Origin of the sequence: Pseudomonas sp. NDM, assembly GCF_003105095.1 — a bacterium.
Taxonomy (GTDB): Bacteria; Pseudomonadota; Gammaproteobacteria; order Pseudomonadales; family Pseudomonadaceae; genus Aquipseudomonas; species Aquipseudomonas moraviensis_A.
Genome location: NZ_QETJ01000022.1, coordinates 1 through 52,691 on the forward strand (window position 1 = coordinate 1; position 52,691 = coordinate 52,691).

The 52,691-nt window shown below is 61.3% G+C and carries 38 protein-coding genes; 22 read left to right on the plus strand and 16 right to left on the minus strand.

Features of this window, described 5'->3' with window-relative positions; translation table 11 throughout:
- Positions 1-71: 71 nt before the first annotated feature.
- Positions 72-782: a TraX family protein gene (locus DCO47_RS07855; protein WP_116657857.1), complete on the minus strand. Its 711-nt coding sequence runs from the start codon at positions 780-782 to the stop codon at positions 72-74.
- Positions 783-908: 126 nt separating this feature from the next.
- Between DCO47_RS07855 and DCO47_RS07860 the strand changes: the two genes are divergently transcribed.
- Positions 909-1,949, plus strand: a complete 1,041-nt coding sequence (locus tag DCO47_RS07860) for a low specificity L-threonine aldolase (protein WP_042606642.1) — start codon at positions 909-911, stop codon at positions 1,947-1,949.
- 237 nt (positions 1,950-2,186) lie between these two features.
- Here DCO47_RS07860 and gbcB read toward each other — a convergent pair whose 3' ends face one another.
- Positions 2,187-3,287 carry a glycine-betaine demethylase subunit GbcB gene (gbcB, locus tag DCO47_RS07865; RefSeq protein ID WP_116657858.1) on the minus strand — a complete coding sequence of 367 codons (1,101 nt, stop codon included), beginning with the start codon at positions 3,285-3,287 and terminating at the stop codon, positions 2,187-2,189.
- A 297-nt stretch (positions 3,288-3,584) separates the two neighbouring features.
- Between gbcB and gbcA the strand changes: the two genes are divergently transcribed.
- A complete protein-coding gene (gene gbcA, locus DCO47_RS07875) occupies positions 3,585-4,880 on the plus strand; it encodes a glycine-betaine demethylase subunit GbcA (RefSeq protein WP_116657859.1) in 1,296 nt (431 codons plus the stop codon).
- A 101-nt stretch (positions 4,881-4,981) separates the two neighbouring features.
- On the opposite strand, the gene DCO47_RS07880 is transcribed toward gbcA, so the two are convergent.
- The 10 genes from DCO47_RS07880 to DCO47_RS07930 form a co-directional block, all read right to left on the minus strand.
- Entirely contained in the window at positions 4,982-6,226 is a 1,245-nt protein-coding gene (locus DCO47_RS07880; RefSeq protein ID WP_065616517.1) for a metallophosphoesterase, read from the minus strand.
- Between the two features lie 25 nt (positions 6,227-6,251).
- Positions 6,252-8,120 carry a hypothetical protein gene (locus DCO47_RS07885; protein WP_116657860.1) on the minus strand — a complete coding sequence of 623 codons (1,869 nt, stop codon included), beginning with the start codon at positions 8,118-8,120 and terminating at the stop codon, positions 6,252-6,254.
- 197 nt (positions 8,121-8,317) lie between these two features.
- Positions 8,318-11,770 carry a GMC oxidoreductase gene (locus DCO47_RS07895; protein WP_116657861.1) on the minus strand — a complete coding sequence of 1,151 codons (3,453 nt, stop codon included), beginning with the start codon at positions 11,768-11,770 and terminating at the stop codon, positions 8,318-8,320.
- A gap of 951 nt (positions 11,771-12,721) precedes the next feature.
- Positions 12,722-13,288: a GNAT family N-acetyltransferase gene (locus tag DCO47_RS07900; protein WP_042606637.1), complete on the minus strand. Its 567-nt coding sequence runs from the start codon at positions 13,286-13,288 to the stop codon at positions 12,722-12,724.
- 131 nt (positions 13,289-13,419) lie between these two features.
- Entirely contained in the window at positions 13,420-14,190 is a 771-nt protein-coding gene (locus DCO47_RS07905; RefSeq protein WP_042606636.1) for an electron transfer flavoprotein subunit beta, read from the minus strand.
- An 11-nt stretch (positions 14,191-14,201) separates the two neighbouring features.
- Positions 14,202-15,422, minus strand: coding sequence for an electron transfer flavoprotein subunit alpha/FixB family protein (locus tag DCO47_RS07910; protein WP_116657862.1), 1,221 nt, complete (start codon positions 15,420-15,422; stop codon positions 14,202-14,204).
- Positions 15,422-17,371 (minus strand): dimethylglycine demethylation protein DgcB, encoded by a 1,950-nt coding sequence (dgcB, locus tag DCO47_RS07915; RefSeq protein WP_116657863.1) that lies wholly within the window; start codon positions 17,369-17,371, stop codon positions 15,422-15,424. The genes DCO47_RS07910 and dgcB overlap by 1 nt, the downstream gene beginning before the upstream one ends.
- 209 nt (positions 17,372-17,580) lie before the next feature.
- A complete protein-coding gene (gene dgcA / locus DCO47_RS07920; RefSeq protein WP_064365321.1) occupies positions 17,581-19,641 on the minus strand; it encodes a dimethylglycine demethylation protein DgcA in 2,061 nt (686 codons plus the stop codon).
- 15 nt (positions 19,642-19,656) lie between these two features.
- A complete protein-coding gene (locus tag DCO47_RS07925; RefSeq protein WP_064365322.1) occupies positions 19,657-20,187 on the minus strand; it encodes a 4-vinyl reductase in 531 nt (176 codons plus the stop codon).
- Between the two features lie 103 nt (positions 20,188-20,290).
- Entirely contained in the window at positions 20,291-21,268 is a 978-nt protein-coding gene (locus DCO47_RS07930) for a dipeptidase (RefSeq protein WP_007962626.1), read from the minus strand.
- Positions 21,269-21,499: 231 nt separating this feature from the next.
- On the opposite strand from DCO47_RS07930, the gene DCO47_RS07935 reads away from it, so the two are divergent.
- Together DCO47_RS07935 and DCO47_RS07940 are read left to right on the plus strand one after the other, a co-directional pair.
- Positions 21,500-21,901, plus strand: coding sequence for a lysozyme inhibitor LprI family protein (locus tag DCO47_RS07935; RefSeq protein ID WP_116657873.1), 402 nt, complete (start codon positions 21,500-21,502; stop codon positions 21,899-21,901).
- Positions 21,902-21,948: 47 nt separating this feature from the next.
- Positions 21,949-22,365 (plus strand): DUF3010 family protein, encoded by a 417-nt coding sequence (locus DCO47_RS07940; RefSeq protein WP_116657864.1) that lies wholly within the window; start codon positions 21,949-21,951, stop codon positions 22,363-22,365.
- Positions 22,366-22,485: 120 nt separating this feature from the next.
- Here DCO47_RS07940 and DCO47_RS07950 read toward each other — a convergent pair whose 3' ends face one another.
- Positions 22,486-23,430: a GlxA family transcriptional regulator gene (locus DCO47_RS07950; RefSeq protein WP_116657865.1), complete on the minus strand. Its 945-nt coding sequence runs from the start codon at positions 23,428-23,430 to the stop codon at positions 22,486-22,488.
- Positions 23,431-23,620: 190 nt separating this feature from the next.
- Between DCO47_RS07950 and DCO47_RS07955 the strand changes: the two genes are divergently transcribed.
- The 6 genes from DCO47_RS07955 (at position 23,621) to DCO47_RS07985 (ending at position 29,190) form a co-directional block, all read left to right on the plus strand.
- Positions 23,621-24,565: a choline ABC transporter substrate-binding protein gene (locus DCO47_RS07955; protein ID WP_116657866.1), complete on the plus strand. Its 945-nt coding sequence runs from the start codon at positions 23,621-23,623 to the stop codon at positions 24,563-24,565.
- Between the two features lie 118 nt (positions 24,566-24,683).
- Positions 24,684-25,571: a 3-keto-5-aminohexanoate cleavage protein gene (locus DCO47_RS07960; RefSeq protein ID WP_064365326.1), complete on the plus strand. Its 888-nt coding sequence runs from the start codon at positions 24,684-24,686 to the stop codon at positions 25,569-25,571.
- Between the two features lie 130 nt (positions 25,572-25,701).
- On the plus strand, positions 25,702-26,667 hold the full coding sequence (locus tag DCO47_RS07970) for an L-carnitine dehydrogenase (protein ID WP_116657867.1): 966 nt from the start codon (positions 25,702-25,704) through the stop codon (positions 26,665-26,667).
- 224 nt (positions 26,668-26,891) lie between these two features.
- Complete coding sequence (locus DCO47_RS07975; protein ID WP_116657868.1) at positions 26,892-27,368, plus strand: thioesterase family protein; 477 nt, start codon at positions 26,892-26,894, stop codon at positions 27,366-27,368.
- Positions 27,369-27,393: 25 nt separating this feature from the next.
- Positions 27,394-28,557: a gamma-butyrobetaine dioxygenase gene (locus tag DCO47_RS07980; RefSeq protein ID WP_116657869.1), complete on the plus strand. Its 1,164-nt coding sequence runs from the start codon at positions 27,394-27,396 to the stop codon at positions 28,555-28,557.
- A 369-nt stretch (positions 28,558-28,926) separates the two neighbouring features.
- Complete coding sequence (locus tag DCO47_RS07985; protein ID WP_016772808.1) at positions 28,927-29,190, plus strand: hypothetical protein; 264 nt, start codon at positions 28,927-28,929, stop codon at positions 29,188-29,190.
- 87 nt (positions 29,191-29,277) lie between these two features.
- Here the strand turns inward: DCO47_RS07985 and DCO47_RS07990 are convergent, their stop codons facing one another.
- Both DCO47_RS07990 and DCO47_RS07995 read right to left on the minus strand, forming a co-directional pair.
- Positions 29,278-30,381, minus strand: coding sequence for a GlxA family transcriptional regulator (locus DCO47_RS07990; RefSeq protein ID WP_007949927.1), 1,104 nt, complete (start codon positions 30,379-30,381; stop codon positions 29,278-29,280).
- A gap of 603 nt (positions 30,382-30,984) precedes the next feature.
- A complete protein-coding gene (locus DCO47_RS07995) occupies positions 30,985-32,361 on the minus strand; it encodes an L-serine ammonia-lyase (protein WP_065616504.1) in 1,377 nt (458 codons plus the stop codon).
- A gap of 435 nt (positions 32,362-32,796) precedes the next feature.
- On the opposite strand from DCO47_RS07995, the gene DCO47_RS08000 reads away from it, so the two are divergent.
- From DCO47_RS08000 to choV, 3 genes are all read left to right on the plus strand, one after another.
- Positions 32,797-33,744 (plus strand): choline ABC transporter substrate-binding protein, encoded by a 948-nt coding sequence (locus DCO47_RS08000; RefSeq protein WP_064365331.1) that lies wholly within the window; start codon positions 32,797-32,799, stop codon positions 33,742-33,744.
- 77 nt (positions 33,745-33,821) lie between these two features.
- The gene (gene choW, locus DCO47_RS08005) at positions 33,822-34,667 is read left to right on the plus strand and encodes a choline ABC transporter permease subunit (RefSeq protein WP_016772805.1); all 846 of its coding nucleotides are present in this window, start codon (positions 33,822-33,824) and stop codon (positions 34,665-34,667) included.
- Positions 34,664-35,842, plus strand: coding sequence for a choline ABC transporter ATP-binding protein (gene choV / locus DCO47_RS08010; RefSeq protein WP_016772804.1), 1,179 nt, complete (start codon positions 34,664-34,666; stop codon positions 35,840-35,842). The genes choW and choV overlap by 4 nt, the downstream gene beginning before the upstream one ends.
- Positions 35,843-36,091: 249 nt before the next feature.
- Here the strand turns inward: choV and DCO47_RS08015 are convergent, their stop codons facing one another.
- Positions 36,092-38,032 carry a BCCT family transporter gene (locus tag DCO47_RS08015; protein ID WP_252874561.1) on the minus strand — a complete coding sequence of 647 codons (1,941 nt, stop codon included), beginning with the start codon at positions 38,030-38,032 and terminating at the stop codon, positions 36,092-36,094.
- A gap of 486 nt (positions 38,033-38,518) precedes the next feature.
- Here DCO47_RS08015 and betI point away from each other — a divergent pair, with 486 nt between their 5' ends.
- The 9 genes from betI to yccS all read left to right on the plus strand — a co-directional run bounded on the left by betI (position 38,519) and on the right by yccS (position 52,626).
- Positions 38,519-39,112, plus strand: a complete 594-nt coding sequence (betI, locus tag DCO47_RS08020; protein ID WP_042561476.1) for a transcriptional regulator BetI — start codon at positions 38,519-38,521, stop codon at positions 39,110-39,112.
- Between the two features lie 87 nt (positions 39,113-39,199).
- Positions 39,200-40,672: a betaine-aldehyde dehydrogenase gene (gene betB, locus DCO47_RS08025; RefSeq protein WP_042606621.1), complete on the plus strand. Its 1,473-nt coding sequence runs from the start codon at positions 39,200-39,202 to the stop codon at positions 40,670-40,672.
- Between the two features lie 209 nt (positions 40,673-40,881).
- Positions 40,882-42,585, plus strand: coding sequence for a choline dehydrogenase (gene betA, locus DCO47_RS08030; protein ID WP_116657871.1), 1,704 nt, complete (start codon positions 40,882-40,884; stop codon positions 42,583-42,585).
- A 252-nt stretch (positions 42,586-42,837) separates the two neighbouring features.
- A complete protein-coding gene (locus DCO47_RS08035) occupies positions 42,838-44,280 on the plus strand; it encodes a TldD/PmbA family protein (RefSeq protein ID WP_116657872.1) in 1,443 nt (480 codons plus the stop codon).
- A complete protein-coding gene (locus DCO47_RS08040; RefSeq protein ID WP_042606618.1) occupies positions 44,280-45,617 on the plus strand; it encodes a TldD/PmbA family protein in 1,338 nt (445 codons plus the stop codon). Before DCO47_RS08035 ends, DCO47_RS08040 begins: the two co-directional genes overlap by 1 nt.
- Before the next feature lie 213 nt (positions 45,618-45,830).
- Positions 45,831-47,258 (plus strand): multidrug transporter subunit MdtD, encoded by a 1,428-nt coding sequence (gene mdtD, locus DCO47_RS08050; RefSeq protein ID WP_042606617.1) that lies wholly within the window; start codon positions 45,831-45,833, stop codon positions 47,256-47,258.
- A gap of 231 nt (positions 47,259-47,489) precedes the next feature.
- On the plus strand, positions 47,490-48,875 hold the full coding sequence (gene dbpA, locus DCO47_RS08055) for an ATP-dependent RNA helicase DbpA (RefSeq protein WP_024014613.1): 1,386 nt from the start codon (positions 47,490-47,492) through the stop codon (positions 48,873-48,875).
- A gap of 153 nt (positions 48,876-49,028) precedes the next feature.
- The gene (locus tag DCO47_RS08060; protein ID WP_064365336.1) at positions 49,029-50,207 is read left to right on the plus strand and encodes an NAD(P)/FAD-dependent oxidoreductase; all 1,179 of its coding nucleotides are present in this window, start codon (positions 49,029-49,031) and stop codon (positions 50,205-50,207) included.
- Positions 50,208-50,433: 226 nt separating this feature from the next.
- A complete protein-coding gene (yccS, locus tag DCO47_RS08065) occupies positions 50,434-52,626 on the plus strand; it encodes a YccS family putative transporter (RefSeq protein ID WP_042606615.1) in 2,193 nt (730 codons plus the stop codon).
- Positions 52,627-52,691 lie beyond the last annotated feature (65 nt).

Genomic DNA, 52,691 nt, shown 5'->3' on the forward strand with positions numbered 1-52,691 from the left:
CGAAGGCTGCGATCTTTTGACTTTGACTTTGAAGATCAAAAGATCGCAGCCTTCGGCAGCTCCTACAGGGGTTATGCGATCAACTGGCGGGTGGCGAGCAGCAGGAGAAAATGCATGGGATAAAGCGCATACGCCCAGCGCCGCATCGGTGGTGGCCGGACATGTCGCCCATGTCGCAACAGGAACATTCCAAGCATCGGCGCAAACAGACACGTCGCCAGACCGAGCATCGCCACGCTGTTGCCGAACCGCGCCGATTCGAGCAGCACTTGCCATTGGTTCGCAGCCAGACAAACCAGCCCGGGCAACAGACTGAGATACCACGGCCGGCGAAAGACCAGCAGCATCGCCAACGGCAGCAGCACGCCGAAGAAACCGAACATCAGTCGATCTGAAAAAACCATCGCGACCACCAGCGCGGCCAGTGCGAGCAATCGCGACACTGACGCAGAGTCCTGCCAAGCGCGCGCCACCAGCAGGCCGAGCGCCAGCGTCGGCATCACGTTCAAGGTGTCAGGTTCGGGTATGTACAAGCGATAAGGGATTTCGCTGACGGCGCTGAACAGCAACAGCCAGCCCAGATAGCGCCACTCCATCTTGCGCGAACCGTCGCGTGCCAGGTTCGCCGCCATCGCCAGGCAAAACCAAGGAAACGCCAGGCGCCCAGGCACATACAGCCAGTCGACGGAGAAGCCGACATATCGCAGGTGATCGAGCAACATGCTCAGCAGCGCCAGCCACTTGAGCAGATCCAGGGCACCGTCGCGTTGGCTCAGGTGCATAATCGGCCCATAAACTGGTAATTTTCTGCACCCGACATCACATGTGCTCCCCGGAAGATCTTCGGTAAAGTGCGCATCCTCATTGACCACGAGCCTTCACAAGAGTCTCGATTACGGAAGCCGGCCATGACCGACAAGAGCCAACAATTCGCCAGCGACAACTATTCCGGTATCTGCCCTGAAGCCTGGGCCGCCATGGAGCAGGCCAACCACGGCCACCAGCGCGCTTACGGCGACGATGAATGGACCGCGCGCGCGGCCGATCATTTCCGCAAACTGTTCGAAACCGACTGCGAAGTGTTCTTCGCCTTCAACGGCACCGCCGCCAACTCGCTGGCCCTGTCGTCGCTGTGCCAGAGTTACCACAGCGTGATCTGCTCGGAAACCGCCCACGTTGAAACCGACGAATGCGGCGCTCCGGAATTCTTCTCCAACGGCTCGAAGCTGCTGATCGCCGGCACTGAAAACGGCAAGATCACCCCGCAATCGATCCGCGAAGTGGCGCTCAAGCGCCAGGACATTCACTACCCGAAACCGCGCGTGGTAACCCTGACCCAGGCCACCGAAGTCGGCAGCGTCTACACCCCGGAAGAAGTCCGCGCGATCAGCGTCACCTGCAAGGAGCTCGGCCTGCACCTGCACATGGACGGCGCACGCTTCTCCAACGCCTGCGCATTCCTCGGCTGCTCGCCTGCCGACCTGACCTGGAAGGCCGGCGTCGATGTGCTGTGTTTCGGCGGCACGAAGAACGGCATGGCGGTGGGTGAAGCGATCCTGTTCTTCAACCACAAACTGGCCGAAGATTTCGACTACCGCTGCAAACAGGCCGGGCAACTGGCATCGAAAATGCGCTTCCTGTCGGCACCGTGGGTCGGCATTCTGGAAAACGACGCCTGGCTCAAATACGCCCGCCACGCCAACCACTGCGCGCAACTGCTGGCAGAACTGGTCAGCGATATCCCCGGCGTCGAGCTGATGTTCCCGGTGCAGGCCAACGGCGTGTTCCTGCAACTGTCCGAGCCGGCAATCGCCGCCCTGACCGCGAAGAACTGGCGCTTCTACACCTTCATCGGCAAAGGCGGCGCACGCTTCATGTGCTCGTGGGACACCGAAGAGGAGCGCGTGCGCGAACTGGCGCGCGATATTCGCGAGGTGATGTCGGCCTGATCCCAAACCGGCGGATTGATCGCAAAAGCGATGCCCCTCACCCTAGCCCTCTCCCGAGGGAGAGGGGACTGATTGGGGGATGCTCAAGGATTATGCCGACCTGAACGTGAAGTGTTGAATCCATAATCGACTCGGTGTCTCAGGTCGATGCAAAGCGACAGACACCTCGGTCAGCTCCCTCTCCTTGGGGAGAGGGCTGGGGTGAGGGGCGAGCCGGACGCAGCCCCTTCGCCTCACTCAGAACTCGATCCGTACGTCGCCTTTGGGCACGCTGCAGCACGACAGGATGAACCCCTCGGCCTCATCCTCCTCGGTAATCCCGCCGTTGTGCTCCATCTCCACTTCGCCCCCAAGTTTCAGCACCTTGCAGGTCCCGCAAATGCCCATGCCGCAGGCTTTCGGGATCATCAGGCCGAGCTTGGCTGCTGCTGCGTGGACGGTTTCCCCCGGTGCCACGCGAATGCTTTTACCGGAAGCGGTGAATTCGACCTGATGCAGATCCGCTGCGTCGATTTCCGGTGCATCGGCGGCTTGTTCGGCTTGCTCCACCGCGTCGGCACGCGCTTCCGGTGGCGTGGCGCCGAAGGATTCTTCGTGGTAGCGCGACATGTCGTAGCCAGCCGCTTCCAGCAGGCGTTTGACTGCGGTCATGTACGGCGTCGGGCCGCAGCAGAACACTTCGCGCTCGAGGAAGTCCGGAACCATCAGTTCGAGCATCTTGTGATTCAGGTAACCGCGATAACCGGCCCAGGGCTCACCGAGGCCATGCTTTTCACAGATCAGGTGCAGGCTGAAGTTGTCGATCCGCGACGCCATGTGCTCGAGTTCGCGGTGGTAAATGATGTCTTTCGGCGAGCGTGCGCTGTGCACGAAGGTCATGTCGACGTTGGCGTTGGTGTCGTAGAACCAGCGCGCCATCGACATGCACGGGGTGATACCGACGCCGCCGCTCAGATACAGGACTTTCGGGCTCGGGAAGTCGATGGCGTTGAACAGCCCGACCGGGCCGTGCACTGCCAGCTCCTGACCTTCATGCAGGGTGTCGTGCAACCAGTTCGAGACCTTGCCGCCCGGCACGCGCTTGATCGTCACCGAAAAGCTGTACGGCACCGACGGCGAGCTGGAAATCGTGTACGAGCGCATGATCGGCTGGCCTTCGATTTCGAGCTCGAGGGTGACGAACTGCCCCGGTTTGAAGAAGAACAGGATCGGCTGGTCGGCCATAAAGCAGAACGTGCGCACATCCCAGGTTTCCTGGATGACTTTGACGCAACGGACAATGTGTCGGCCATTGGCCCAGGTCTGGGTGGTGACCGGATTCAGGAAGCTGTTGGACATGCTGTTCTCCACGGCCGACTGTCGGCCTCATGTCGGCGATTCTGCGTATAGCGCAGAGCGCGCGTTTACCTATCCGCGACATTGACATACTTATCGCGACCAGCCCTTGAACACCGGGGCTTGCGCGTCGGGAACAGATTGCACCATGTCGCGCATGGATAAGGTTCCGCCCAGCGCCGGCCCCACACTCGCCCCAACACAAGACGACTTCTTTACACCTTGCGTAGCAACCGTTTTTGCAGCACACCTGATCAGCCACTTTCGCCGGCCACGCAGAGGGCCATGAGGATTACATCGATGGACGTCACCGCAAAAATCAGCCTGGGCGATCCGCTGGAACCCGGACGCAAGGCCACCGCGCAAATGCTCCAGGAGCGCGAGCGCACCTTTTCCCTGCCGCAACCGTTCTACAGCGACGAGCGGCTGTTCGATATCGACATGCAGGAGATCTTCCAGAAGGAATGGTTGATCGCCGGCATGACCTGCGAGATCCCGGCCAAAGGCAATTACCTGACCCTGCAGATCGGCAAGAACCCGATCATTGTCATTCGTGGTGCCGAGGGTGTGGTGCATGCGTTCCACAACGTCTGCCGCCACCGTGGCTCGCGCCTGTGCACCAGTGAAAAAGGCAAGGTCGCCAAACTGGTCTGCCACTACCACCAGTGGACCTACGAGCTGGACGGTCGCCTGCTGTTCGCCGGCACCGAAATGGGCGCCGAATTCGACATGAAGCAGTACGGCCTGAAGCCGGTGAACGTGAAAACCGCTGGCGGCTACATCTTCATCAGCCTGGCGGAAAACCCGCCGGCCATCGATGATTTCCTGTCGACGCTCAACCATTACATGGAACCGTACGACATGGAGAACACCAAGGTGGCGATCACCACCACCTTGATGGAGAAGGCCAACTGGAAACTGGTGCTGGAAAACAACCGCGAGTGCTACCACTGCAACGCGTCGCACCCGGAACTGTTGAAAACCCTGCTGGAATGGGACGACGTCACCGACCCGCGCGCCGATCAGGCGTTCAAGGATCACGTCGCCGCGTCCGCCGCTGCCTGGGAAGCGGAAAAGATCCCTTACGCCCACGCCAGTTTCGGCCTGCGCAACCGCATCGTGCGCATGCCGTTGCTCAAGGGCACCGTGTCGATGACCCTCGACGGCAAACAGGGCTGCGCGAAGTTGATGGGCCGGATCAAGAACCCGGATCTGGGCTCGATGCGCATCCTGCACCTGCCGCACTCGTGGAACCACTGCATGGGCGATCACATCATCGTCTTCACCGTGTGGCCGATCAGCGCCCAGGAAACCATGGTCACCACCAAATGGCTGGTGCACAAGGATGCGGTGGAAGGTGTCGATTACGACGTCGAGCGCATGCGCCAGGTGTGGGACGCGACCAACGATCAGGACCGGCGTCTGGCTGAGGAAAACCAGCGCGGGATCAACTCCACCGCTTACCAGCCGGGGCCTTACTCGAAGACTTATGAGTTTGGCGTGGTCAACTTCGTCGACTGGTACAGCGAGCGGATGCTGAACAACCTCGGCGCCGAACCTGCACCATACCTCAAAGGCGTCCCGGTCCAGGGCTGATCAAGATCAAAAGATCGCAGCCTTCGGCAGCTCCTACAGGTGGAATGCATTCCAACTGTAGGAGTGAGCCTGCTCGCGATGGCGCCCTCACATTCACCCATTTATTTGGATGACCACCTCACACTGCCATCCTCGCCAATAAACTCCTCGAAAATCTCCTCCCCCACCAACCTGATTTTCGCGTATCCGTTCAACACCCGCAGCGGATACGCCGGGTCGTTGGCGTCCTGAGTCTCCGACCACAACACCCGCGAATGCCCGTTCAGTTCGCTGGCATTGCCATAGGGGATCGCCCCGTGCCCGGCACAGCGCGCATGCAGACCGCCCTGCTGCGCATAGACGATGCCGTTGTGCAGATGCCCCCAATACCAATAATCCGGCTCGCGCCCCAGCGCATCGCACACCGGTTGATACAGCGCCGTCTTGTGGTGCCCAGAAATATCGAAGCCCTGATGATGACTGAGCACCATGAGTTTTTTGCGTTTCGGCAGGCCTTTCATCCACTGGATCTGCGGCTCGTTCAAGGTGCCGTCCATGTACAGATTCATCGCATCAGACGCATAGGCAGAATCCAGCCCGACCACCAGCCAGTCATCATTGACCAGGGCAAAATAACTGGTGCCCTGTTGCCCGGGAAATTGCCTGGCCAGTTCCTTGAAGTAGCCATGGGCGCCGCTGTACATCTCGTGGTTGGAGTTGAGGGTGAACGAGCCGTGTAAGCCCATCGGCCAACCCGCCATGTCGACGTCTTCCTGGGAATGACTGCCGGCGTAATACACATCGCCCAAATGAATGGTGAAATCGGCCTGGGCCAGTTGCATCTGGTTGGCCACCGACACCGCCGGCGCATGGCTGTCGAACGGTCCGGTGCCCCAGTCGCCGGCAATCGCCAGGGTCACGTCGCGATCCATCTGCACCACCGCCGGGTCAGTGCCGAACGTTGCGTGATGGCGCAGGTTTTCGATCCACTTCAGCAGCGCCTCGCTCCACAGCAGATCGAGCAGTTCCCACTTGCGACACCCGAGCAGGCTGCCGTCCTTGAGCACCCGGGTCGCCAGTTGATCGGTGGACTGCGGCAACGGCGTGGCATTGCCGATGCGCAGGATCGACAGACCATGGGCCAACTCCCACGGCACCGCCGGCTCGTCAGTCGGCAATTCGCCGTTTTTCAGCACGTAATGCGCCTGATCGTGGCCGCGCTGCAACAGCTTGATGATTGCCTGAAACTCCTGTGGCTCCAGCTCGCTGATGAGCTTCATCCAGGCCATTTCCATGCGCGTGAACAAGCCGTGAATGCGCAATTTGACCTTGTCATATTCGTGTTCCAGATGACTGACCAGTGACATGGCGTAATCCTCTCTCCGTAAGGGTTCACAGGGTTTTCATGAATTCGATCAACGCGCGTTTGTCGTCGTCCGACAAGGTCGTGCCGTACAGGTGACCGCTGTTGTGGTTGCCCTCCAGGCGCGTGTCGTATTTGAAGTCCGTCGAGGCTTTGGCCTGGGCGCCGCTGGTGACGAAACCGACGTTGACCGGGTCGTAGATGTCCGAACCGGTGATGAACACTTGCGGACGTTTTTCCGGCGGTTGCAGCAAGTCCCACAACGTCGGTACCGAACCGTTGTGCAGGTAGGGCGCACGCAACCAGATGCCGTCGGTGGGCGTGTTGCTGTAGCTCTGGGTCTTGCGATACGCGCCGAAGTCGAACGGCGGCTTCTTGAAGGTGTGGAATGCCGTCACCAGACCGGTGGTGAACGAGTCAAGCCGGTGCGGATCGGTGCCGAGCTGGTCGATATCGGTGGTGACCTGCCCGGTGTCGGCGCGACCAAAGTCATGACAAGCCGCGCAGTTGGCCTCCCAGATCGGCTTGCCCTGGGCAACCCTGGCCTGATCCAGCGCCCACGGCCACGCTGGTGCCTTGTGCCCGAGCAGCCAGTTGGTCACGCGGTTGAAGCTGGGCGGCAGCACCGATTCCGGCGTCGCACCCACGGCCATCGCGGCGGCATAATTGCGTTCGTGGATCTTGTTGTTATTGCCGTCCCAGTGCAGGTACATCGATTCCCTGGGTTTCTGGTTCCACACTTGTGGCAGGTCGACGGTGCCGATGGTCGAGTCATCCGGGAAGCCGAACACCACCATTTTCGTCGGATTGAAGGTGTCGGTGCGGCCTGGGCCCTGTTGCGGACGCAGCTTCTGCCAGGCGTAGGCCTGCTTCTGCTTGAGCAAGGCGCTTTTGGCCATCGGCATGATCAGGTAGCGGTTGTAGAGTTGCTCGAAGAAACCCAGCTGGAATTTTCCGTTGATCGCCGCCATCACCGCGTCGGTGGTGAATTTCGGATCACTGGCGCAATCGTAGGCAAACCACTGGAAGGCTTGCAGTTGCAGAGTGTTGGCCGGCGCGCTCGGCACGTTGACGGCGACGTCGCTGGCATTGGCGCGGTAGGAACCGGTGTGGCACAGCGCACAGTTCGGCTCGACGGTCGGGTAGCCGATCTGCCGCTTGGCCATGCCGATCGGCAGGTCCTTGCCGTTTTCGAACAGGAAGCCGAACACCTCCCAGCCACCGGGTCTGGGCATTTTTTCCGGGCACATCTGCGGCAGCACGGCGAACAGGTAATAGGGGATGCGCGCTTCGATGCCGAGTCCAATGGCGGCGTACTTGTAGTGATCTTCGTCGGAGGCGTATTCCTGCTCCGGCACCACGCGCAGCATCTGATACCACGTCTCGTAACCGATGAAACCGAGTACCGCGACGACAATCAGCGTGCCAACCTTGAAGGCGTGACTCTGCCATTGCCGCTGCCACGCCGCGCGCCACTCGCGCCAGCCATCGCAAAGCAATGCCCAAGGGCGATTCTCCGGCGTTGTACCGAGGTAGAGCAGAACGCCGAGGATCAGAAAGAAACTCAGATCGCCCATCAACATCGGCACGAACAGCGAGCCCTGGGTGCTGGTGTTGATCAGGTAAATCCAGAAGATCACGGCGATCAACCGCGTCAGCACGCACAGCCAGGAATGCACCACGTAGCGCGGCGCGTTGAAGCCCGACGGCATGTAGAACACGCTGATGCCGACCAGCAGCATTCCGGCGTTCTCCAGCCACGGGTCAGAGAGTTGCGGCGGCAGTCCGACCACCGATGTCAGCAAGCCCGGCGCGAACAGCGCGGGGATGGCGAACACCATGTTCATCGCAATGCCGATCCAGATGAAGCGTTGAAACCAGCGGATGTAGCTGTCCATGTCATCCATTTCCTTGTGCAGACCCTAGAAAGAAATACACAGCCTGATCGGCCACTGTGGCGAGGGAGCTTGCTCCCGCTGGGCTGCGAAGCGGCCCCAAAACCTGAGAGTGCGGTTTCCTGAAACACCGCATCTGCCGGGTTTACGACTGCTGCGCAGCCGAGCGGGAGCAAGCTCCCTCGCCACGGGCGACTTCATCAGCCGAGGGCCGTTTTCTCCAGGTGTTCAAGGATGATCGGGTAGACATCGACCACCGCGTTCTTGCCGAACATGCAGTCGATATGGCCGTAGCCCGGCACCACCTGCCGGCTATAGCGCTCCGGCCCGTTGACTTCGCACACTCGCTGGTAGGTCTTGAGCGTACTTTCCGGCAGATAACACTGGTTGTCGGCGCCGCTGATAAAGCAGATCGGCATGGTCAGCCGATCAAAGTGCGGCATGTACACATCGTTGCCCTTGAAATCCACCAGATGTCCTTTGCGCACGATCAGCGCCAGATGTTCGAAGGTCTCGATGTTCGATTCGCCGAACAATTCGTGCAGGTTGTCGTGCAAGGTTTCGTTGAGGGTGTCGTGGCGATACAGCGACGCGTACATGAAGGTGATGCGGTGACACACCGGGTTGGTGCAGTAACCCTGCGCCTCGATCCGCGCGTAGCCGTTGAGGGCCTTGTCGTAGAGTTTGTTGAACCAGTTTTCCTTGCTGTCGGCGTAAGCGGTCATCGACTTGATGCCGATCGCATCGAGCATGCCCGGCAGGTGCAATCCGGCTTTCAAACCCGTCGCGGTGGCGACCACGGTGTCTGCGGCAATTTGTGAGCAGACCACCGAACGCACGCCCTGCAAACCGGCGAGCAGCGACATGAAGAAGGTCGTTGCGCCGTAGCAATGCACCACGCATTGCACATCACGGGCGTGGGTTTCCTGTTGTATCTGCGCGATGGCCGCCTTGAAGTCGTATCGGGCGATCTGATCGCCGTTCCACTCCTTCTTGCTCGCCGGCAGCAAAATGCTCACGCGAAAATCCAGCAACCACACGTCGTAGTCGTGCTTGCACAGGTACTCCAGCAGGTTGGTCTGGATGGTATCGGTGGAAAAGATGTTCGACCCCACACCCAAGCCATGCACCAGCATCACCGGCCCTTTGCTCCCGGCCTGATAACGGGTCAGGCGCAGTTCGACGCCATCCTCGGTGGGGAAGAAATGCACTGCCGGGACGGGGGCATCCAATGGTCGTTTCAACCGTGGCGGCGCGTCGGGGTTGAAGTAGATATCGCCGGCAAACACCCCGCCGTAACTCTCCCAGAGAATCCCGGCGAAGAACTTGCCGAACCGCGCCAGGCCTTCGATGCGCTCGCGCTCATTGCGTGCATTGAGCACTTTCATGGTGGTCATCTGCTTGGCGAAATCGGTCGGGTGAATGTGCATCACTCCCGAGCCGATCACTTCGCCCGACTTGTCCGGCCCGCGATACAGCGTCACGTACAGGGTGCTGGTGTCGTGCCAGATATTCAGCACGCCGTTATCCTCCGGTACGGTTTTGAAGGCGCTGAAGAAATAGTCGTTGCCATCCTCGGCGGTCAGTTTCATGTCGTACTTCATGTGACGCGTATCGACCTGTTGCTCGAATTGCTCGAACAGGTTGAACACGCCGTTGCTGGCGGTCAGCGGCTGCGGTGACAGTGCCGGAGCGTTCACTGTGCCGACGATGGTCGCCGCGTGTTCCGGCTCCCTGATCATCCGGTTCATGTCGCTGGCGGTGATCGTCAGGGTGAAATCGATCGGCGAGTTGTCCGCCTCTCCGCGCTTGGCCGCTGCTTCATAAACTTTCAGGTCGGTGCTCTGCGCCGCCGTGAAGGCGCGGGAGAAATAGCCCTTCATGGTTTCCGTAAACTGCACGCCGAGGGTGGGCGGCGCCACCGGTTTGCGCGGCGCAGAAGGCAACGTGTAGTCGATCTGCCAGCCACGGTCGGCGGCGAGCAGGCCCATGTTGCGCTCACTCACCGCAGAGATGGTCAGCAGCGGATTGACCGCCAGCGAGGTCGGAATCACCGCGCCATCGGTGACGTAGAGATTGGCGTAAACATCAGTGCCGCTGGCACCGCTGAACACCTGGCCCTTGTGATTGACCACGCCTTGCGCCGCGTCTTCACCCATCACGCAACCGCCCAGCGGGTGTACCGAAACGATGCTGTGCTTGAGCAGTTTGGTCCAGATCGGGTTCTCCACCCAGACCCCGCCCAATGCCTTGGTGCTCTGGCGCAGACGTTCGTTGCCGAGTTTGAAATTCTCCTGCTCGCCGACACCTGGCCAATCGATGCGCAACTGATCCTTGCTGTCGAGGACCATCCGCCCCTGCCCGCTGTCATGGCTCATGATCAGGTAGGTCTGCATGTTGTGCAGTGCGCCGTAATAAGGGCCGCGCAGGAAGCTTTCGGCTTCACGTTCCTTGTACTTCAGCTTGCCACTGAAGCTCTCGTCAGTGGCCACGCCGATCATCTCGGCAAACCCGGCCATCGCCGGCACCATCGGCCGCCCGAGGGCGCCGGGAATCGAGCCTTCCTCGATGACCATGCGGCTGCGCCAGTCGCCTTCGGTGCGCATGTCGATGACCGAGGTGATGCACGGGCCGACCGGATGCAGTTCCTTGGCCGGGTGCGCACCGAAACCGATGCCGTTGATGGTCTGCTCGCAGTTGTGGCCGAAGCCGAGGATGTCGCCGTTGCCGCTCATGTTCTCGCCGAGCTGGCCGGACATCACCACGCCTTTGTCCCGGGAACGCAGGAGGATTTCGGTTGAACCGAGCGTGCCGGCAGAGACCACAACGATGTCGGCCTTCACGAACAGGGTCGGTGCACTGAACATCTCGCGACCACTGTCCAGGTACTGGAAATGCACGATCCAGCCGTCGCCATCACGCTCCAGATGCCGCACTTCGGCCTGACAGAAAATCTCCGCGCCGTGATTCCAGGCGTCCGGCAGATAGTTCATCAGCGTGGTGTTCTTGGCTTTGTTGTTACAGCCCGAAACGCAGTCGCCGCACTGGTTGCACGGCAGTTGCTCGACGCCGACATGGTTGAGGTTGTTCGGCAGCTTGTCGAAAGTCACGTTGATCGGCGGCTTGTAGAAATGCGCGCCCTGCTGGAGGTAGTCGGCGGATTTCCTGTTGGCGTCGAGTTTCGGCAGGTTCGGTGCAGTGCTCGGGTAAGGGTTGGGCTTGAGCATCTCCCGGGCGCGGGCGTAACCGTCCTTGAGCAACGTATCACGGTGTTCCCGCACCGCTTGCGGCCAGCGCGGATCGTCGAATACGCCGGGCTCCGGCTCAAGGGCAACGTTGGCATTGATCAGCGACGTGCCGCCGAGGCCGCAACCGACCACGACGTTTTGCTGGGCGTTCACGTGCAAATCGAACAACCCGGTACGCGAACCGATATGCCCGTCCGGGTCATGCACCTGCAGTTCCTCGGTGGCGGCGATCATGGTGTTGGGGTATTCGCCGGGCTGGATTTCCCGACCGCGTTCGAGCAGGCACACACGCTTGCCGGCACGGGACAGGCGCGAGGCAGCAATACCGCCGCCGTAGCCTGAACCAATGACAATCACATCGTAGTGTTCCTTGATCTCGCTGATGGGCGTTGCGATCCGTGTCATGAGGTGGTTCCTCTAATCAGGCAGATGGGGGCAACTCTGCGGTTGCCTGCAATCAATGGGCGAACGGGTACCTGGCCACCGGAGAAATTCCGGCGACAGCACAGCGGTCTGGCGGGTGTGGCGCGCTACAGGCGAGCGTGCTGATTGGCAGCGCGTCGGAGCGTGCGCTTGCGTGGCGAGGGCGGGGGGCGGTGCGGCTGGCTATCCATCATGCGTTCTCCCAGAACCTGATGTGGATAAATGACGGCTGTCCTTGTGCCATTGCAGTGAAGACAGCACAGGAATCGAAGTCAAGGCAACTTCTTAGAACTGTATGAAATGTAATCAATTGCCATTTGGACTAAGCCGGCCGGGGCTTACAGGGTTTGGCGAACAAGTTATCCACATAGCCACCCACAGCAAATGGGGGTAACTGTGCATGAGCCGAAAATTATCGTGCTGATTTACAAAGAAAAATCGTGACTTATGCAGAACAGGCGGTTGCGGGGGACATTGGTTGTTTTTTAATCATATCTTTGCAAGCCATGATTTTAATGGCCTGTGGAGGACAGCGAACATGTTATCCACAGAAGCGCCAACAGAGTTCGGGGGTAACTTTGCGGCGCCTGTGGAAAAACGCTCAAACGTGCGAATAACCAAGGCTTACAAATGAATTCGAGGCTGAAAAGCGTAAAGCGATCAAATATTGACCAATGCAGTGAAGGGCTTGGTTTATAAGGCTCCCAGCGGGCAACGAACATCTTATCCACAGAAGCACCAACAGAGTTTGGGGGCAACTTGCGGCGTTATCCCGCAGAAAAACCTCATAAAAACCGTAAGTTAGGCTGGTTGTTTTTTGATCTGCGGGCTGCAGGCCACGGCTTAGTTGACCTGTGATGAAGGGCCAACACGTTATCCACAGACTGACCAACAGGGATTGTGCGTAACCGCTGTCCGGTGGATAACCCAACGCTAAGCGCGGTGCATCAGATAGGCTTCTCCGGTTACCCGAATCAGCGGATGCGGCGTGACCTGGCAAGTCTTGATGATGCGGAAGCCATGGCGCTCATAAAATCGCCGCGCACCGGTGTTGGCTGCGTAGTCAATCAGGCTCAGGCCGTTTAGCGCCATCTGATCAGCGCGCGCCTGAGCATGCTCGAGGAACTGCACACCCAGGCCCCGATTGCGCCAGCCTTCATGCAGCGCCAGGCTGGAGATGTACAACGAATCGGGCACTTCCATATCGGCGTACGGTGCCAGCACCGGATCAGTGGACGGCGTCGGCTCGGGATCCTCGCGCATCGCATAACTGTGCATCATGCCAACGACCCGGTCTTCGGCCTCAGCGACCATGCAGTTCTGCCAGGAGAAATCCACATCGTCGCGGGCATAACGGCGCTCGCCGACATCCAGCAGCGCCTCCCCAGGCTCCGCCAACTGGCTCCAGATGTAATCCGAGGCGCCTTCCGAGGAAATCTGAAACAGACGCGCAATGTCGCGCGCATCCGAGCGCCGGGCAGGGCGAAACTTGACGGTCATTCAGTTGACTCCTTGTGGGGTGAGTGGCTTTTTACCCTGCGTTTGAAACCGGCCGCAAACAGAAGCGCCAGGTTTTTCGTGTCAACCAATGACAGCTGTCGGCGCGCCCCTACGAGCATTGGTTGCGGGGGTCAGCGGACCACGCCTTCCTCGATCAGCAACTTGAGGATCGCTTCGGCACCGGCCTGTGGGGTGATGCCCTTGAGCACTTGCCCGCCGCCGCCACTGGCTTTGGCGGTCGCAGCCTTCATGCGGTCGGCGCCGCTTTTGGCTTTGATCACTTTCAGGCGTTTGGGCCGTGGTTTGGCCGGTTGCAGAGTGGCGACAGACAAGAGCTCATCGTCGACGACTTCAACCTCATCAGCCTCCAGAATCCCTCGCTGTGCCGGGCCATATGCACTCTGCCGAGGTTTCGGCGCGGCGTTATCCACAGTGGCCAGAAACGGCAATTTGACCTTCAGGCGCCGCCGCTGCCCACGCGGCAAGGCTTGCAGGACCAGCGCCGAACCGTCATTGATCGACTCGACCTGCGCCAGGCCGACCACCAGTGGCCAGCCCAGACCTTCCGCCAGCAGGAACGGCAACATCCCCGAGCCTTCACCGGTTTCCGCCTGACTGCCGGTCAGCACCACTTGCGCCCCGGCATCGCGAAGGTACGCGGTCAGCGCCGGCAAAGCGTCGGCGCCAACGGGTTGTTCCAGCACATGCAGCTGTTCCAGGCCCATGCCCAGATAGGCACGCAGTGCCGGTTCGGCGATGTCGCCGGCGTGCAGCACTTGCAGGTTATCCCCAGCCAGTTGCAGACCCAGTTCCACTGCGCGGGCATCCTGATCGGCGCGGCGCGGGCGGCCCGAAGTCGGGTGGGCGCCGATGGAGACGAGGCTGATCACGTTGGTGCTCATAACTGTTTTCCTTATGCCGCGTCGCGTCGGCCGTCGTTGCGGTAGGCCTCTACCGCCTCGATCAGGGCCTGCAGAATCTCTGCGCTTTCGCCAATCACCGAGAGGTCGGCGCGTTTGATCATGTCGCAACCCGGATCAAGATTGATCGCCACCACCTTGTCGCAGGCACCGATGCCTTGCAGGTGCTGGATCGCCCCGGAAATACCCACCGCGACGTAGACTCGCGCGGTGACCCAGGTGCCGGACGCGCCGACCTGGCGATCGCGGGCCATGAAGCCATCGTCCACCGCCACGCGAGAAGCGCCTTCGGTAGCGCCGAGGGCTGATGCCGTTTCGTGAAACAGCTGCCAGTCCTTGACGCCGTTGCCGCCGGAGAAGATGAACTCGGCCTCGGCCATCGGGATCGCCGCCGGATCCACCGCCACCGCGCCGAGATCTTCGATTCGCGACAGGCTGCGCGCGACGCTTGTGGATAACTCCACCGGTAACGCTTCGTGACGGGTTTCGCTGACCGGTTCTGCGCATTCGGCGGCGGCGAGAATCAACCGCGCCACCGGGCGCGCCAAGTCCTGCAACCCGGCACCGGCGCGGCCGATGCACTCCTGATCCTTGACCTGCCAGACCCGTGTAGCCGGGCGCTCGCCCAAGGCTGCGGCAAAGCGCCGACCGAGTTCACCGCCACCGCTGCGGCTGTCCGGCAGCAACCAGTGACGCGGATTGAACTGGTTATCCACAGCGCGCAAACCCTGCACTCGTTGTTCCGGTGCATAACCGCTGAAATGCTCGCCTTCGAGCACCAGCAGGCGATCGACGCCGGCGGTTTCGAACGTGCTTTCCTTGTGCTCGCCAAAAACTACCGCCAGCACCGCACCGTCCGTGCCGGCCAGCTGATGAGCGAGGCCGAGCAGATCGCGATCGTGGCTGCTCAGGCGGCCGCCGACCATATCCGGCACCACGCCGATATAGAACGCCGGAGCCGGAACCTGATGCAGCGGCAACTGCACTTCCACCGTGGCCGAGCGTTTGACCGCCCCGCCCTGCTGCGCGCCGCTGCGGTCGATCCGTTTGATGCCGTTGGGCCCGATAAAACCCATGCCATGGGGATTCTTGCGGATGACGCCGTTAGGCCCCATCCAGCTGTGTTGCGCCGGTTGCATCGCCGCGTGCAGCGGATGCAGACGGTTACGCGCGATCCATTCGGCGCGCGGGTCGCGGCGGATAATGTCGCTCATCAATGCACCTCCGCAGGTTCACGTTTGGCCGGCGTGGCAGGCTTGCCTGGCGCGGCGTCTTCGAGCAGCGCGTCGGCCACCAGTTCGGCGATGTCCTTGATCAGCGGACGCGGTTCGACCACGCCTTCGAGCATCGCCGTGCACTGTGGACAACCCACCGCCACCAACTCGGCGCCGGTTTCGCGGATATCTTCCATGCGCATGTCGGGGATGCGCTGTTTGCCCGGAATGTCGGTGATCGGCGCGCCACCACCGCCGCCGCAGCAGCGCGAGCGGAAACCGGACCGTTGCATCTCTTTGACTTCGATGCCGAGCGCACGCAGCACTTCACGCGGTGCTTCGTACTCGCCGTTGTAGCGGCCCAGGTAGCACGGATCGTGATAGGTCACGCTGTTGCCTTTGTGCTGTCCGAGGTTGAGCGCGCCGGCCTGAATGATCTCGGCCATGTAGGTGCTGTGGTGCTGCACCGGGTAGTTGCCATCGAAAGCGCCGTACTCGTTTTTCAGCACATGGAAACTGTGCGGATCGCAGGTGACGATGCGGTTGAAGCTGTATTTGGCCAACGTCTGGATGTTGCGCTTGGCCAGCAACTGGAACGTCGCTTCGTCGCCCAGACGCCGCGCCACATCACCGCTGTCGCGCTCTTCGAGGCCGAGCACGGCGAAGTCGATTTTTGCCGCTTTCAACACTTTGACGAAGGCGCGCAAGGTGCGCTGGTTGCGCATATCGAAGGCGCCGTCGCCGACCCAGAACAGCACGTCGGTGGATTTCTTTTCGCTGAGCAGATTGAGGTTCAGATCCGCCGCCCAATTCATCCGCCCGCCCGGGGCGAAACCGCCGGGGTTGTCGGTGGCGATCAGGTTTTCGAGGACTTCGGCGCCCTTGTTCGGCGTCGCGCCTTTTTCCAGGGTCAGGTGACGGCGCATGTCGACGATCGCGTCGACGTGCTCGATCATCATCGGGCATTCCTCGACGCAGGCACGGCAGGTGGTGCACGACCAGAGGGTTTCGGCGTCGACCAGACCGTTGACGATCGGTTGATGCGGATTGCCGCCATGCTCGCCAATCGGTTTGCCTGGATACGGGCTGCCGGCGAATTTGGCGTCGGTGCCGCCAGCGAGGCCGACGACCATGTCCTGAATCAGTTTTTTCGGATTCAGCGGCTGTCCGGCAGCGAAAGCCGGACAGGCCGCTTCGCACTTGCCGCACTGCACGCAGGCGTCGAAACCGAGCAACTGGTTCCAGGTGAAATCCTTGGGTTTTTCCACGCCCAGCGGCGCATCGGGATTGTTCAGGTCCAGCGGTTTCAAACCGGTCGAGCGACCGCCGCCAAAGCGTTCCGGACGGCGATGCCAGGCCAGGTGCAGGGCACCGGCAAAGGCGTGTTTCATCGGCCCGCCCCAGGTCATGCCGAAGAACAGTTCCGTCACGCCCCACAACACGCCAACGCCGAGAATGGCTGCAAGCACCCAACCACCGAAGTTCTCCGGCAGGATCCCGGCCGCTGGCAGGGTCACCAGGAAGAACGACGCCGAGAACGCCAGCAGGCTTTTTGGCAGGCGCATCCACGGGCCTTTCGACAGACGCGCAGGCGGATTGACCCGACGCAGGTACATAAAGATCGCGCCGACGAACATCACCGCCGACATCAGCAGCAAGGCGTAGCCGAGGATACGGTTATGCAGGCCGAAGCCGTGTACCAGAATGGCCAGCACAATCGACGCCACCGCACCGCCCGCCGTGGCGACGTGGGTGTTGGCGATGTATTTGTCCCGCGCCACGACGTGGTGCAGGTCGACCATGTAGCGCTTGGGCATGGCCAGCAGACCGCCAAGCAGATCGACCTTCGCCGCCCGCCCCCGGCGCCACATGTTCATCCGCCGCAACGCGCCGAGGACAGCGAGGCCCAGAGCAGCGAACAACAAAATTGGAAGAAGGGTGTTCAACATGGTGAAGCTCCCAAAGACCTCGGGGTCATTTGTGCGCTGGCAAGAGCAACGCACCTACCTGTGGCGAGGGAGCCTGCTCCCGCTGGAGTGCGAAGCGCTCCCACTACCGTCGCCGGTATATGCCTGATACACCGTGACTACAGATTTGGGGCCGCTTCGCAGCCCAGCGGGAGCAAGCTCCCTCGCCACAGGTGATCGTGGTGATGCCGTCAGAAATCCTTGCACAGTCGCAGGGCGTCATAGATCGCGGCATGGGTATTACGCTGCGCCACGCAGTCGCCGATGCGGAACAGCAAGTAGCCGTCACCCGCCTCGCTCAGCGAAGGCTGCGGCTGGATCGCGAACAGCGCTTCGACGTCGATCTGGCCCTTGTTGCGCGAGCCGTCCTTGAGGGCGTAGTAGATTTCCTCGTCCGGGCGCACGCCGTTTTCGACGACCACCTGATCGACCACCCGCTCCTCTTTCGCGCCGGTGTATTCGTTCTCCAGTACCGCGATCAGCTTGTCGCCTTCGCGGTAGACCTTTTCCAGCATCATGTCGCCGGTCATGATCACTTCTTTCGGGTACATGCTGCGGTAGTAGGTCGGGAACGACGTACCGCCGATGGCCACGCCCGGCTTGATGTCGTCGGTGACGATCTCGACCTGGCTGCCCTTGTCGGCGAGGAAGTCGGCGACCGACATCCCGGTGAACTCGCAAATGGTGTCGTAGACCAACACGTTCTTGCCCGGCGCGACTTTGCCGTCGAGCACGTCCCAGCTGCTCACCACCAGCCCTTCGGCCGCGCCCCAGTGTTCGTTCTGCTCGAGATACGGATGACCACCGACCGCCAGCACCACGACATCCGGACGCAGGTCCATGATCGTATCGGCGTCCGCCGCCGTGCCGAGGCGCAGATCGACTTTCAGCCGTGCCAGTTCCAGCTGGAACCAGCGGGTGATGCCGGCGATCTGATCGCGCTGCGGCGCTTTCGATGCAGTAGTGATCTGCCCGCCGATGAATTCCTTTTTCTCGAACAGCGTGACGTCGTGGCCACGCTCGGCAGCCACGCGTGCGGCTTCCATCCCGGCCGGGCCGGCACCGACGATCACCACTTTGCGTTTCGGCCCAGTGGATTTCTCGATGATGTGCGGCACGCCCATGTATTCACGGGACGTCGCGGCGTTCTGGATGCACAACACATCGAGACCTTGATACTGGCGGTCGATGCAATAGTTGGCGCCGACGCACTGTTTGATCTGGTCGATCTGGCCCATCTTGATCTTGGCGATCAGGTGCGGGTCAGCGATGTGCGCGCGGGTCATGCCGACCATGTCGACGTAACCGCCCTCGAGAATCCGCGTAGCCTGGTTCGGGTCCTTGATGTTCTGTGCGTGCAGCACCGGCACCTTGACCACTTCCTTGATTCCGGCGGCCAGATGCAGGAACGGCTCCGGTGGATAACTCATGTTCGGAATCACGTTGGCCAGGGTGTTGTGCGTATCGCAACCCGAGCCGACCACGCCGATGAAATCGAGCATGCCGGTGTCGTCGTAATACTTGGCGATCTGCTTCATGTCCTCGTGGGACAAGCCGTCCGGGTGGAACTCGTCACCGCACAGGCGCATGCCGACGCAGAAATCGTCACCAACCTCGGCGCGCACGGCTTTGAGCACTTCGAGACCGAACTTCATCCGCCCTTCGAAGCTACCGCCCCATTCGTCGGTGCGCTTGTTGACGCGCGGGCTCCAGAACTGGTCGATCATGTGCTGGTGCACGGCCGACAGCTCGACGCCATCGAGGCCACCGGCCTTGGCCCGGCGCGCCGCCTGGGCGTAGTTGCCGATCACCCGCCAGATCTCTTCCGGCTCGATGGTCTTGCAGGTTGCACGGTGCACCGGCTCCCGGATGCCCGACGGCGACATCAGCGTCGGCCAGTTGAAACCGTCCCAGCGCGAGCGACGGCCCATGTGGGTAATCTGGATCATGATCTTGGCGCCATGCTTGTGCATGGCGTCGGCCAGATTCTGGAAGTGCGGAATGATCCGGTCGGTAGACAGATTGACCGAGCTCCACCATTCCTGCGGGCTGTCGATCGCCACGACGGACGAACCGCCGCAGATGGCCAGGCCGATGCCGCCCTTGGCCTTCTCTTCGTAGTACTTGACGTAGCGGTCGGTGGTCATGCCACCGTCAGTCGCGTAGACCTCGGCGTGCGCGGTGCTGAGCACGCGGTTGCGGATGGTCAGTTTGCCGATCTGGATCGGCTGGAACATTGCTTCGAAAGCCATGGCACGGTCCTCGGCTTACAACGGCTTGACGATGAACAAGCCGTCATCGTGGCCCTCTTCGGAGCCTCCGTAGACTTGTTCGGCCACAGTACGGATCTTGCTGCCACGGGCTTCGAGAATCTGATCCATGGCACCGGCAAACCAGCCGGTGAACATGTAATCGACCTTGCGCCCGACCTTGCCGTAGACATAGACGAATGCCGAGTGCTCGAGCTTGACGCTGGCGGTGCCCTGGTCGAGGTCGATGTCCTGGATCTTGAACAGGCCCCAGCCGCGTTGCGACAGGCGCTTCATGTAGTGCTCGAACACCGCGACGCCTTCCAGGCCGTGGCATTCGGCTTCCTTTTCACACCAGTGCCAGGCGGATTTGTAGCCGGCCTTGTAGAGGATTTCCGCATAGGCTTCGGCGCCCAGCACTTCCTCGATGCCCATGTGGTTGTTGACGAAGAAATGCCGCGGCACATAGAGCATGGGCAAGGCGTCGGAGGTCCAGACACCGGTCTCGCTGTCGACTTCGATAGGCAATTGCGGGGCGATCTTGGCCATGGAAACTCAACTCCAGAAAAATTATGGTTCAGTGGTGGCCGCGGCCCTCACCCCAGCCCTCTCCCGCAGGAGAGGGGGCAGTTCGGCGGCGGTCGTGAAAGCGTTATTCGCCCCAGACGTCCTTGAGGACGTTCACCCAGTTCTCGCCCATGATCTTGCGCACCACGCGCTCGGAATGGCCGCGCTTGAGCAGGGTTTCGGTGAGGTTGGGGAATTCGCCGACGGTGCGGATGCCCAGCGGGTTGATGATCTTGCCGAAGCTGGTCAGGCGGCGGGCGTAGCCCTTGTCGTGGGTCAGGTATTCGAAGAAATCCTGGCCGTGACCCTGAGTGAAATCGGTGCCGATGCCGATGGCGTCTTCGCCAACGATGTTCATGGTGTATTCGATGGCTTCGGCGTAATCGTCGATGGTCGAATCGATGCCCTTGGCGAGGAACGGCGCGAACATGGTCACGCCGACAAAACCGCCGTGGTCGGCAATGAACTTCAGTTCTGCGTCGGATTTGTTGCGCGGGTGCTCTTTGAGACCCGACGGCAGACAGTGGGAATAGCAGACCGGTTTTTTCGATTCGAGGATGACCTCTTCGGAAGTCTTGGAACCGACGTGGGACAGGTCGCACATGACGCCGACGCGGTTCATCTCGGCGACGATCTCGCGACCGAAACCCGACAGGCCGCCGTCGCGTTCGTAGCAACCGGTGCCGACCAGATTCTGGGTGTTGTAGCACATCTGCACGATGCCCACGCCGAGCTGCTTGAACACCTCGACATAGCCGATCTGGTCTTCGAAAGCGTGGGCATTCTGGAAGCCGAAGAGGATGCCGGTCTTGCCCTGTTCCTTGGCGCGACGGATGTCGGCGGTGGTGCGCACCGGCATCACCAGGTCGCTGTTTTCACGGATCAGTTTCTGGCTGGCAGCGATGTTGTTTACGGTCGCCTGAAAGCCTTCCCACACCGACACAGTGCAGTTGGCTGCCGTCAGACCGCCCTTGCGCATGTCTTCGAACAGCTCGCGGTTCCATTTGGCAATGATCAGACCGTCGATAACGATGCTGTCGGCGTGTAATTCGGCTGGGCTCATCAGGCGTCCCCTTATTGGCGATTCGTGCGCCGAATCGTCTGCCGGCGCTTTGGGGCCAGCATATGCCTCGGTGCCGGGGCGACCGGGTGCAAAAACGACAGGGGAATTGCCGAAAGCGTCAATCCGCGACAAAGGGTCGTCAGCCGCCCTCCTCGGCCGGCTGTTCAAGCCCGCGCGCTTGCGCCAGAATCTGCCGCAGCCTGCACCTACCCACGGATTAGAGCGACCCCAATGAAATCGATCTTCCTCGCCCTGGCACTGATTGCGACCGGCGCCCACGCCGCCGAAGAATCCGAGAACAACCCGTGCGACGCGGTGGAAAACGACATCCAGACCCTGGAATGCTCCGCCTACAGCCGCACCACCGCCGAAGACTTGCTCAAGGACAACTACGCCAGCCTCAACGAACGCATGCAGGCCGCGTACGGCAAGAACCCGACGCAACTGGCCGACATCACCGCCAAACTGAAAACCGCCCAGCAGCAATGGCTGAAAACCCGCGATGCCGATTGCGCGGTGGAAGCCTTCCCGGCGACGGCGGGGAGCAAGGCGTTCACGATTGCGCAGAATGATTGTGTCGCGCGGATGAGTGACGAGCGGTCGGAGTTTTTGGAGTCGGTTGGGCAGGAGTGAGTGTTTGAGCTGTAAGCTGAACCTCTTAAGCCAGTCTAAGGATTCCCATGAACATCTGCGGCATTGAAATCAAAGGCAGCGAAGCGATCATCGCCGTGGCTGCGCTCGACGGTTCGACGTTGAGCCACATCCCTCTCGCCACGAAAAAGATCGCTCTCGATGATGATGACGAGGCGGCGAACGTGCGGCGGTTCGCGGCGCAGGTGGCGTCGTTCGTGCGGGAGAACTCGGTGGACCGGATTGCGATCAAGAAGCGCAGCAAGAAGGGTGAGTTTGCCGGTGGGCCGACGACGTTCAAGATTGAGGGGGTGTTTCAGCTGCTCGATGGTTGTGAGGTGACGCTGTTGTCGCCGCAGACGATCAATGCACAGGCCAAGAAGCACAATTTCGAGCTGCCGGGGACGTTGAACAAGTATCAGTATGAGGCTTACAAGGCGGCGTGCTCGGCGTTGGTGAAGAAATAATGTCGATCGAATTGTAGGAGTGAGCCTGCTCGCGATAGCGGTGGGTCAGTCCCACACATGTGAGCCGATAGACCGCTATCGCGAACAGGCTCACTCCTACAGGGGTTTTGTGTGCATCACTCAGGCCTGCGCGGTACGCCGATCCTCGCGCGGGCAACGGGCAAATCTGGCGCGATAGCTGCGGGTGAAGTACGACGGTGATTCAAACCCGCAGGCAATGCTGACCTCAAGCACGCTCATGTCGGTCTGACGCAACAGCTGCCGGGCCTTTTCCAACCTCAACCGCAGATAGAAATTGCTCGGCGTGTCGTTCAGGTGCAGGCGAAACAAGCGCTCCAGCTGCCGTCGCGTCACCTTGATCGACTCCGCCAGTTGCAGCGTGCTCAGCGGCGGTTCGCTGTGCTGCTCCATTTCGCCGATCACCTGCACCAGTTTCTTGTTGCTGATGCCGTAGCGTGTGGCGACTTCCATGCGCTGGTGGTCTTTGCGCGGGCGGATGCGCCCGAGCACAAACTGCTCGCTGACCTGAATCGCCAGTTGCGGGCCGTGGGCCTGGGCGATCAGATCGAGCATCAGATCAATCGACGCCGTGCCACCCGCCGAAGTGATCCGCCGCCGGTCGATCTCGAACAGCTCCTGGGTAACGCTGAGCTGTGGATAAGATTCCTTGAACGCATCGATCGCTTCCCAGTGCAGGGTCAGGCGATGGCCATTGAGCAGGCCTGCTTCGGCGAGGACGAAGCTGCCGGTGTCGATCGCGCCGAGGGTCACGCCGTCCTTGTCCAGCCTGCGCAACCAGTGCTCCAGCATCGGCGTGATGAATTTCAGTGGTTCGAAGCCGGCCACCACCAGTAACGTCGCACCTTTTTTCAGCGGCTCCAGCGCCGCATCGGCGTTGACCGACATGCCGTTGCTCGCCAGTACCGCGCCGCCATCGGCGCTGAGCACATGCCAGCGGTACAGCTCGCCACGAAAGCGGTTGGCCACCCGCAGCGGTTCGATCACGGAGATAAAGCCGATGGCAGAGAACCCCGGCATCAGCAAAAAGTAGAAATCCTGGGACATGGGCGCACTCGGTTGGCGGACGCGTGGCTCGTTGATACGCCGATTGTCGGCGGCGTTCAAGCGTGCAGGTCGCTACAGTGCAAATGCCAGTCGCCGCAGTGCGCTTTCACGGGCGTATAGCTGCGTAACTTGGCATCACCGGCGCGCAGATGCCGGGAACCACAATAATCGAACTGCCGAGGAACCCGACATGAAACGACTGATCAGCAGCTGCGTTCTTGCACTCAGCGGTACCGCTTTCTTCAGCACCGGCGTGATGGCGGCCGAACCGGCCTCCTGCAAGAACGTACGCATGGGTGTGGTCAACTGGACGGACGTGATCGCCACCAGTGCCATGACCCAGGTCCTGCTCGACGGCCTCGGCTACAACACCAAACAGACCAGCGCCTCCCAGCAGATCATCTTCGCCGGGATCCGTGATCAGCGCCTGGACCTGTTCCTCGGCTATTGGAACCCGTTGATGACGCAGACCATCACACCGTTCGTCGAGGCCAACCAGGTGAAAGTGCTCGAGGCACCGAGCCTGAAAGATGCCCGCGCCACCCTCGCCGTGCCGACGTATCTGGCCGACAAAGGCCTGAAAACCTTCGCCGACATCGCCAGGTTCGAGAAAGAACTGGGCGGCAAGATCTACGGCATCGAGCCTGGCTCGGGCGCCAATACCCAGATCAAAGCGATGATCGCCAAGAACCAGTTCGGCCTCGGCAAATTCCAGCTCGTCGAGTCGAGCGAAGCCGGCATGCTTGCCGCCGTCGATCGCGCCGTGCGCCGCAAGGAAGCCGTGGTGTTCTTCGGCTGGGCGCCGCACCCGATGAACGTCAACATTCAGATGACCTATCTGACCGGCAGCGAAGATGCCCTTGGCCCGAACGAAGGCATGGCTACGGTGTGGACTGTCACTACACCGAAATACGCCGAGCAGTGCCCGAACATCGGCCGCCTGCTGACCAACCTGACCTTCACCGCCGAAGCCGAGAGCCGGATGATGCAGCCGCTGCTCGATCACAAGGATGCCTTCGAGTCGGCCAAGCAATGGCTCAAGGATCACCCCGAAGACAAGCAGCGCTGGCTCGAAGGTGTGACGACTTTCGATGGCAAACCGGCCGCTGAAAATCTGCAACTGACCAGCAAATAACCTTGCGCTCAAAAGCCCCCTCACCCTGGCCCTCTCCCAAGGGATAGGGAATTTAACGACGCTTCGCAGCCCCGCCACGGGCTGCGGACAGACCCATCACGCCTGAAGGAAACGCACCATGAACCACGACGTCATCATCACCTGCGCACTCACCGGTGCTGGCGACACGACCGCCAAGAGCCCGCATGTGCCGGTCACCCCGAAACAGATCGCCGCTGCGGCAGTGGAAGCGGCCAAGGCTGGCGCCACCGTGGTGCACTGCCATGTGCGCGATCCGCAGACCGGTAAGTTCAGCCGCGACGTGGCGCTGTACCGCGAGGTGATGGAGCGCATCCGCGAGGCGGACGTCGACATCATCGTCAACCTCACCGCCGGGATGGGCGGAGACCTGGAAATCGGCGCTGGCGAGCAGCCGATGGAGTTCGGCCCGAACACCGATCTGGTCGGCCCGTTGACCCGTCTCGCCCACGTTGAAGAGCTGCTGCCGGAAATCTGCACCCTCGATTGCGGCACGCTGAATTTCGGCGACGGCGACACCATCTATGTCTCGACGCCGGCACAACTGCGCGCCGGCGCCAAGCGCATCACCGAACTGGGGGTGAAAGCCGAGCTGGAGATTTTCGACACCGGGCATCTGTGGTTCGCCAAGCAGATGATCAAGGAAGGCTTGCTCGACAACCCGCTGTTCCAGCTCTGCCTGGGCATCCCGTGGGGCGCGCCGGCCGACACCACCACCATGAAAGCCATGGTCGACAACCTCCCCGCCGATGCGGTGTGGGCGGGCTTCGGCATTGGCCGCATGCAGATGCCGATGGCCGCGCAAGCGGTGCTGCTCGGCGGCAACGTGCGGGTCGGGCTGGAAGACAACCTGTGGCTGGACAAAGGCGTGCTGGCGACCAATGGCCAATTGGTTGAGCGCGCCACGGAGATCCTCAGCCGCCTCGGTGCCCGCGTGCTCACGCCGGCGGAAGGCCGCAAGAAAATGGGCCTGACCCAGCGCGGCTGATCCCATCACCCATTCCACCTGTAGGAGCTGCCGAAGGCTGCGATCTTTTGCCTTTGATTTTTAGAAGCAAGATCAAAAGATCGCAGCCTTCGGCAGCTCCTACGGGGTCCTCGACTATCAGGGAATACCTATGCGCTTTATCACCGAAATCAAAACCTTCGCCGCCCTCGGCAGCGGTGTCATCGGCAGTGGCTGGGTCGCCCGCGCCCTCGCTCATGGCCTCGACGTGGTGGCCTGGGATCCGGCGCCCGGCGCCGAAGCGGCGTTGCGCCAGCGCGTGGCCAATGCCTGGGGCGCGCTGGAGAAGAACGGCCTGGCGCCGGGCGCTTCGCAGGATCGCCTGCGCTTTGTCGCCACCATCGAGGAATGCGTGCGCGACGCCGATTTCATTCAGGAGAGCGCCCCCGAGCGGCTGGAACTGAAACTCGGTCTGCACAGCAAAATCAGTGCCGCCGCCAAGCCCGACGCCTTGATTGGCTCGAGCACTTCAGGCCTGTTGCCCAGCGAGTTCTACGAGAGTTCGACGCACCCTGAACGCTGCGTGGTCGGGCATCCGTTCAATCCGGTCTATCTGTTACCGCTGGTGGAAGTGGTCGGCGGCAGGCACACCGCGCCTGAGGCGGTTCAAGCGGCGATGCAAGTCTACGAATCTCTTGGCATGCGTCCGTTGCATGTGCGCAAGGAAGTGCCGGGGTTCATCGCCGATCGCTTGCTTGAAGCGCTGTGGCGCGAGGCGCTGCACCTGGTCAATGACGGTGTGGCGACGACCGGCGAGATCGACGATGCGATTCGTTTTGGCGCCGGCCTGCGTTGGTCGTTCATGGGTACATTCCTGACTTACACCCTGGCCGGCGGCGATGCCGGCATGCGCCACTTCATGTCGCAATTCGGCCCGGCGTTGCAGTTGCCTTGGACGTATCTGCCAGCGCCGGAGCTGACCGACAAGCTGATCGATGATGTGGTCGATGGCACCAGTGAACAGTTGGGCCGCCACAGCATTTCGGCGCTGGAGCGCTATCGTGATGACTGCCTGCTGGCGGTGCTTGAGGCGGTGAAGACCACCAAAGAGAAGCATGGGATGAGTTTCAGCGAGTGATGGGGTTGGCATGACACTGCTGCCCTCACCCTAACCCTCTCCCTGAGGGAGAGGGGACTGACCGAGGTGTTTTTGCAAGCTACGCCGACTTGCACCTCTGAGTCGAACTCTGGACTTGAAAAGCTCGAAAATCGGCTCCCTTTTCCCCTCGCCCCCTTGGGGGAGAGGGCTGGGGTGAGGGGGTTGCTCTTGATCTTCACCCATCAACTGCGGGAATCGAAACCATGCCCCACCTCACCACCTACCAAACCACCATCATCACTGACTGGGTCGACTACAACGGCCACCTGCGCGATGCCTTCTACCTGCTGATCTTCAGCTATGCCACCGACGCGCTGATGGATCGCCTGGGCATGGACAGCAACAACCGCGAGGCCAGCGGCCATTCGCTGTTCACCCTCGAGCTGCACCTCAATTACCTGCACGAAGTGAAGCTCGATACCGAGGTCGAAGTGCGCACGCAAATCATCGCCCACGACAGCAAGCGTCTGCACCTCTACCACAGCCTGCACAAAATCGGCGAGGAACAGGAACTGGCCGGCAATGAACAGATGCTCCTGCACGTCGACCTCGCCGGCCCGCGCTCGGCGCCGTTCAGCCCCGACACGCTGCATCGCCTGCAAGCGATCGTCGCTGAGCAGACCGACCTGCCCGCTCCCGCTTACATCGGCCGCGTGATCGCGCTGCCACCTGCCCGGTAAATCCCTCCATCGTCAAGGAGCCGCCATGAACACCGCCGTCGCTGTTGCCGATTTTCGTACTTATCCGTTGATCAGCGCGCTACGTGGCGTGCAGGGTCTGGCGGATCGCGTTGTCATCGGATGGGCTGACAGTCGTGTCAGCCCGTTTCACCACGTATGGCTGCGCGACAATTGCCCGTGTGATCGCTGCGTCTATAGCGTCACCCGCGAGCAGGTCTTCGAGAGCGTCGATGCCGCCGAGGATCTGCAACCACTGGCCACGCGCATCGACACCGACGGCTGCCTGCGCATCGACTGGCAGGATGGTCACCTCAGCCGCTTCGATCCGGGCTGGTTGCGCGCTCACGCCTATGACGACGAGTCCCGCGCGGAACGCCTGGCCGGCAAACCGCAGAGCCGTCTGTGGCATAGCGATCTGCAGTTGCCGGTGTTCGACTACACCGCGCTGATGAACGACAACGCCGCGCTGCTGCAATGGTTGCTCGCCGTGCGCGACATCGGCCTGACCCAAGTGCGCGGCGTGCCCACCGAGCCGGGCTCGCTGAAGCTCATCGCGCAACGGATTTCCTTCATTCGCGAAAGCAATTTCGGCGTGCTGTTCAATGTGCAATCCAAAGCCGACGCCGACAGCAACGCCTACACCGCCTTCAACCTGCCATTGCATACGGATTTGCCGACTCGCGAGCTGCAACCGGGGCTGCAATTTCTGCATTGCCTGGTGAACGATGCCGAGGGTGGCGAAAGCATTTTCGTCGATGGTTTCGCGATCGCCGACGCCTTGCGTCGAGAGGATCCGCAGCTGTTTCAGGCCCTGTGTGAAATCCCCGTGGAGTTTCGCAACAAGGACCGGCACAGCGACTATCGCTGCCTGGCGCCAATCATTGCTGTGGATGCGTTGGGGCGTGTGGCGGAAATTCGCATGGCGAACTTTTTGCGCGGCGCGTTCGAGACGTCGGTGGCGCAGATGCCATTGCTGTATCGAGCCTATCGACGTTTTATCGCGATGACCCGCGAGCCGCGGTTCCGGCTGGTGCAGCGCCTCAATCCGGGAGAGTTGTGGTGCTTTGACAACCGCCGCACGCTGCATGCGCGCAATGCCTTTGACCCAGCCACCGGGGCGCGGCATTTCCAGGGCTGCTATGTCGACCGGGATGAGTTGTTGTCGCGGATTCTGGTGTTGCAGCGTTAGCCCGCTACAAGATCGCAGCCTTCGGCAGCTCCTACAGGGCAACGCATTCCACCTGTGGGAGCGAGCCTGCTCGCGAAAGCGTCAGCGGGAACAACCAATCTCTGACTGATTCACAGACAAAAAAAACTCCGATCAAGCCGTGACAGGATCGGAGCTGAGGAGGGTACTGTTGAGGAGCTGCCAGGCGAGGGTGACCAAACCTTCGTGAAGCGAGCTGAGGCCAGTTTGCCTACTCGCCAATCCACTCGGTTAGCCGAAAACGACCTGTTCATAGTCGTCCCGGCCACCGCGACAAAACGCCCTTGCCGCGTCCGGTCGGGGCCACCAGAATCGAGCCAAGACCTCCGTTGCCACAGAAGGATTTGCGTAATGATGTACGCCGATTTGATTGACCAGGAAGATCTGTTGGGCCAGCTCAAGGCCTTGGGTATTCAGGTGCCGAGCGGTACCACCGCCGAGCAGGCCTGTGAGTGCGCAGTACGAGGACTGGATAATGTTCGCGCATTTGAACTGCGCAAGATGGTCAAGGACATGTACACCAGCGGCGCCAGCATCCAGCCGGCGGTGCGTCAGGCGATCGACAAGCAGTTGTTACCAGCCCTTTCGGATTACCAGCAGTCCCACAGCGCCTGAGAACCCCCTTCGCGAGCAGGCTCGCTCCCACCCTGGAATGCATCCGACTGTGGGAGCGAGCCTGCTCGCGAAGAACGATGACTCGGTCTACAGCCTTACGCTGGCAAACGTCGATTCATTGCGCGCCTGACTCAGCGCCGACATCGGCCCCGACAGCGGCGACATCACGATCGCCTGCGGCAGCGGCAGCATGGCCACTTGCTGGGTGGTGTTGGAGCCGACGCGCTCGTCACGCGGCGGAATGCCGAAGTACTCGCGGTAGCACTTGGAGAAGTGCGGCGTGGAGACGAAACCACACACCGATGCCACTTCGATGATCGACATCGGCGTCTGCTTGAGCAGTTGCCGGGCGCGGATCAGCCGCAGCTTCAGGTAATAGCGCGACGGTGAGCAGTGCAGGTATTTCTGGAACAACCGCTCCAGCTGTCGACGCGACACCGCGACATACACCGCCAGCTCATCAAGATCGATCGGCTCTTCCAGATTGGCTTCCATCAGCGCGACGATTTCCTGCAGCTTCGGCTGATTGGTGCCGAGCATGTGCTTGAGCGGCACACGCTGGTGATCCTGTTCGTTGCGGATGCGCTCGTAGACGAACATTTCCGAAATCGCTGCGGACAGTTCGCGACCGTGATCGCGGCTGATCAGGTGCAGCATCATGTCCAGCGGCGCAGTGCCGCCGGAGCTGGTGAAGCGGTTACGGTCGAGGGTGAACAGGCGTGTGCTCATGGCCACGCGCGGGAAAGCTTCCTGCATCGCCGCCAGGCATTCCCAGTGCACGCTGCAATCGAAGCCGTCGAGCAGACCGGCGCAGGCCAGCGCCCAACTGCCAGTGCACACCGCGCCAAGACGCTTGGACTGGCGCGCCTGGCTTTGCAGCCAGGACACGTGCTCACGGGTCACGGTTCGTTGAATGCCGATGCCGCCGCAGACGATCACGGTGTCCAGTGGCGGGGCTTTGTGCATGGAGGCGTCAGGGGTGATCTGCAGACCGTCACTGGCCCAGACCTGGCCGCCATCGACAGTGAGGGTGCTCCAGCGATACAGCTCACGACCGGACAATTGGTTGGCCATGCGCAGTGGCTCAACGGCGGACGCCAGGGAAATCAGCGTGAAATTGTCCAGCAGCAGAAAGCCGATGGATTGAGGCGCACGGTTCTGGGGTTGGGCCCCGGAGTTGAACGACGTCATCGCGGTATCTCCTCACACAAAGCGGGTGGTGGCCTCAGGCGGAGGCTCTTGTTATTGCCGGCATTCTCACGAGGGAAGCAGGCTTTGTTATGACAGAGCAATTGCCATGCCTGAAATTGGATGGCCATTCAATAACTCCTGAAAACGACCTCGCAACGCGTCTATACGAGACCTCGGATCACGGCATTTCGAAGTGCCATCAAGCGCCTTGACCGCCCTGCCGCGCAGCCTGTGAGCAGATCGGTAGCACTTGTGGGAACGGGCCTGCAGAGGATTTGCGCAGAGTGTCACCGCAAGCACGGGCGACCAGCGGTCAAGTAACGACTGATAAGTCACGGCTGATAAAGACGCTTGTCTGATTGCGACGCGCCAAAAGGTGGCGTGAATGAAATGAGGTGTTCATTTGGTGAGCAGTTTTGACTGGTCTGGCCTCATCACACTGAATGCCGTTCATGGGCCACTGTGGCGAGGGAGCTTGCTCCCGCTGGACTGCGAAGCAGACCCGAAACCAGACTTGCGGTTGTGCAATTGAAATGCATCAAGCTGATTGCGACTGCTGCGCAGCCGAGCGGGAGCAAGCTCCCTCGCCACAATAAATATGCGTCAGCACTCCACGGCACTGACCGCCAACCCACCGCGCGACGTTTCTTTATATTTGTCATGCATATCGGCGCCGGTATCGCGCATAGTGCGGATCACCCGGTCCAGGGAAATGAAGTGTTGACCGTCGCCACGCAGGGCCATTTGCGCGGCGTTGATCGCCTTCACCGCGGCAATCGCGTTGCGCTCGATGCACGGCACCTGCACCAGACCACCGACCGGATCGCAGGTCAGGCCCAAGTTGTGCTCCAGACCGATTTCCGCTGCGTTGCACAACTGTTCAGGCGTGGCGCCGAGAATCTCCGCCAGCCCCGCCGCCGCCATCGCGCAGGCCGAACCGACCTCACCCTGGCAACCGACTTCAGCGCCAGAGATCGAAGCATTCTTCTTGCACAGAATGCCGACCGCCGCCGCGCTGAGGAAATAGTCGACGACGTTGGCGTCGGTCACCGCCTCGCTGAACTTCATAAAGTAGTGCAACACCGCCGGGATGATCCCCGCCGCGCCGTTGGTCGGTGCGGTGACCATACGCCCGCCGGCAGCATTCTCTTCATTGACGGCCAGGGCGAACAGGTTGACCCACTCCATTGCGCTCAGGGTCGAGCCGATGACGTTGGGTTTGTTCAGTTCCTGCAGGCTGCGGTGCAACTTCGCCGCGCGCCGGCGCACGTTCAAGCCGCCGGGCAGAATGCCTTCGTGCTTGAGGCCCTGCTCGACGCAATCCTGCATCGCCCGCCACAGCTTCATCAGGCCGGCGCGGATTTCTTCTTCGCTGCGCCAGACCTTTTCGTTGGCCATCATCAGTTCGGCAACGCGCAGATTGTGCGTCTCGCACAGTTCCAGCAGCTCGACGGCACTGGAGAAGTCGTAGGGCAATTCGGTGCGATCCAGATCAACCACACCGCTGGCCGCTTGCGCCTCATCAACGACAAAGCCGCCGCCGATTGAATAGTAGGTGTCACGGTGCAGCTCACCGAACTCGCCTTCGGCAACCAGGGTCATGGCGTTGGGATGGAATGGCAGGTTTTCATCGATCAGGCGCATGTCCCGGGCCCAGACAAACGGCACCGACAGACGACCATCCAATAACAGCGTATGGGTTTCGCGCAGCGCCTGAATGCGCGGGCCGATCTGCGACGGGTCGATTGCGTCCGGCCACTCGCCCATCAGGCCCATGATCACCGCGTTATCGCTGCCGTGACCGACGCCGGTGGCCGACAGCGAACCGAACAATTGCACCTCGATGCGCCGCACCTGTTCCAGCTGATGCTTGCCGCGCAGCGACTCGACGAACAGCGCGGCGGCGCGCATCGGGCCGACGGTGTGGGAACTGGAAGGGCCGATGCCGATTTTGAACAGGTCGAAAACGCTGATAGCCATTGCTGCATAGCTCCTGAGAATACCGGTCCGGGCGGCAAAAGCGCCCGCTGGCGGAGCTGCTACGCTCAAGCTGCGATCCGCCGAATGCCGGCATCATCGGGCTTTTGTCGGCGCGCACGGCGTCTGACACCGACGCACTCATGTCCAGCAGCGTCGTTACGTTTTCGCCCCGCAAATACGCCGCTTTTATGCAGTTGTGCAGGTCATCGGAGGCGGAAAAAAGCTGTAAGCGACGTCACCGACACTGGAAGCGACCATCCCTGTACTGGATACGACCCTCCCTGTAGGCGTCAGATTTTCACTGGTACATGATCGGGATGACTCGATTGCCAGGCGCTGCGGTAGAGCTGTCTTACGAACGCCACCAACCGCAACCCATAAGTGCGGTGGTCCACAGTCGGAACACTGCCAAAAAAAACACCAAGGAGTCCATCCATGAAAGGTTCCCCGTCGTTGTTGTTGGCCGCCCTGCTGAGTCTGCCGTTACTGGCGCAAGCCGCAGAACCGGCACAGTGCAGCCTCGTTAACTTCTCCGATGTCGGCTGGACCGACATCACCGCGACCACCGCCACCACTTCCGTCGTTCTCAACGCCCTCGGCTACAAGACCAAGACCACCATGATCTCCGTGCCCGTGACCTACAAGTCGCTGGCCGACGGCAAGAACATGGACGTGTTTCTCGGTAACTGGATGCCGACCATGGAGAACGACATCAAGCCGTACCGCGATGCCGGCACTGTCGACACCGTGCGCACCAACCTCAAGGGCGCCAAGTACACCCTCGCAGTGCCGCAAGCCCTGTACGACAAAGGCCTGCATGACTTCGCCGATATCGCCAAATTCAAGAAAGAGCTCGACGGCAAGATCTACGGCATCGAGCCGGGCAACGACGGCAACCGGCTGATCCAGAGCATGATCGACAAGGACGCCTTCGGCCTGAAAACCGCCGGTTTCAAGGTGGTCGAATCGTCCGAGGCCGGCATGCTCTCGCAAGTCGACCGGGCGCAGAAACGCGACACCGCCGTGGTCTTCCTCGGCTGGGCCCCGCACCCGATGAACAAGCGCTTCAAGATTCAATACCTGACCGGCGGCGACGACTTCTTCGGCCCCGATTTCGGCGCAGCCACCGTGGCCACCAACACCCGGAAGGGTTACGCCGAAGAATGCAGCAATGTTGGTCAGCTGTTGAAAAACCTGGAGTTCACCGTCGACATGGAAAGTGAACTGATGGGCAACATCCTCGACGACAAGATGAAGCCTGACGCGGCCGCCAAGGCCTGGCTGAAAAAGAATCCACAGGTGCTCGAAACCTGGCTCGCTGGCGTGACCACCATTGACGGTAAACCAGGCCTGGAGGCCGTGAAAGCCAAGCTCGCGCCTTGATTCGAGGGGCATCGCTTATGCCGGGCAGGCGTGCCTGCCCGGGCTGTTAATTTCCTTGCATGCGGACGTTCACTACCATGCTGATTGATCAGAAAATACCTCTAGGCCAGTACATCGCGGGCTTCGTCGAATGGTTGACGCAACACGGCGCCAACACCTTCGACGCAATCGCCGTGACACTGGAAACGATGATCCACGGCGTGACGTTTGCGCTCACCTGGTTCAACCCACTGGTGCTGATTGGCCTGATTGCCATCATCGCCCATCTGATTCAACGCAAGTGGGGCCTGACCGCGTTTGTGGTCGCCTCGTTCCTGCTGATCCTCAATCTGGGGTACTGGCAGGAAACCATGGAAACCCTCGCCCAGGTGCTGTTCGCCACCCTGGTCTGCGTGTTGATCGGCGTGCCGCTGGGCATCGTCGCCGCGCACAAACCGATGTTCTACACCATGATGCGGCCGGTGCTCGATCTGATGCAGACCGTGCCGACCTTCGTTTACCTCATTCCTACCCTGACCCTCTTCGGGCTGGGTGTGGTACCGGGCCTGATCTCCACGGTGGTCTTCGCCATCGCGGCGCCGATCCGCCTGACCTACCTGGGCATCCGCGATGTCCCGCAAGAACTGATGGACGCCGGCAAGGCCTTCGGCTGCTCGCGTCGCCAACTGCTCTCAAGGATCGAACTGCCGCACGCCATGCCAAGCATCGCGGCCGGCATCACCCAGTGCATCATGCTGTCGCTGTCGATGGTGGTGATCGCGGCACTGGTCGGCGCCGACGGACTCGGCAAACCGGTGGTCAACGCACTGAACACTGCTGATATTGCGCTGGGCTTCGAAGCAGGCCTGGCAATCGTACTGCTGGCGATCATGCTCGACCGTATCTGCAAACAACCCGACGCCAAAGTAGGGGGTGACGCATGAGCATAATTCGCTTCGAAGACGTCGACGTAATCTTCTCCAAAGACCCGCGCGAGGCACTCAAGCTGCTCGATCAGGGCATGACCCGCAACGAGATCCTCAAGAAGACCGGGCAGATCGTCGGCGTGGAAAAGGCCACGCTGGACATCAACAAGGGCGAGATCTGCGTGCTGATGGGCCTGTCCGGTTCGGGCAAGTCGAGCCTGCTGCGCTGCATCAACGGCCTTAACACCGTGAGCCGCGGCAAGTTGTTCGTCGAGCACGAAAACCGCCAGATCGACATCGCCTCCTGCACCCCGGCCGAGCTGAAAATGATGCGCACCAAGCGCATTGCCATGGTGTTCCAGAAATTCGCCCTGATGCCCTGGCTGACGGTGCGCGAGAACATCAGTTTCGGCCTGGAAATGCAGGGCCGACCGGAGAAGGAACGCAAAAAACTGGTCGATGAGAAACTTGAACTGGTTGGCCTGACCCAGTGGCGCAACAAGAAGCCGGACGAACTCTCCGGCGGCATGCAGCAGCGCGTCGGCCTCGCCCGCGCGCTGGCGATGGACGCCGATATCCTGCTGATGGACGAACCGTTCTCGGCGCTCGACCCGCTGATCCGCCAGGGTCTGCAGGACGAATTGCTGGAACTGCAACGCAAGTTGAGCAAGACCATCGTGTTTGTGAGCCACGACCTCGATGAAGCCCTCAAACTGGGCAGCCGCATCGCGATCATGAAGGACGGCCGGATCATCCAGTACAGCGTGCCGGAAGAAATCGTCCTCAACCCGGCGGACGACTACGTGCGGACCTTTGTTGCCCACACCAATCCGCTCAACGTGCTTTGCGGCCGCAGCCTGATGCGCACGCTGGACAAGTGCAAACGCATCAACGGCTCGGTGTGCCTCGATCCGGGCGGCGATTCGTGGCTGGACCTGGCCGAAGGCAACACCATAAAAGGCGCCCGGCAGAACGGTTCAGTACTGAACCTGCAGAACTGGGCACCTGGCCAAGCGGTGGAAGGCCTGGAGCGCAAGCCGACGCTGGTGGACTCGAACATCGGCATGCGTGACGCGCTGCAGATCCGTTATCAGACCGGCAACAAGCTGGTGCTGCACGATAACAATCATGTGGTGGGGATCCTCGGCGACAGCGAGCTGTATCACGCGTTGTTGGGCAAGAACCTCGGTTAAGGCGGGATAAAAAAAGGGATCGCGGTGAGCGATCCCTTTTTTATTGGGTCAGGGAAAAGCCCCTCACCCTAGCCCTCTCCCAGAGGGAGAGGGGACTGACCGGGGGATGCTGCAGATCTGCACCGACCTGATCTTGCTTTATCGAATCCATAATCGACTCGATCTTTCAGGTCAATGTACAACGCCAGACACCTTAGTCGGCTCCCTCTCCCTCCGGGAGAGGGCTGGGGTGAGGGTCAGCTTTTGACTTTAGCTATAAACCCGCCCCAACAACTGCCGATGGCTCTCGAACTGATCGAGCACATCCCGGGTAATCTGCTCCGGCGTAAAGCCCATCAAGTCGTAATCCTGACTGCCATTGTGCAGATACACCTCGGCCCGGTAATAACGCTGGCGCGCTTCATCCGCTTGCGCCGATTCGGTCGGAGTCGCCAGATAGCCGTCCAGGCTCACTTCATAAACGAAAGGGTTGCCCTCTTCCATTTCGACCCGCACACCCATGCAACGCTTGGCCTTGCCCAACAGCGTCTGCACTTCAATCCCCTGATTGCGCAATTGTGCGGCCGCATCTTCCAGCGCCGGGGTGACATGTTTGTCCATGAAGCGCTGCACCACCGATTGGCTCGGCTGCAGATCCAGCTGAGTCAGGCGCTCGCTGAAACCACGGCGTCCGCGCTCGGCCAGTTGCGCTTGCTCCTGTTCGATCTGCACGTCCTGGCGCATCGCCTTGTGCAGGCCGAACATGAAGCAGATCAGCACCACCGAGAACGGCAGGCCGGCCAGCACGACCATGGTCTGCATGGCTTCGAAGTTGCCGGCGAACAGCAGGCCAATGGTCACCAGCGTGATCACCACCGACCAGAAGATCCGCAGCCAGTGCGGCGCGTCTTCATCGACGTTACCGCCCTTGCACGACAGGTTCGCCATCATCACCGCGCCGGAGTCGGCCGGGGTCAGGAACAGCACGAAGCCGACGAAGATCGACACACCGATGACGACTTTCGACGCCGGGTAATGCTCAAGCAACTGATAAATCGCCATCGACGGCTGTTCCAGCGCCGTCTTGCCCAACTCCACCGCGCCCTGATTCATCACCAGATCCAGCGCCGAGTTACCGAAGATCGACAGCCACGCCAAGGTGAAGCCCAGCGGAATCAGCAGCACGCCAGCGACCAGTTCCCGCACGCTGCGGCCACGGGAAATCCGCGCGATGAACATGCCCACGAATGGCGCCCAGGAAATCCACCATGCCCAGTAGAACAGGGTCCACAGGCCGAGCCAGCGGTCGGACTTGGCGCTGTCGCCTTCATAGACGTACAGGTCGAAAGTCTTCAACACGACGCCGTTGAGGTAGTCACCGATGTTCTGCACAAAGCCGTTGAGCAAGTGCAGGGTCGGGCCGAACAACAGGACGAAAATCAGCAGGCCGCTGAACAACACGATGTTCAGGTTGGACAGGCGACGAATGCCGTTTTCCACACCCGACACGGCGGCGATGGTCGCCACGGTGCTCATGACGATGATGACGATCAGCAGGTTGGTGTTGCTGTGCTCCATGCCGAACAGGTTCTCCAGCCCGGACGACACTTGCAGCGAGCCGATCCCCAGGTTGGTCACCAGACCCAGCAGCGTTACGAACATGCCGAAGCCGTCTACCGCGTGCCCGGCCGCGCCCTTGACCCAGCGCTCGCCGACCAGCGGATACAGTGCCGAACGCAGCGCCAGCGGCTGGTTATGCCGATAGGCAAAATACGCCACGGCCAGACCGACCAGTGCGTAGATCGCCCAGCCGTGCAGGCCCCAGTGCAGGAACGTCAGTTGTACTGCCTGCCGCGCGGCAAGGTTGCTGGCCGACGTGCCTTCCGGCGGATTGAAATAGTGATCCAGCGGCTCGGACGCGCCGAAGTACAACAGCGAAATGCCGATGCCTGACGAGAACAGCATCCCCGCCCAGGCGCCGTAACTGAAATCCGGGGTGTCGTCCTTGCTGCCCAGTTTGAGTTTGCCGTACGAGGAAAACGCCAGGCCGACCACGAACACCAGGTAGGCGGCGATCACCACCATGTAGTACCAGCCGAAGCTGCGCGACAACCAGGCCTGGGCCATCCCCAACATTCTGCCGGCCTCTTGCGGGGCGATGATCAGAATGGCGGTCAACAACAGAATCAGCGCGGTCGAGGTGTAGAACACCCAACCGTTGACCGTCACCTTCTCGGGCGGGGTCTTTATTAGCGAGGCAGAACTCATGGCACAAATGCTCCAGGCAGTGCGAGAGAAGAACACAAGGCATCACGGCACCCGACCAATCGGTTAGTTGGCAGCCGACCGGCGGGTGATATAAAGACACTCCGAAAAAAGCCCGAACCTGCCGAAATGGCGTTGCGTATTCGCTTTCGTGGCCAGAGGTGCCGGACGTTCATCCGAAACCTGGCCCCGAGCGTCTTGCCCTTTCAACACGTCCCTCGAATCACGAACCGCGCCATGCCCCACGCAGGTTTCGAGCCGTTTCAGGTGTCGGTTTTTATCGTCATCACGCGTAGGAATTTTCTGTAGGCAGCGACGAATTGTCGCAGATCTTATTCTTTGTTGATTGAACGTTCAATCAAAACAAAATAGACTGGCCCTCAATCCGATCGGCGTCATTCGCCCCTCGGAAGGCCTAAGGAGATGTGCAAGATGCCCAAGGTCGGTATGCAACCCATCCGCCGCCAACAACTGATCGAAGCCACTTTGCAGGCCGTCGATCAGGTCGGAATGGGGGACGCCAGCATTGCGCTGATCGCCCGTTTGGCCGGTGTCTCGAATGGCATCATCAGTCATTACTTTCAGGACAAGAACGGCCTGATCGCCGCCACGATGCGGTACCTGATGACCGCCCTCAGCGAGAGCGTCACCGCGCGCCGTCAGGCGCTGGCAGATGACAGCCCACGGGCGCATCTGCAGGTGATCATCGAAGGCAACTTCGACGCCAGCCAGGTCAATGGCCCGGCAATGAAAACCTGGCTGGCCTTCTGGGCCACCAGCATGCACCAGCCGTCTTTGCACAGGTTGCAGCGGATCAACGATCACCGTCTGTATTCCAACCTGTGTTGCCAGTTCCGCCGTGTGCTGCCGCTCGAAGATGCGCGCAGTGCGGCCCGGGGTCTGGCAGCGTTGATTGACGGCTTGTGGTTGCGCGGCGCGCTGTCGGGAGACGCTTTCGACACGGCGCAGGCGCAACAGATCGCTTACGAATACATGGATTTCCAATTGGCCAAGCAGGTGAGCTAGAGCACACAGAAACGCTCAGCCCCTGAACTCCACCGCAGCGTCATCGCGGTGGTCAACGCCAACCACCAATGCACTTGCGAGGACACTATGGCCCGTTTCGAACTGCAAAAACTCTACATCGATGGCGCGTATACCGATGCCGGCAGCGACGCCACCTTCGAAGCCATCAACCCGGCGAACGGTGAAGTCCTCGCACTGGTGCAGCGTGCGACCAAGGACGACGTCGAGCGCGCCGTGGTCAGCGCCGAAAAGGGCCAGAAAATCTGGGCCGCGATGACCGCCATGGAGCGTTCGCGCATCCTGCGTCGCGCCGTCGACATCCTGCGCGAGCGCAACGATGAACTGGCCGCGCTGGAAACCCTGGACACCGGCAAATCCTTCTCCGAAACCAAATACGTCGACATCGTCACCGGCGCCGACGTGCTGGAATACTACGCAGGCCTGGTGCCCGCCATCGAAGGCGAGCAGATCCCGCTGCGTGACACCTCTTTCGTCTACACCCGTCGCGAGCCGCTGGGTGTGGTCGCCGGTATCGGCGCGTGGAACTACCCGATCCAGATCGCGCTGTGGAAATCCGCTCCAGCCCTGGCGGCCGGTAACGCGATGATCTTCAAGCCAAGCGAAGTCACCTCGTTGACCACCCTGAAACTGGCCGAGATCTACACCGAAGCCGGCGTGCCGAACGGCGTGTTCAACGTCCTGACCGGCAGCGGCCGCGAAGTCGGCACCTGGCTGACCGAGCACCCGCGCATCGAGAAAATCTCCTTCACCGGCGGCACCGACACCGGCAAGAAAGTCATGGCCAGCGCCTCGGCTTCGTCGCTGAAAGACGTGACCATGGAACTGGGCGGCAAGTCGCCGCTGATCATCTTTGACGACGCCGACCTCGATCGCGCCGCCGACACCGCGATGATGGCCAACTTCTACAGCTCCGGTCAGGTCTGCACCAACGGCACTCGCGTGTTCGTACCGGCGCACCTGAAAGCTGCGTTCGAAGCCAAGATCGTTGAACGCGTTGCACGCATCCGCGTCGGCAACCCGGAAGACGAAAATACCAACTTCGGCCCGCTGGTCAGCTTCGCCCATATGGAAAGCGTGCTGGCCTATATCGAAAAAGGTAAAGAACAAGGCGCCCGCGTCCTGTGCGGCGGCGGTCGTCTGACCGACGGCGAATTCGCCAAAGGCGCGTTCGTTGCACCGACCGTGTTCACCGATTGCAGCGACGACATGACCATCGTCCGCGAAGAAATCTTCGGCCCGGTGATGGCGATCCTCTCCTACGAAACCGAAGAAGAAGTGATCCGCCGCGCCAACGACACCGACTTCGGCCTGGCCGCCGGTATCGTCACCAAAGACCTGAACCGCGCCCACCGCGTGATTCATCAACTGGAAGCCGGTATCTGCTGGATCAACGCCTGGGGCGAGTCCGACGCGAAAATGCCGGTCGGCGGCTACAAGCAGTCGGGCGTGGGCCGTGAGAACGGGATCAGCTCGCTGAATAACTTCACCCGGATCAAATCGGTACAGGTCGAGCTGGGCGATTACGTCTCGGTGTTCTGATCTGCCGCAACGCTGAAGTCGGGGCCCTTGTGGCGAGGGAGCTTGCTCCCGCCGGGCTGCGAAGCGGCCCCGACTGCAGACACCGCAGTTATCCAGACAGAACTCAGTTGCAGGCTTTGCGACTGCTGCGCAGCCGAGCGGGAGCAAGCTCCCTCGCCACAGCAAGTGGCCACTCGGCAGCCTGACCACATTTAAAGAGGGTGCATTCAATGTCCCAAGAATTCGATTCCATCATCATAGGTGCCGGCTCGGCCGGTAACACCCTGGCGACCCGTCTGACTGAAGACGAAGGCGTCACCGTTCTGCTGCTCGAAGCCGGGGGCCCGGACTACCGCCTCGACTTCCGCACGCAGATGCCCGCCGCGCTGGCGTTCCCGCTGCAAGGGCGTCGCTACAACTGGGCCTATGAAACCGATCCAGAGCCACATATGGACGGTCGCCGGATGGAATGCGGTCGCGGCAAGGGCCTCGGCGGTTCTTCGCTGATCAACGGCATGTGCTACATCCGTGGCAACGCCATGGACTACGACGGCTGGGCGAAACTGCCGGGCCTGGAAGACTGGTCGTACCTCGATTGCCTGCCGTACTTCCGCAAAGCCGAAACCCGTGACATCGGCCCGAACGATTACCACGGTGGCGAAGGCCCGGTCAGCGTGACCACACCGAAGGCCGGCAACAACCCGCTGTTCCACGCCATGGTTGAAGCCGGCGTGCAGGCCGGATACCCGCGCACCGAAGACCTCAACGGCTACCAGCAGGAAGGCTTCGGCCCGATGGACCGCACCGTGACGCCGAATGGCCGCCGTGCTTCCACCGCCCGTGGCTACCTCGACATTGCCAAGAAGCGTTCGACCCTGACCATCGTCACCCACGCCCTGACCGACAAGATTCTGTTTGAAGGCAAGCGTGCGGTCGGCGTGCGTTACCTGATCGGCGACGCAGAAGAGCGCGTTGAAGCCAAGGCGCGCAAAGAAGTGCTGCTGTGCTCCGGCGCGATCGCTTCGCCGCAGATTCTGCAGCGTTCCGGTGTCGGCCCGGCGAAACTGCTGGAAAGCCTCGACATCCCGGTGGTTCACGATCTGCCGGGCGTTGGTGAAAATCTGCAGGATCACCTTGAGCTGTACCTGCAATACGCCTGCACCCAACCGGTCTCGCTGTACCCGTCGCTGCTCTGGTACAACCAGCCGGCGATCGGTGCGGAGTGGCTGTTCAACGGCACCGGCATCGGTGCCAGCAACCAGTTCGAGGCCGGCGGTTTCATTCGTTCGCGTCCGGAATTCGAGTGGCCGAACATCCAGTACCACTTCCTGCCGGTGGCGATCAACTACAACGGCAGCAACGGTGTGAAAGAGCACGGTTTCCAGGCGCACATGGGTTCCATGCGCTCGCCGAGCCGTGGCCGCGTCCAGGTCAAATCCAAGGACCCGCGCCAGCACCCGAGCATCCTGTTCAACTACATGGCTACCGAGCAGGACTGGCAGGAATTTCGCGACGGCATCCGCCTGACCCGCGAAATCATGCAGCAGCCGGCCCTCGACGCGTTCCGTGGTCGCGAAATCAGCCCGGGCATCGAAGTGCAAACCGATGAGCAGCTCGACAAGTTCATCCGCGAGCACGCCGAAACCGCGTTCCACCCGTCCTGCTCGTGCAAGATGGGCACCGACGAGATGGCCGTGGTCGATGGCGAAGGTCGTGTGCACGGCATGCAGAGCCTGCGCGTGGTCGATGCCTCGATCATGCCGATCATCACCACCGGCAACCTCAACGCACCGACGATCATGATGGCGGAGAAAATCGCCGACAAGATCCGTGGTCGCAAACCGCTGCCGCGCAGCAACGCTGCGTACTACGTCGCGAACGGCGCGCCGGTCAAAGGCAAGCCGATGCGCGATATCACCCCGGTTACCCAGTAAGTCGTAAGACCGAGGCGCGACCTTCGCGAGCAGGCTCGCTCCCACATTGGAATGCATTTCAACTGTGGGAGCGAGCCTGCTCGCGTAGGGGCCCTCAGATTCAGCACAAATTCCCCCGCTGCACAGTAAAACCTCCTACACCCCCTCTTCACTTGATCCTACCCCCACGCAGGCCTACTCTAGACCTCGCGCAACCGTTTCACCCCTCCCCGCTGTCGCCCTGCCGCTACTCCATTACAAGGAGGTTCCCGAATGTTCGATTTCCACCCCCAGCTCAAGCAGCGCTTCGCTGCCTTGCGCACGGGCGCTGAATTTTTTTCCCTGCGGTATGTGCGCGAGTCCGGGCAGTATCTGTCGGTGCGCAAGAACGTCGCCGAACCGCCGAGCCTGCGCCGCGACGAAGGGGCGATGCTCACCGTGCGGGTCAATGGCGTCGAAGCCTACGCGGCGACCAACGATCTTTCGCAACAGGGCCTGCAAGCTGCCCTCGAACGCGCCGAGCAACAGGCCCGGCGGCTCAAGCCGCACGCCTTGCTCGATCTGCGCGAGCAGCCGGTTTCCAGCGATCGCGCCGATTATTTTTCGCCTAACCTCGAACAGCCCTTCCCGTCCCTGAGCGAATGCTTCGAGCTGCTCGGCGCGGAATCCGCCTCGGTGCCCAAGGATGAGCGCCTGGTCAATTGGCAGGTGAGCATCGGCGTCACTCACGTCGAGCAGATTTACCTGAGCAGCGCCGGCGCCGAACTGCGTCAGGCCCAGCGCTTCGTCTATCCGGGCCTCGACGTCACGGCCTACGACGGCAACGACAGCCAGACCCGTAGCCTTGGCCGGGAGAATTTTGGCCAACAGGGTGGCGCCGATGTCATCAGCCGTTGCGGACTGGTCGGTGCCGGCCCGCAAGTGGCCGATCAGGCCCTGCAACTGCTGCTCGCGCCGAACACCCCGCAAGGCCCGCGCGATCTGCTGCTGATGCCCGATCAGATGATGCTGCAGATCCACGAGTCCATCGGCCACCCGCTGGAGCTCGACCGGATCCTGGGTGATGAGCGCAATTACGCCGGCACCAGTTTCGTCAAAACCAGCGATTTCGGCAGCCTGCAATATGGCTCCAGGCTGCTCAACGTAACCTTCGATCCGGACATTCCCGAAGAACTCGCCAGCTACGGCCATGACGACGACGGCACTGCGGCCAGCAAGCAATTCCTGATTCGCGACGGCCTGCTGCTGCGGCCACTGGGCGGAGCGCTGTCGCAATATCGCGCCGGCCTCGATGGCGTCGCCAACAGCCGCGCCTGCGGCTGGAACCGCCCGCCGATCGACCGCATGGCCAACCTCAACATCGAGCCGGGTGATCAAACGCTGGAGCAGATGATCGGCGGTATCGAGCACGGCATCCTGATGAGCACCAACCGTTCGTGGTCGATCGACGATGCGCGCAACAAATTCCAGTTCGGCTGCGAATGGGGCCAGCTGATCGAGAACGGTGAACTTAAAGGCGTGGTGAAAAATCCCAACTACCGGGCGATTTCCGCGCACTTCTGGAAGAGCCTGCGCGCCGTCGGCGATGCCAACACCGTCAAGGTGCTGGGCACGCCGAACTGCGGCAAGGGCGAACCGAACCAGGTGATTCGCGTCGGCCACGCTTCGCCGGCCTGCGTATTCAGCAACATTGATGTGTTTGGGGGAGACGCCTGATGAGCATTTCGAAGCGTCAGTCCGACGCCTTCAAGGTCATGGTCAACTGGCTGCGCGACAGCGTGCGCGAGCCGGAACAGTTCACGCTCAGCTACGCCGCCGAAGCCTCGGCGTTCGTGCGCTTCAATCACGCCAAGGTGCGCCAGGCCGGGCAGGTGCAACAGGCCAACGTCGGCCTGAAACTGATCAACGACGGTCGCCACGCCGACCTGCAGATCACCTTGTCCGGGGATCAGGAAGCCGATCTGCAACGGCTCGCCGAGGGCCTGCAGCAATTGCGCGAAACCCTGCCGCTGCTGCCGCAGGATCCGTATCTGCTGCTCAATCACAACAGTTGGCAGAGCACGCACGTACAAGCGCATCCGCTGCCGGACACCGAAGATGTCGTCGGGCAAATCTGCGCCGCCGCTGAAGGTCTCGACCTGGTCGGTTTTTATGCTGCCGGTCCGATCAGCCGCGGTTTCGCCAGTTCCGCCGGCGCGTTCGGCTGGCATGAAGCCAACAGCTTCAATTTCGACTTCAGCCTGTTCCATGAAAATGGCGAAGCGGTGAAGGCCAGCTACGCCGGGCACGACTGGAGCGACGAGGGTTTCGCCAGGCGTTTCGCCCAGGCTCGCGAACAGCTTGAGTTTCTCGGCCGACCGTTACGCACCCTGGCGCCGGGTCAGTACCGCGCCTATCTGGCGCCGGCGGCGCTGGAAGAAATCATGGGCATGCTCAGTTGGGGCGGCTTTTCGGCGCAGTCGATTGCCAGCAAGAGCAGTCCGTTGCAGAAGCTCTACGTCGGGGATCAGGCATTCAGCCCGTTGCTGTCGCTGGATGAGAAAGTCAGTGAGTCGCTGAGCCCGGCGTTCTCCGCCGAAGGCTATCCGCGCAGCGATCTGCGTCTGATCATCGAGGGCAAGGCCGGGGATCAACTGGTCGGCTCGCGCAGCGCTGCCGAATATGGTCTGGCGGCGAACGGTGCGGGCGGCGGCGAGATGCCCAGCGCGTTGAACATGGCTGCAGGTGATTTGTCGCAGCAAGAGATCCTCAAGCAGTTGGGCACCGGGCTGTACATCAGCAACCTGTGGTACTTGAACTACTCGGACCAACCGGCGGCGCGTATGACCGGCATGACCCGCTTCGCGACATTCTGGGTCGAGAACGGCGAGATCCAGGCGCCGGTCAGCACCATGCGTTTCGATGACAGCGCTTACAACCTGCTCGGTTCGCAGCTGGAAGCGTTGACCACCGAGCGCGAGCTGCTGCTATCGGCGAGCACCTACAGCCAGCGCAATACCTCGTCGGCGTTGTTGCCGGGAGCGTTGGTCAGCCGACTGACCTTGACCCTGTAAATCGCCCCCCGGTGAGGGGGGGCACACTCAACTGTGGCGAGGGAGCTTGCTCCCGCTGGGTTGCGAAGCGACCCCAAAACCGGAGTTCACGGTGTTCCAGTAATACCGCGCTGGCCGGATTCACGACGGCTGCGCCGCCGAGCGGGAGCAAGCTCCCTCGCCACAGAGTTTCATTCAGACCGACAAGCCGGATTAACCACCTTCAGAGGTTCCATGCCCAACCGCCCGCCTCTCGACGCCATCACCGCACGCTGGTTGCCGTGGGTCGTCGCCATTGCGTTCTTCATGCAGTCCCTCGACGGGACCATCCTCAACACCGCGCTGCCGGCCATGGCCAGCGATCTCGCAGAAGACCCGTTGCGCATGCAGGGCGTGATCATCGCCTACATGCTCACCGTCGCCCTGTTGATCCCGGCGTCAGGCTGGATCGCCGACCGCTTCGGCACCAAGAAAATCTTCTTCGGTGCGATCCTGCTGTTCAGTTTCGGCTCGCTGCTCTGCGCCCTGTCCAGCAGCCTGAGCATGCTCATCGGGGCGCGGGTGATCCAGGGCCTCGGCGGTGCGCTGATGTTGCCGGTGGGGCGGCTGGTGGTGCTGCGCGCCTATCCGCGCTCGGAACTGGTGCGGATCATGGGTTTCATCACCATTCCCGGCCTGCTCGGCCCGCTGATCGGCCCGACCATGGGCGGCTGGATGGTGGAATACGTAACGTGGCACTGGATCTTCCTGATCAACCTGCCCGTCGGGGTCATCGGTTGTTATGCGGTGTGGAAATTCATTCCTGACCTGCGCGGCACGGAGCGCACGCGTTTCGATAGCCTCGGTTTTCTGCTGTTCGGCGCGGCGATGATCCTCATCACCATTGCCATGGAAGGCCTTGGCGAACTGCACTTGCCGCACCTGCGGGTGATGTTGCTGCTGTTCGCCGGCATGGCCTGTCTGGCGGCGTACTGGCTGCGCGCCGGGCATATCGAGAATCCGCTGTTCGCGCCGTCACTGTTCAAGACCCGCACCTTCGCCGTCGGGATTCTCGGCAACCTGTTCGCACGACTGGGCAGTGGCGCCCTGCCGTTTCTTGTGCCGTTGTTGCTGCAAGTGGCGTTAGGCTATTCGCCCTCGCAAGCCGGGATGAGCATGTTGCCGCTGGCCGCTGCGGCGATGATCGCCAAGTGGGTCGCCCGACCGCTGATCGAACGCCTCGGCTATCGCATCGTCCTCACCGGCAACACGCTGGCACTGGGGATCATGCTGGCGAGCATGGGCCTGGTCAGCGAGCAGACGCCGTACTGGCTGCTGCTGTGCCTGCTGGCGGTGCTGGGGGCGATCAACTCGCTGCAATTCACCGCGATGAACACCGTGACCCTGATCGACCTCGACGATGCCAGCGCCAGCAGCGGCAACAGTTTGCTCTCGGTGGTCGCGCAATTGTCGCTGAGCCTCGGCGTGGCCTGCGCCGGCGCGCTGCTCGGCGGCTTCACTGCCAAGGTCGGCAACGATGGTGTGGAAACCGTGCTCGGCGCTTTCCAGCTGACCTTCGTTACGGTCGGCGTGATGGCGATGCTCGCGGCAACGATCTTCTCGCAGCTGTCGAAGGAAGACGGCCGGCGCGCTAAACGGCCGCAGGAACACATCGAACACTGATTCCGCTGAAGGACTCCCTGTAGGAGCTGCCGAAGGCTGCGATCTTTTGATCTTGTTTTTTAAAGAAAAATCAAAAGATCGCACCCTTCGGCAGCTCCTACAGGGGAGTGTGGTCCCTCACACAGACTGATCTCCAGTCAGAGAAACTCTGGGGCTGTTCGTCCAGAACTGTCGAGGAAACTGGCACGGGGCTGCTACACTGCGCGACATTTTGTTTTGCAGGCCAGTCCCGTGACCACCATCGCCACCGCTTTTAATACTCTGCCGCTGTCCGCCGCCATGCTGGCTAACCTCGAATCACTCGGTTATGCCCAGATGACGCCGATCCAGGCGCAGAGCTTGCCGGTGATCCTCAAGGGGATGGACCTGATCGCCCAGGCCAAGACCGGCAGCGGCAAGACCGCCGCGTTCGGCATCGGCCTGCTCAACCCGATCAATCCGCGCTACTTCGGTTGCCAGGCGCTGGTGATCTGCCCGACTCGTGAGCTGGCTGACCAGGTGGCCAAGGAAGTCCGCCGTCTGGCCCGCGCCGAAGACAACATCAAGGTCCTGACCCTCTGCGGTGGCGTGTCGTTCGGCCCGCAGATCGCTTCGCTGGAGCATGGCGCGCACATCATCGTCGGCACCCCGGGGCGCATTCAGCAGCACCTGCGCAAGGGTTCGCTGGTGCTCGATGGTCTGAACACGCTGATCCTCGACGAAGCCGATCGCATGCTCGACATGGGCTTCTACGACGCCATCGAAGACATCATCATCAAGACCCCGGAGCGTCGCCAGACCCTGCTGTTCTCCGCGACCTACCCGGTGGGCATCAAGCAACTTGCCTCGAAATTCATGCGCGATCCGCAGACCGTCAAGGCTGAAGCCTTCCACGACGACACGCAGATCGAACAGCGCTTCTACGAAATTTCCCCGGAAGAGCGCATGAGCGCAGTGACCAAAGTCCTGCACCACTTCCGTCCGGCGTCCTGCGTGGCGTTCTGCTTCACCAAGCAGCAAGTGCAGGAAACCGTTGATCACCTGACCGCCAAAGGCATTTCCGCCGTCGGCCTGCACGGCGATCTGGAACAGCGTGACCGCGATCAGGTGCTGGCGATGTTCGCCAACCGCAGCACCTCGGTGCTGGTTGCCACCGATGTCGCGGCCCGTGGTCTGGATATCGATGCGCTGGACATGGTGATCAACGTCGAGCTGGCGCGGGATTCGGAAATCCACATCCACCGCGTCGGCCGTACCGGTCGTGCGGGCGAGAAAGGCATTGCCATCAGCCTCGTCGCGCCGTCTGAAGCTCATCGTGCGCAAGCCATCGAACAATTGCAGAAAGCGCCACTGAACTGGGATCAGATCGACAACCTCAAGTCTCAGGGCCTGGCACCGCTGCAACCACCGATGACCACCCTGTGCATCGGCGCTGGCCGTAAAGACAAGGTGCGTCCAGGCGACATTCTTGGCGCATTGACTGGCGAAGCGGGCATTCCCGGTGCGCAGGTTGGCAAGATTGCGATCTTCGATTTCCAGGCCTATGTCGCTGTCGAGCGCACCGTGGCCATGCAGGCGTTGCAGCGCCTGAACGACGGCAAGATCAAGGGCCGCTCGTTGCGCGTACGCATTCTCTAAGCGATCTTCCATCCAAAGGAGATCCCCTGTGGGAGCGAGCCTGCTCGCGAATGCAATCGGTCAGTCGACATCATTGTTGAATGACACAGCGCTTTCGCGAGCAGGCTCGCTCCCAAAGTTTGTGTTGTAGCGACCCACCAAGAGGACACCGTTTTGCGCTCTACCGAAGTCGTGATCATTGGCGCTGGCGCCGCCGGCTTGATGTGTGCCCTGACTGCCGCCGGGCGCGGGCGTCAGGTGTTGCTGCTTGACCACGCGAACAAGGCCGGGAAGAAAATCCTCATGTCCGGCGGTGGCCGCTGCAATTTCACCAACATGTACACCGAACCGAGCAATTTCCTCTCGCAGAATCCGCATTTCTGCAAATCCGCGCTGGCGCGCTACACCCAGTGGGATTTCATCGGTCTGGTCGGCAAACACGGCGTGCCGTACCACGAGAAGAAACTCGGCCAGCTGTTCTGCGATAACAAATCCAGCGACATCCTCGAAATGCTCCTGACCGAGTGCGATCAGGCCGGTGTCGAACTGCACCTCGACACGTCGATCCAGACTATCGAGAAGGTCGAAAGCGGTTACTTGCTCGACACCACCCTCGGTCAGGTTCAATGCCAGTCGCTGGTGATCGCCACGGGCGGCTTGTCGATCCCGACGCTGGGCGCCACCGGGTTCGGTTATCAGGTGGCCAAACAGTTCGGCCATGAACTGCTGCCGACCCGCGCCGGACTGGTGCCGTTCACCATCACCGACCAGCTCAAGGATTTGTGCACAGAGCTGTCCGGCACCTCGGTGGATTGCCTGGTCAGCTGCAACGAGCAGAGCTTTCGCGAAAACATCCTGTTCACTCACCGCGGCCTCAGCGGCCCGGCGATTCTGCAGATTTCCTCGTTCTGGGAGCCCGGCGACACAGTGGAGATCAATCTGCTGCCGGACCACGATGCGGCGACGTGGCTGCAAGAGCAAGTCGCCGAACGCCCGAACAGCGAGTTGAAAACCTTGCTTGGCGAAATCTTCACCAAGAAGATGGCCAATCTGCTGGCGGACAACTGGTTTGTCTCCAAACCGATGAAGCAGTACACCCACGCTGAACTGGCGGAGATTGCCGAGAAGCTTGGCAGCTGGAAAGTTGTGCCGGCGGGAACTGAAGGCTATCGCACGGCTGAGGTGACTCTCGGTGGCGTCGATACCCGCGAGGTTTCGTCGAAGACCATGGAATCGCTGAAAAGCCCGGGCCTGTACTTCATTGGTGAAGTGCTCGACGTCACCGGGCATCTGGGCGGCTTCAACTTTCAGTGGGCCTGGGCCTCCGGCTACGCGGCGGCGCAGTACGTCTGATCCAACACGAATCACAACTGTGGGAGCGAGCCTGCTCGCGAATGCGGTATATCAGTCGACATATCTGTTGAATGACACTCCGCTTTCGCGAGCAGGCTCGCTCCCACAGTGGTTTGTGGTGTAAGTAAAAGGAACACTTTTTGCTGTCAGATGTGCTCGGCGCCATTGCGTCGGCGTCATTACTGGCTCAATTTAGCGGCATCGCCTCGGAAGGCCTTCGCACTTCATGTCCTCGACCTCGTTTCGTCAGTCTTTGCGGCGCCTGTGGGCGCTGGATAAATTCAGCTATAGCGTGCGGGTATTCATCGCCCTGACCGGCAGCATGGCGCTGTGCTGGTATCAGGATGAAATGGGCCTGCTGATCCCGTTGTTCCTCGGCATCATCGCCAGCGCCCTGGCCGAGACCGACGACAGTTGGCAGGGCCGCCTCAACGCCCTCGCCGTGACGCTGGTGTGTTTCAGCATCGCCGCGCTGTCGGTGGAGCTGCTTTTCCCCTACCCGATCATTTTCGCCGTAGCCCTGGCGCTGGCCAGTTTCGGCCTGACCATGCTCGGTGCGCTGGGCGAGCGTTACGGCGCGATTGCCTCGGCGACGCTGATTCTGTCGGTGTACACGATGATCGGCGTCGATCAGCGCGGCGGCGCGGTCACCGATTTCTGGCACGAACCGATGCTGCTGGTCGCTGGCGCGGCGTGGTATGGCCTGCTGTCGGTACTGTGGCAGGCGTTGTTTTCCAATCAACCGGTGCAGCAAAGCCTGGCGCGACTGTTCCGCGAGCTGGGCCTTTACCTGAAGTTGAAATCGTCGTTGTTCGAGCCGATCCGGCAGATGGACGTCGAAGCCCGCCGCCTCGAACTGGCGCAACAGAATGGCCGGGTGGTCGCCGCACTCAACACCGCCAAGGAAATCATCCTGCACCGGGTCGGCAACGGTCGACCGGGCTCGAAAGTCAGCCGGTATCTGAAGCTGTACTTCCTCGCGCAGGACATCCACGAACGCGCCAGTTCGTCGCACTACCCTTACAACGCGCTGGCCGAGGCGTTCTTCCACAGCGACGTGCTGTTCCGCTGCCAGCGCCTGCTGCGTCAGCAAGGCAAGGCTTGCCGGGCATTGGCGGAGTCGATCCAGATGCGCCAGCCGTTCATTTATGACGCCAGTTTCGCCGAAGCCCTGAACGACCTGCATGCCTCCCTCGAGCACTTGCGCATCCAGAGCAACCCGGCATGGCGCGGCCTGTTGCGCTCGTTGCGCGCCCTGGCGGCCAACCTCGGCACCCTCGACCGCTTGCTCAGCGATGCCAGCAACCCAGACGCCCTGGCCGATGCTACCGACAGCAGCCTGCTCGACCGCTCACCGCGCAATCTCAAGGACGTCTGGATTCGCCTGCGCACGCAACTGACGCCCACCTCGCTGCTGTTCCGCCATGCCCTGCGCCTGCCGCTGGCATTGAGCATCGGCTACGGCATGGTGCACCTGATTCACCCGTCGCAAGGCTACTGGATCATCCTCACCACGCTGTTCGTCTGCCAGCCGAACTACGGCGCCACCCGGCGCAAACTCGGCCAGCGGATCATCGGCACGGCCATTGGCCTGACGGTGGCGTGGGCGCTGTTCGATCTGTTCCCCAACCCGGTGGTGCAATCGTGCTTCGCCATCGCTGCCGGGGTGGTGTTCTTCACCAACCGCACCACCCGCTACACCCTGGCGACGGCGGCGATCACGATCATGGTGCTGTTCTGCTTCAATCAGGTCGGCGATGGCTACGGGCTGTTTCTGCCACGGCTGTTCGATACCCTGCTGGGCAGTCTGATCGCCGGGCTGGCGGTATTCCTGTTCCTGCCGGACTGGCAGGGCCGGCGCCTGAACAAAGTGCTGGCCAACACCCTGACCTGCAACAGCATCTACCTGCGCCAGATCATGCAGCAATACGCCGCGGGCAAGAGCGACGACCTCGCCTATCGCCTCGCCCGACGCAACGCGCACAACGCCGATGCGGCGCTGTCGACGACGCTGGCGAACATGCTGATGGAGCCGGGGCATTTCCGAAAGGAAGCCGATGTCGGTTTCCGTTTCCTGGTGCTGTCGCACACCCTGCTCAGTTACCTGTCCGGGCTCGGCGCACACCGCGAAACGCAGCTGCCAGCCGAAGTGCGTGAGCATTTGATCGAGGGCGCAGGGGTAAAACTGGCGAGCAGCATCGACGAAATCGCCCAAGGCCTCGCGAGCAAGCAGCCGATTGCGATTCAGAGTGATGAAGAGGAAGCGCTGGCCAATGAACTGGAGCAGATGCCGGAGGAGATCGATGAAGGCCAGCGACTGGTACAGACGCAATTGGCGCTGATCTGCCGGCAGTTGGGGCCGCTTCGGACGTTGGCGGCGCATTTGATCAAAGACACCAGCGAGGTCAGTGCTGGCTGACATGGCGTCATCGCGAGCAGGCTCACTCCTACAGGGGAACGCATTCCAACTGTAGGAGTGAGCCT

Bases quoted from the DNA above. Each gene is read 5' to 3' on its own strand.
- betB (WP_042606621.1), top strand. From the start codon at position 39,200: ATGGCCCGTTTCGAACTGCAAAAACTCTACATCGATGGCGCGTATACC.
- DCO47_RS07940 (WP_116657864.1), top strand. From the start codon at position 21,949: ATGAACATCTGCGGCATTGAAATCAAAGGCAGCGAAGCGATCATCGCC.
- dgcA (WP_064365321.1), bottom strand. From the start codon at position 19,641: ATGGCTTTCGAAGCAATGTTCCAGCCGATCCAGATCGGCAAACTGACC.
- yccS (WP_042606615.1), top strand. From the start codon at position 50,434: ATGTCCTCGACCTCGTTTCGTCAGTCTTTGCGGCGCCTGTGGGCGCTG.
- DCO47_RS07900 (WP_042606637.1), bottom strand. From the start codon at position 13,288: ATGACCGTCAAGTTTCGCCCTGCCCGGCGCTCGGATGCGCGCGACATT.
- DCO47_RS07935 (WP_116657873.1), top strand. From the start codon at position 21,500: ATGAAATCGATCTTCCTCGCCCTGGCACTGATTGCGACCGGCGCCCAC.
- DCO47_RS07895 (WP_116657861.1), bottom strand. From the start codon at position 11,770: ATGACACGGATCGCAACGCCCATCAGCGAGATCAAGGAACACTACGAT.
- DCO47_RS07905 (WP_042606636.1), bottom strand. From the start codon at position 14,190: ATGAGCACCAACGTGATCAGCCTCGTCTCCATCGGCGCCCACCCGACT.
- DCO47_RS07970 (WP_116657867.1), top strand. From the start codon at position 25,702: ATGCGCTTTATCACCGAAATCAAAACCTTCGCCGCCCTCGGCAGCGGT.
- DCO47_RS07930 (WP_007962626.1), bottom strand. From the start codon at position 21,268: ATGAGCCCAGCCGAATTACACGCCGACAGCATCGTTATCGACGGTCTG.
- DCO47_RS07880 (WP_065616517.1), bottom strand. From the start codon at position 6,226: ATGTCACTGGTCAGTCATCTGGAACACGAATATGACAAGGTCAAATTG.
- DCO47_RS07995 (WP_065616504.1), bottom strand. From the start codon at position 32,361: ATGGCTATCAGCGTTTTCGACCTGTTCAAAATCGGCATCGGCCCTTCC.
- DCO47_RS07950 (WP_116657865.1), bottom strand. From the start codon at position 23,430: ATGTCCCAGGATTTCTACTTTTTGCTGATGCCGGGGTTCTCTGCCATC.
- dgcB (WP_116657863.1), bottom strand. From the start codon at position 17,371: ATGTTGAACACCCTTCTTCCAATTTTGTTGTTCGCTGCTCTGGGCCTC.
- DCO47_RS07860 (WP_042606642.1), top strand. From the start codon at position 909: ATGACCGACAAGAGCCAACAATTCGCCAGCGACAACTATTCCGGTATC.
- choV (WP_016772804.1), top strand. From the start codon at position 34,664: ATGAGCATAATTCGCTTCGAAGACGTCGACGTAATCTTCTCCAAAGAC.
- gbcA (WP_116657859.1), top strand. From the start codon at position 3,585: ATGGACGTCACCGCAAAAATCAGCCTGGGCGATCCGCTGGAACCCGGA.
- DCO47_RS07955 (WP_116657866.1), top strand. From the start codon at position 23,621: ATGAAACGACTGATCAGCAGCTGCGTTCTTGCACTCAGCGGTACCGCT.
- DCO47_RS08000 (WP_064365331.1), top strand. From the start codon at position 32,797: ATGAAAGGTTCCCCGTCGTTGTTGTTGGCCGCCCTGCTGAGTCTGCCG.
- DCO47_RS08035 (WP_116657872.1), top strand. From the start codon at position 42,838: ATGTTCGATTTCCACCCCCAGCTCAAGCAGCGCTTCGCTGCCTTGCGC.
- DCO47_RS07960 (WP_064365326.1), top strand. From the start codon at position 24,684: ATGAACCACGACGTCATCATCACCTGCGCACTCACCGGTGCTGGCGAC.
- DCO47_RS07975 (WP_116657868.1), top strand. From the start codon at position 26,892: ATGCCCCACCTCACCACCTACCAAACCACCATCATCACTGACTGGGTC.
- betI (WP_042561476.1), top strand. From the start codon at position 38,519: ATGCCCAAGGTCGGTATGCAACCCATCCGCCGCCAACAACTGATCGAA.
- DCO47_RS07885 (WP_116657860.1), bottom strand. From the start codon at position 8,120: ATGGACAGCTACATCCGCTGGTTTCAACGCTTCATCTGGATCGGCATT.
- DCO47_RS07985 (WP_016772808.1), top strand. From the start codon at position 28,927: ATGATGTACGCCGATTTGATTGACCAGGAAGATCTGTTGGGCCAGCTC.
- betA (WP_116657871.1), top strand. From the start codon at position 40,882: ATGTCCCAAGAATTCGATTCCATCATCATAGGTGCCGGCTCGGCCGGT.
- gbcB (WP_116657858.1), bottom strand. From the start codon at position 3,287: ATGTCCAACAGCTTCCTGAATCCGGTCACCACCCAGACCTGGGCCAAT.
- DCO47_RS07980 (WP_116657869.1), top strand. From the start codon at position 27,394: ATGAACACCGCCGTCGCTGTTGCCGATTTTCGTACTTATCCGTTGATC.
- choW (WP_016772805.1), top strand. From the start codon at position 33,822: ATGCTGATTGATCAGAAAATACCTCTAGGCCAGTACATCGCGGGCTTC.
- DCO47_RS07925 (WP_064365322.1), bottom strand. From the start codon at position 20,187: ATGGCCAAGATCGCCCCGCAATTGCCTATCGAAGTCGACAGCGAGACC.
- mdtD (WP_042606617.1), top strand. From the start codon at position 45,831: ATGCCCAACCGCCCGCCTCTCGACGCCATCACCGCACGCTGGTTGCCG.
- DCO47_RS07910 (WP_116657862.1), bottom strand. From the start codon at position 15,422: ATGAGCGACATTATCCGCCGCGACCCGCGCGCCGAATGGATCGCGCGT.
- DCO47_RS07990 (WP_007949927.1), bottom strand. From the start codon at position 30,381: ATGACGTCGTTCAACTCCGGGGCCCAACCCCAGAACCGTGCGCCTCAA.
- DCO47_RS07855 (WP_116657857.1), bottom strand. From the start codon at position 782: ATGCACCTGAGCCAACGCGACGGTGCCCTGGATCTGCTCAAGTGGCTG.
- DCO47_RS08040 (WP_042606618.1), top strand. From the start codon at position 44,280: ATGAGCATTTCGAAGCGTCAGTCCGACGCCTTCAAGGTCATGGTCAAC.